The organism is Streptomyces sp. NPDC017529 (genome assembly GCF_044329785.1).
In the GTDB taxonomy this organism is placed as follows: Bacteria; Actinomycetota; Actinomycetes; order Streptomycetales; family Streptomycetaceae; genus Streptomyces.
Window position 1 is genome coordinate 1 of record NZ_JBIRJY010000028.1, and the last position, 56,054, is coordinate 56,054.

54 protein-coding genes and 1 riboswitch (1 of these 55 running past the window's edge) are annotated in these 56,054 nt (G+C 72.4%); of the genes, 26 read left to right on the forward strand and 28 right to left on the reverse strand.

What is annotated here, in order from left to right:
* Positions 1-259: 259 nt before the first annotated feature.
* Positions 260-1,036, forward strand: a complete 777-nt coding sequence (locus ACH4K4_RS35550; protein WP_398173465.1) for an alpha/beta hydrolase — start codon at positions 260-262, stop codon at positions 1,034-1,036.
* A 22-nt stretch (positions 1,037-1,058) separates the two neighbouring features.
* Here ACH4K4_RS35550 and ACH4K4_RS35555 read toward each other — a convergent pair whose 3' ends face one another.
* The 9 genes from ACH4K4_RS35555 to ACH4K4_RS35595 form a co-directional block, all read right to left on the reverse strand.
* The gene (locus ACH4K4_RS35555) at positions 1,059-2,159 is read right to left on the reverse strand and encodes a sensor histidine kinase (protein WP_398173467.1); all 1,101 of its coding nucleotides are present in this window, start codon (positions 2,157-2,159) and stop codon (positions 1,059-1,061) included.
* An 83-nt stretch (positions 2,160-2,242) separates the two neighbouring features.
* Entirely contained in the window at positions 2,243-2,467 is a 225-nt protein-coding gene (locus ACH4K4_RS35560; RefSeq protein ID WP_398173469.1) for a hypothetical protein, read from the reverse strand.
* Between the two features lie 182 nt (positions 2,468-2,649).
* Positions 2,650-2,991 carry a response regulator transcription factor gene (locus ACH4K4_RS35565; RefSeq protein ID WP_398173583.1) on the reverse strand — a complete coding sequence of 114 codons (342 nt, stop codon included), beginning with the start codon at positions 2,989-2,991 and terminating at the stop codon, positions 2,650-2,652.
* Positions 2,916-3,233 carry a hypothetical protein gene (locus ACH4K4_RS35570; RefSeq protein ID WP_398173471.1) on the reverse strand — a complete coding sequence of 106 codons (318 nt, stop codon included), beginning with the start codon at positions 3,231-3,233 and terminating at the stop codon, positions 2,916-2,918. Before ACH4K4_RS35570 ends, ACH4K4_RS35565 begins: the two co-directional genes overlap by 76 nt.
* A gap of 13 nt (positions 3,234-3,246) precedes the next feature.
* Positions 3,247-4,482 (reverse strand): multidrug effflux MFS transporter, encoded by a 1,236-nt coding sequence (locus ACH4K4_RS35575; protein WP_398173473.1) that lies wholly within the window; start codon positions 4,480-4,482, stop codon positions 3,247-3,249.
* A gap of 117 nt (positions 4,483-4,599) precedes the next feature.
* Positions 4,600-5,613: a helix-turn-helix domain-containing protein gene (locus ACH4K4_RS35580; RefSeq protein ID WP_398173475.1), complete on the reverse strand. Its 1,014-nt coding sequence runs from the start codon at positions 5,611-5,613 to the stop codon at positions 4,600-4,602.
* A 32-nt stretch (positions 5,614-5,645) separates the two neighbouring features.
* Complete coding sequence (locus tag ACH4K4_RS35585; RefSeq protein WP_398173477.1) at positions 5,646-6,605, reverse strand: ABC transporter substrate-binding protein; 960 nt, start codon at positions 6,603-6,605, stop codon at positions 5,646-5,648.
* Between the two features lie 67 nt (positions 6,606-6,672).
* On the reverse strand, positions 6,673-7,995 hold the full coding sequence (gene fes, locus ACH4K4_RS35590) for an enterochelin esterase (protein WP_398173479.1): 1,323 nt from the start codon (positions 7,993-7,995) through the stop codon (positions 6,673-6,675).
* Positions 7,992-9,155, reverse strand: a complete 1,164-nt coding sequence (locus ACH4K4_RS35595) for a nucleotide disphospho-sugar-binding domain-containing protein (protein WP_398173481.1) — start codon at positions 9,153-9,155, stop codon at positions 7,992-7,994. Before ACH4K4_RS35595 ends, fes begins: the two co-directional genes overlap by 4 nt.
* Positions 9,156-9,311: 156 nt before the next feature.
* Here ACH4K4_RS35595 and ACH4K4_RS35600 point away from each other — a divergent pair, with 156 nt between their 5' ends.
* From ACH4K4_RS35600 to ACH4K4_RS35630, 7 genes are read left to right on the forward strand one after another with little or no spacing between them, the layout of a single operon-like run.
* A complete protein-coding gene (locus tag ACH4K4_RS35600) occupies positions 9,312-12,959 on the forward strand; it encodes an ABC transporter ATP-binding protein (protein ID WP_398173483.1) in 3,648 nt (1,215 codons plus the stop codon).
* 7 nt (positions 12,960-12,966) lie between these two features.
* The gene (locus ACH4K4_RS35605; protein WP_398173485.1) at positions 12,967-14,034 is read left to right on the forward strand and encodes a glucose-1-phosphate thymidylyltransferase; all 1,068 of its coding nucleotides are present in this window, start codon (positions 12,967-12,969) and stop codon (positions 14,032-14,034) included.
* 49 nt (positions 14,035-14,083) lie between these two features.
* Complete coding sequence (gene rfbB, locus ACH4K4_RS35610; protein WP_398173487.1) at positions 14,084-15,097, forward strand: dTDP-glucose 4,6-dehydratase; 1,014 nt, start codon at positions 14,084-14,086, stop codon at positions 15,095-15,097.
* The gene (gene rfbD, locus ACH4K4_RS35615; RefSeq protein ID WP_398173489.1) at positions 15,094-15,981 is read left to right on the forward strand and encodes a dTDP-4-dehydrorhamnose reductase; all 888 of its coding nucleotides are present in this window, start codon (positions 15,094-15,096) and stop codon (positions 15,979-15,981) included. Before rfbB ends, rfbD begins: the two co-directional genes overlap by 4 nt.
* Complete coding sequence (locus ACH4K4_RS35620) at positions 15,969-16,574, forward strand: dTDP-4-dehydrorhamnose 3,5-epimerase family protein (RefSeq protein ID WP_398173491.1); 606 nt, start codon at positions 15,969-15,971, stop codon at positions 16,572-16,574. Before rfbD ends, ACH4K4_RS35620 begins: the two co-directional genes overlap by 13 nt.
* Complete coding sequence (locus tag ACH4K4_RS35625; protein WP_398173493.1) at positions 16,571-17,632, forward strand: FecCD family ABC transporter permease; 1,062 nt, start codon at positions 16,571-16,573, stop codon at positions 17,630-17,632. The genes ACH4K4_RS35620 and ACH4K4_RS35625 overlap by 4 nt, the downstream gene beginning before the upstream one ends.
* Positions 17,629-18,702 (forward strand): FecCD family ABC transporter permease, encoded by a 1,074-nt coding sequence (locus tag ACH4K4_RS35630; protein ID WP_398173495.1) that lies wholly within the window; start codon positions 17,629-17,631, stop codon positions 18,700-18,702. Before ACH4K4_RS35625 ends, ACH4K4_RS35630 begins: the two co-directional genes overlap by 4 nt.
* 107 nt (positions 18,703-18,809) lie before the next feature.
* Here ACH4K4_RS35630 and ACH4K4_RS35635 read toward each other — a convergent pair whose 3' ends face one another.
* From ACH4K4_RS35635 to ACH4K4_RS35660, 6 genes are all read right to left on the reverse strand, one after another.
* A complete protein-coding gene (locus ACH4K4_RS35635; protein WP_398173497.1) occupies positions 18,810-19,103 on the reverse strand; it encodes a hypothetical protein in 294 nt (97 codons plus the stop codon).
* Positions 19,100-19,288, reverse strand: a complete 189-nt coding sequence (locus ACH4K4_RS35640) for a hypothetical protein (protein ID WP_398173499.1) — start codon at positions 19,286-19,288, stop codon at positions 19,100-19,102. Before ACH4K4_RS35640 ends, ACH4K4_RS35635 begins: the two co-directional genes overlap by 4 nt.
* Positions 19,289-19,470: 182 nt before the next feature.
* Positions 19,471-20,301: a hypothetical protein gene (locus ACH4K4_RS35645; protein WP_398173501.1), complete on the reverse strand. Its 831-nt coding sequence runs from the start codon at positions 20,299-20,301 to the stop codon at positions 19,471-19,473.
* On the reverse strand, positions 20,264-21,634 hold the full coding sequence (locus ACH4K4_RS35650; protein WP_398173503.1) for a hypothetical protein: 1,371 nt from the start codon (positions 21,632-21,634) through the stop codon (positions 20,264-20,266). The genes ACH4K4_RS35645 and ACH4K4_RS35650 overlap by 38 nt, the downstream gene beginning before the upstream one ends.
* Positions 21,635-21,655: 21 nt before the next feature.
* The gene (locus ACH4K4_RS35655; protein ID WP_398173505.1) at positions 21,656-22,555 is read right to left on the reverse strand and encodes a hypothetical protein; all 900 of its coding nucleotides are present in this window, start codon (positions 22,553-22,555) and stop codon (positions 21,656-21,658) included.
* The gene (locus ACH4K4_RS35660) at positions 22,464-23,795 is read right to left on the reverse strand and encodes a hypothetical protein (protein ID WP_398173507.1); all 1,332 of its coding nucleotides are present in this window, start codon (positions 23,793-23,795) and stop codon (positions 22,464-22,466) included. Before ACH4K4_RS35660 ends, ACH4K4_RS35655 begins: the two co-directional genes overlap by 92 nt.
* Before the next feature lie 448 nt (positions 23,796-24,243).
* On the opposite strand from ACH4K4_RS35660, the gene ACH4K4_RS35665 reads away from it, so the two are divergent.
* From ACH4K4_RS35665 to ACH4K4_RS35690, 6 genes are all read left to right on the forward strand, one after another.
* Positions 24,244-24,936: a peptidase inhibitor family I36 protein gene (locus ACH4K4_RS35665; protein ID WP_398173509.1), complete on the forward strand. Its 693-nt coding sequence runs from the start codon at positions 24,244-24,246 to the stop codon at positions 24,934-24,936.
* 89 nt (positions 24,937-25,025) lie between these two features.
* Positions 25,026-25,463, forward strand: a complete 438-nt coding sequence (locus ACH4K4_RS35670) for a hypothetical protein (RefSeq protein ID WP_398173511.1) — start codon at positions 25,026-25,028, stop codon at positions 25,461-25,463.
* A 521-nt stretch (positions 25,464-25,984) separates the two neighbouring features.
* The gene (locus ACH4K4_RS35675; RefSeq protein WP_398173513.1) at positions 25,985-26,674 is read left to right on the forward strand and encodes a transglycosylase SLT domain-containing protein; all 690 of its coding nucleotides are present in this window, start codon (positions 25,985-25,987) and stop codon (positions 26,672-26,674) included.
* A gap of 169 nt (positions 26,675-26,843) precedes the next feature.
* Positions 26,844-27,995 carry a winged helix DNA-binding domain-containing protein gene (locus tag ACH4K4_RS35680; RefSeq protein WP_398173515.1) on the forward strand — a complete coding sequence of 384 codons (1,152 nt, stop codon included), beginning with the start codon at positions 26,844-26,846 and terminating at the stop codon, positions 27,993-27,995.
* 217 nt (positions 27,996-28,212) lie between these two features.
* Positions 28,213-30,363 carry a prolyl oligopeptidase family serine peptidase gene (locus ACH4K4_RS35685; protein WP_398173517.1) on the forward strand — a complete coding sequence of 717 codons (2,151 nt, stop codon included), beginning with the start codon at positions 28,213-28,215 and terminating at the stop codon, positions 30,361-30,363.
* A 129-nt stretch (positions 30,364-30,492) separates the two neighbouring features.
* Positions 30,493-31,029, forward strand: coding sequence for a Rieske (2Fe-2S) protein (locus ACH4K4_RS35690; RefSeq protein ID WP_398173519.1), 537 nt, complete (start codon positions 30,493-30,495; stop codon positions 31,027-31,029).
* A gap of 30 nt (positions 31,030-31,059) precedes the next feature.
* Here the strand turns inward: ACH4K4_RS35690 and ACH4K4_RS35695 are convergent, their stop codons facing one another.
* On the reverse strand, positions 31,060-31,716 hold the full coding sequence (locus ACH4K4_RS35695) for a cysteine hydrolase (RefSeq protein WP_398173521.1): 657 nt from the start codon (positions 31,714-31,716) through the stop codon (positions 31,060-31,062).
* A gap of 177 nt (positions 31,717-31,893) precedes the next feature.
* Between ACH4K4_RS35695 and ACH4K4_RS35700 the strand changes: the two genes are divergently transcribed.
* From ACH4K4_RS35700 to ACH4K4_RS35715, 4 genes are all read left to right on the forward strand, one after another.
* Positions 31,894-32,358 (forward strand): pyridoxamine 5'-phosphate oxidase family protein, encoded by a 465-nt coding sequence (locus tag ACH4K4_RS35700; protein ID WP_398173523.1) that lies wholly within the window; start codon positions 31,894-31,896, stop codon positions 32,356-32,358.
* A 140-nt stretch (positions 32,359-32,498) separates the two neighbouring features.
* The gene (locus ACH4K4_RS35705; RefSeq protein ID WP_398173525.1) at positions 32,499-33,953 is read left to right on the forward strand and encodes an acyl-CoA synthetase; all 1,455 of its coding nucleotides are present in this window, start codon (positions 32,499-32,501) and stop codon (positions 33,951-33,953) included.
* Between the two features lie 79 nt (positions 33,954-34,032).
* Entirely contained in the window at positions 34,033-35,481 is a 1,449-nt protein-coding gene (locus ACH4K4_RS35710) for a carboxyl transferase domain-containing protein (protein WP_398173527.1), read from the forward strand.
* A 269-nt stretch (positions 35,482-35,750) separates the two neighbouring features.
* A complete protein-coding gene (locus ACH4K4_RS35715; RefSeq protein ID WP_398173529.1) occupies positions 35,751-36,062 on the forward strand; it encodes a GNAT family N-acetyltransferase in 312 nt (103 codons plus the stop codon).
* Here the strand turns inward: ACH4K4_RS35715 and ACH4K4_RS35720 are convergent.
* Both ACH4K4_RS35720 and ACH4K4_RS35725 read right to left on the reverse strand, forming a co-directional pair.
* A complete protein-coding gene (locus tag ACH4K4_RS35720; RefSeq protein ID WP_398173531.1) occupies positions 36,033-36,569 on the reverse strand; it encodes a GrpB family protein in 537 nt (178 codons plus the stop codon). The two genes, ACH4K4_RS35715 and ACH4K4_RS35720, sit on opposite strands and share 30 nt — an antisense overlap.
* A gap of 44 nt (positions 36,570-36,613) precedes the next feature.
* Positions 36,614-37,522, reverse strand: a complete 909-nt coding sequence (locus ACH4K4_RS35725; RefSeq protein ID WP_398173533.1) for a LysR family transcriptional regulator — start codon at positions 37,520-37,522, stop codon at positions 36,614-36,616.
* Between the two features lie 75 nt (positions 37,523-37,597).
* Between ACH4K4_RS35725 and ACH4K4_RS35730 the strand changes: the two genes are divergently transcribed.
* Positions 37,598-38,671 carry a DMT family transporter gene (locus ACH4K4_RS35730; RefSeq protein WP_398173535.1) on the forward strand — a complete coding sequence of 358 codons (1,074 nt, stop codon included), beginning with the start codon at positions 37,598-37,600 and terminating at the stop codon, positions 38,669-38,671.
* On the opposite strand, the gene ACH4K4_RS35735 is transcribed toward ACH4K4_RS35730, so the two are convergent.
* Positions 38,565-39,188, reverse strand: a complete 624-nt coding sequence (locus tag ACH4K4_RS35735) for a GNAT family N-acetyltransferase (RefSeq protein WP_398173537.1) — start codon at positions 39,186-39,188, stop codon at positions 38,565-38,567. The genes ACH4K4_RS35730 and ACH4K4_RS35735 overlap by 107 nt on opposite strands.
* A gap of 131 nt (positions 39,189-39,319) precedes the next feature.
* Positions 39,320-40,651: an aminotransferase class I/II-fold pyridoxal phosphate-dependent enzyme gene (locus tag ACH4K4_RS35740; protein WP_398173539.1), complete on the reverse strand. Its 1,332-nt coding sequence runs from the start codon at positions 40,649-40,651 to the stop codon at positions 39,320-39,322.
* Between the two features lie 35 nt (positions 40,652-40,686).
* Between ACH4K4_RS35740 and ACH4K4_RS35745 the strand changes: the two genes are divergently transcribed.
* Positions 40,687-41,361 carry a pyridoxamine 5'-phosphate oxidase family protein gene (locus ACH4K4_RS35745; RefSeq protein ID WP_398173541.1) on the forward strand — a complete coding sequence of 225 codons (675 nt, stop codon included), beginning with the start codon at positions 40,687-40,689 and terminating at the stop codon, positions 41,359-41,361.
* A gap of 11 nt (positions 41,362-41,372) precedes the next feature.
* A complete protein-coding gene (locus ACH4K4_RS35750; protein WP_398173543.1) occupies positions 41,373-42,014 on the forward strand; it encodes an FMN-binding negative transcriptional regulator in 642 nt (213 codons plus the stop codon).
* 48 nt (positions 42,015-42,062) lie between these two features.
* On the opposite strand, the gene ACH4K4_RS35755 is transcribed toward ACH4K4_RS35750, so the two are convergent.
* The 5 genes from ACH4K4_RS35755 to ACH4K4_RS35775 all read right to left on the reverse strand — a co-directional run bounded on the left by ACH4K4_RS35755 (position 42,063) and on the right by ACH4K4_RS35775 (position 46,349).
* On the reverse strand, positions 42,063-43,058 hold the full coding sequence (locus tag ACH4K4_RS35755) for a DMT family transporter (protein WP_398173545.1): 996 nt from the start codon (positions 43,056-43,058) through the stop codon (positions 42,063-42,065).
* 178 nt (positions 43,059-43,236) lie between these two features.
* The gene (locus ACH4K4_RS35760) at positions 43,237-44,346 is read right to left on the reverse strand and encodes an EamA family transporter (protein ID WP_398173547.1); all 1,110 of its coding nucleotides are present in this window, start codon (positions 44,344-44,346) and stop codon (positions 43,237-43,239) included.
* A 49-nt stretch (positions 44,347-44,395) separates the two neighbouring features.
* Positions 44,396-44,926: a Clp protease N-terminal domain-containing protein gene (locus ACH4K4_RS35765; RefSeq protein ID WP_398173549.1), complete on the reverse strand. Its 531-nt coding sequence runs from the start codon at positions 44,924-44,926 to the stop codon at positions 44,396-44,398.
* 280 nt (positions 44,927-45,206) lie between these two features.
* A complete protein-coding gene (locus ACH4K4_RS35770; RefSeq protein WP_398173551.1) occupies positions 45,207-45,806 on the reverse strand; it encodes a PadR family transcriptional regulator in 600 nt (199 codons plus the stop codon).
* A gap of 198 nt (positions 45,807-46,004) precedes the next feature.
* Positions 46,005-46,349, reverse strand: a complete 345-nt coding sequence (locus ACH4K4_RS35775; RefSeq protein WP_398173553.1) for a MerR family transcriptional regulator — start codon at positions 46,347-46,349, stop codon at positions 46,005-46,007.
* Between the two features lie 100 nt (positions 46,350-46,449).
* Between ACH4K4_RS35775 and ACH4K4_RS35780 the strand changes: the two genes are divergently transcribed.
* Both ACH4K4_RS35780 and ACH4K4_RS35785 read left to right on the forward strand, forming a co-directional pair.
* Positions 46,450-47,253, forward strand: coding sequence for an aminotransferase class IV family protein (locus ACH4K4_RS35780; protein ID WP_398173555.1), 804 nt, complete (start codon positions 46,450-46,452; stop codon positions 47,251-47,253).
* 152 nt (positions 47,254-47,405) lie between these two features.
* On the forward strand, positions 47,406-48,230 hold the full coding sequence (locus ACH4K4_RS35785; protein WP_398173557.1) for a PhzF family phenazine biosynthesis protein: 825 nt from the start codon (positions 47,406-47,408) through the stop codon (positions 48,228-48,230).
* Between the two features lie 37 nt (positions 48,231-48,267).
* Here ACH4K4_RS35785 and ACH4K4_RS35790 read toward each other — a convergent pair whose 3' ends face one another.
* Entirely contained in the window at positions 48,268-49,107 is an 840-nt protein-coding gene (locus ACH4K4_RS35790; protein WP_398173559.1) for a CPBP family intramembrane glutamic endopeptidase, read from the reverse strand.
* Between the two features lie 162 nt (positions 49,108-49,269).
* The gene (locus tag ACH4K4_RS35795; protein ID WP_398173561.1) at positions 49,270-50,796 is read right to left on the reverse strand and encodes a glutamate-cysteine ligase family protein; all 1,527 of its coding nucleotides are present in this window, start codon (positions 50,794-50,796) and stop codon (positions 49,270-49,272) included.
* Between the two features lie 631 nt (positions 50,797-51,427).
* On the opposite strand from ACH4K4_RS35795, the gene ACH4K4_RS35800 reads away from it, so the two are divergent.
* Together ACH4K4_RS35800 and ACH4K4_RS35805 are read left to right on the forward strand one after the other, a co-directional pair.
* A complete protein-coding gene (locus ACH4K4_RS35800) occupies positions 51,428-52,015 on the forward strand; it encodes a hypothetical protein (RefSeq protein WP_398173563.1) in 588 nt (195 codons plus the stop codon).
* A gap of 363 nt (positions 52,016-52,378) precedes the next feature.
* Entirely contained in the window at positions 52,379-52,585 is a 207-nt protein-coding gene (locus tag ACH4K4_RS35805) for a DUF5999 family protein (protein ID WP_360139235.1), read from the forward strand.
* Between the two features lie 154 nt (positions 52,586-52,739).
* Here ACH4K4_RS35805 and gcvP read toward each other — a convergent pair whose 3' ends face one another.
* Positions 52,740-55,625: an aminomethyl-transferring glycine dehydrogenase gene (gene gcvP / locus ACH4K4_RS35810; RefSeq protein WP_398173565.1), complete on the reverse strand. Its 2,886-nt coding sequence runs from the start codon at positions 55,623-55,625 to the stop codon at positions 52,740-52,742.
* 188 nt (positions 55,626-55,813) lie between these two features.
* Positions 55,814-55,911: riboswitch (glycine riboswitch) on the reverse strand.
* Between the two features lie 114 nt (positions 55,912-56,025).
* Here gcvP and ACH4K4_RS35815 point away from each other — a divergent pair.
* Positions 56,026-56,054, forward strand: the start of a protein-coding gene (locus tag ACH4K4_RS35815; RefSeq protein ID WP_398173567.1) for a PRC-barrel domain-containing protein. It continues 361 nt past the right edge of the window; only the first 29 of its 390 coding nucleotides appear in the window; it begins with the start codon at positions 56,026-56,028; its stop codon lies beyond the right edge, outside the window.

Sequence of the window (56,054 nt, forward strand, 5' to 3'; positions counted from 1 at the left end):
CATCGGTCAGTTCATGTCGCCGCACCATGCCCGACGCCTGCCCGACCCGAAACCTGATCCACCCCGCCCGACAAGAGCCGTCAGAAATGGCCTAGTGCCCCCTGGGGAAAATCTGGGGACCTTGGAGGCTATTGGGGAGCCGGTAACGGCGCAACTATACCGATGCACTTGCATCAGTTCCAGGGGGCAGGTCCCGGACCGGCGGGCGTCCGGCCGGGCCGGGTAGGTTTCGGGGGCGTCGCTTCGTTCGGGAGGTGTCATGGGTGTCGTCGTATGCAGGACCGTGCACGCCGCTGACGGTGAGCAGCTCAGTCTCTACAGCGTGACACCGCGGAGCGAGTGCGCCGGAGCGTACGGCGTCGTCGTCATGCACGGCGGCGGCGGCAGCGGCAACAAAGAGCGGAACCTGCCGCTCGCCAAGGACTTCGCCATGCGCGGGCACCCCGCCGTCGCGCTGGACTTCTCGGGGCACGGGGAGAGCACCGGGGAACTCCTCGACCTCAGCCTCAAGCGGCGGCGCGACCAGGCCGCGGCCGTCATCGACGCCGCTTTCGACGCCGAACGCCCGCTGCTCCTGGCCGGGTTCAGCATGAGCGGCCAGACCGTCGCCGATCTGGTGGACCTGTACGGCGGGCGCGTGGCGGCCATCGTCCTTTGTGCGCCGGGGATCTACGCGGAGGACGCCTGGGACGTTCCTTTCGGGGCCGGGTTCACCGGGTTGATCCGGCGGCCGGAGAGCTGGCGGGACAGCCGGGCTTTGGACACCTACGCGCGCTTCGCGGGCCGCGCGCTCCTCGTCGTACCGGAGCAGGACGCGGTCATCCCCGACGGTGTGACCGGGCTTCTTCGCACCGCGCTGGCCGTCCGCGCGGACTTCGGCGAACTCCGGCTCACCGGGGCCGACCACCGGCTCGGGACGTGGCTGGCCGGTCACTTTCGGGACCGCGGGCACATCGTCGCCGCGTCACTACGGAACGGCTTCCGAGACGACGACGCCCGCGTCCGGTGCACAACCCGCGATGGGCGGTGCGGGTGAGACGGTGGCGGTCCAGCGGTGTTCAGGCGGCGACCTCGGCCACGAGCCGCCAGGTGCGGTGTTCGTCGTCCGGGCCGCTCTCCAGCGTTCCGCCGGCCAGTGCGAGGCGTTCCCGCATTCCCACCAGCCCGTATTCGGACACCGGCGGGCCGTCGTCGACCGGCTTGGCGGTGCGCGGGACGGCGTTGCGTACCTCCAGCCGGACGCGGTCGGCGCCGTAGTCCAGGGCGACGGACACCGCTTCGCCGGGCGCGTGCTTGGCGGCGTTGGTGAGCGCCTCGCGGGTGGCGCGGACGAGTGCGACGACGGGCCCGGAGAGCAGCGGCCGGGGGGGTCCGGTGGAGGTCAGGTGGATTTCGGTGTGGTGGTCGCGGCCGAAGTGGCCGACCAGGTCGGCCAGCATGTCGGGGAGCGGGAGCACGTCGTCCCGCAGTGCCGTGACGGCGGCCGCCGCCTCGGCCAGTCCCTCGTCGGCCAGCCGGTTGGAGCGTCGGACCCGGGCCCGCGCGGCCTCGATGTCCCCGTTCTCCAGCAGTGAGTCGGCCGCCTTGAGCTGTACGGTCAGTGCGCCGAGGGAGTGCGCGAGCACATCGTGGATCTCCCGTGCGATCCGTGCCCGCTCCCCCAGGACGGCGATCTGTGCCTGTTCCCGCTGCGTCAGTGTGGCCTGGTGCAGCAGTTGCTCGGCCTGGTCGGCCCGCAACCGGTACTGCCGCTGGTTCAGTCCCAGCAGGGTGAGCAGCAGCATCATGACGGTGTAGCCGGCCAGGTCGCCCGGTCCGGCACCGCCGGCCGCCGAGGTGAGCAGCGTCAGTGACAGGCAGCCGCCGAGCACCGGCCAGAGCGCGGCCGCCGTGGGGCGGTGCCAGGCGGCGAGCCGGCCGAGCATCACGCTCACCATGATCACCGCGGTGGAGTCCGCTGCCCAGCCGGCGGTGGCCGCGGGCAGTGCGGCGCCGGCCACCAGCGTGTATCCGGCCCACCGGGGCCGGGTGCCGGCCAGGAAGTGGAAGGCGAACCAGCAGCCGAAGGTCGCGCCGTAGACCACCCACATAGCCAGGGCGCCTTCACGGGCGGTGGCCAGCGTACCGACCAGCAGCGCGAGTCCGACGATCTGCGTCACCAGGCTCGCCGGCACGTGCGACCCGAAGAGCCCCCGCTTGCCGTCCGTGGTGTCCCCCTTTCCCTCCCGCCCGGCCGCGGCGGTCAGCGGCGGCCCCGGCCGCCGCGGCGCCGGTTCTCCATCACCGACCGGGCGAGCGGCACGGCGTGCTCGCGGACCCGGTTGACGGTCTCCTGGCCGACCGTGCCCCGGCGCTTGAGCATCACCAGGACCGCGGAGCCGATGAGGAGGAGTATCAGCACGCCGCCCGCGATGAGAGCGAACCGCAGGAGCACGAGATTTATGATGTCCCCGCTGTCCAGCGCCATTGCCACTATGATTTTCCCCGTCCTGTCGTGTCACTGTTTCCCATTCGGGTTCTCGTTCCGAATTCCCTTGTGACGCTAGCGGGTTGAATGCACGCGCCGAGCGGTTCCGTGGGTGGATTCCTGGTGGAGACGGGTGGATTTCCCGTCCACCCGGCCGGTTGCCCACGGGCTGTCGCGGCGGCTCAGTCGGCGTACCGGTATTTCCTGGCGTATTCGCTCGCCTGGGCGCGGTCCTTGCTTCCGGTCTTGGCGAAGATGCGGTTGACGTGCGTCTTGACGGTCGGTTCGCTGATGAACAGATGCCGGGAGATCTCGCGGTTGCCGAAGCCGGCGGCGATCAGCTTCAGTACGTCGATCTCTGGGTGCCGGTGTGGTCCTGCCGCACCCGCCGGGTGGCCTGGATGCCGGCTTGTGTGGTCACGGCGACAGTGTCCCCCGCCCGGGCCGGTCAGAACGCGCTGGGTATGTAGCGTGCCGCTACGATCCCCGCCATCGTCCGCAGCCTCGTGTAGTAGGACGCGCAGTAATTGTCGCCGATCAGGGGCAGGATCTTTTCGAGGTCGGCGACGCACGCCCAGAGGACGGCGATGCCTTCGTGGTCGAGTCCGCCTTCGAGTTCCCTTTGGACGAGGGCGTCGGCATCCGCGTCGAGCAGGATCAGCTCCACCCCTTCGATGTCCACGCCGCGGAAGCCCGCGGGGTACGGCGCGTCCCGGTGCTCCTTGTGCAGGCGTAACAGCCGGTCGTCGTGGTGTCGTTCGCGCATGTTCGTGATCATTTCATTCTGAACCGGGCGGCTCGCCGTGGCCCTGCCACGGTCGGGCGAGGGTGACCAGGGCGGTCGCCGAGAGGACGACGCAGCCCAGTACCACGACGGCCGTGGACATGGCGGTGGTGTTGCCCAGTACGCCGGGCAGTGGCGCGGCCACGGCGCCGAGTACGAACTGGGCGCCGCCGAGCAGCCCGGACGCGGCTCCCGGGGTGTCGCTGCCGATCGCGAGGATGATGGTGATCGACGCGGGCAGCAGCAGTCCGAACCCGGACGTCAGGCCGAACAGGCAGGCCCATGTGGTGGGAAGGGTGCTGATGCCGACGGCGAGCAGGGTCACCAGCGTGACCAGGGAGACGACGGTGACGGCGACGCCGACGGTGAGCAGGAGGTTGAGCCGTACGCGCCCGGCCAGCCGCCCGAAGACCGTGCCGGCCACCACGGTGCCGACGGCGTTCGTGGCGAAGACGAGGCCGTACGCGGTGGGCGACAGGCCGTAGGTGCCTTCGAAGACGAACGGCGAGCCCGTGATGTAGGCGAACAGGGCGGCCAGTCCGCACCCCATGGCCAAGAGGTAGCCGACCAGTTCGCGGCGCCGGAGCAGTCCGCCCATCGCGGCGAACGCGGCCCGCAGGCCGCCGGTCCTGCGCCGCTCGGCGGGCAGCGACTCGGGAACCCACGCCCGGGCCGCGGCCGACAGCACCACCCCGGTCACGGCCAGCGCCACGAACACCAGGCGCCACGATCCGACGCCGAGGATCAGGCCGCCGGCCACCGGCGCCAGCACCGGCGCAGTCGATCCGATCACGCTGAGCGTGGTGAGCCGGCGGGCCGCGTGGGCGCCGGTGAACCGGTCACTGATGACGGCCCGCCCGATCACGATTCCCGCGCTGCCGGCGATGCCTTGCAGCAGCCGGGCCACGTCGAACACGGCGATGGACGGGGCGAGCGCGCAGACCAGGGAGAACACGCTGAACATGCCGGAACCGGCCAGGAGCAGGCGCCGCCGCCCCAGCGCGTCGCTGACCGGGCCGAGCACCAGCTGGCCGGCGGCCAGCCCGATGAGACACGCCGTCAGGGAGAGCTGGACGGCCGTTTTCGAGGTGGCGAACGAGGTGACGATCCGGGGGAAGCCGGGCGCGTACATGTCGATGGCGAACGGCGATACCGCCGAGAGTCCGCCGAGGACGACGACGAGTGGCCCCGTCCCGGTCCGGGGTGACACGGATTCGGTACTGGCGGTCATCGGTCTCCATCCGGGGGTGCCTGCTGGGGGTCGTCCCATCGTCGGCACCGGGACCGCGCCGTGGTGTGGAGCGGCGGTCCCGTGGATGTGGAGCGCGGTGCCCGGCGCCCGGCGGCGTCAGGAGTGCGCCCGCCGGAACCTGGCGGGGGTGGTGCCCCGGTCGCGCCGGAAGGCGTAGCCGAAGTTGCTCGGCGAGGCGTAGCCGACCTCGTGCCCGATCCGGGCCACCGGCCAGTCGGTCTCGACGAGCAGGGCCGCGGCCCGGTCGAGGCAGCGGCGCCGGTGGTACTCCATCACCGGCACCCCGTAGAGCGCGCGGAACCCGGTGGTGAGGCGCCGGACCGACATCGAGGACGCGCGGGCCAGTTCGGCCAGCGTCGGCGGTGCGTGGCGTTCCCGCCAGAGCAGTTCGGGGACGCGGCGCAGCGCGGCCACCTCGTGGTCGTCCAGTGCGAGGTCCCCGGCGTCCGCCGGCGGCGCGGTGGCCGTGAGCCCGTCGACCAGTGCGGCCAGCGCCGCCACGAGCCGCGATTCCATGTACAGCAGGCGCCCCGGGGAGGAGCGCCGGTGCACGAACAGCTCCGCCAGCGGGCCGGCCACCGGGCGCAGCGCGGCGGACCGGCCCAGGTACTGTTCGCGCGCGACGTCCTGCGGCCCGGGGGCCGGCAGGGCGCCCGCGCCGAGGTTGCCGAGGTAGGTCTCCAGCCCGGTCCAGGTCCCGGTGACCGACACCGCGCGGTACCGCTCGCCGTCGCCGTGCGCGACGACGCCGCCGGTGGCGCACCGGGGGCTCAGCGCGACCGAGCCGGCGTGCAGGCCGCCGGTGCCGGTGCTGGCCTCGCTGACGTGCATGCGCCCGTCGACGCAGTGCTCCAGCTCGAAGTGGTCGCCGGGAAACGCGTACCCGACCTGGTGCCCGCCGGCGAACGCGACGTCGTAGCGGACGATGTGGAACCCGCTGCGCAGCGGCGTCACCTCGATCGTGCCGTCGCCGACCTCCGGGCGCAGCCGGTGCCGGACGGTGCCGTCGCGGCTCCCCTCGGTCTCGGCGATCGACGCGTAGTACGCCGCGAGCGTCGCGTCCGACGTGGGGGAACCGGTCACGCCGGCGAGCTGGTGGACCCGGGTCACAAGATCGAGGTTAACCTCCTGGCGGGTGCTGTTCAGCTCTTCTTCGTGAGGGCCTGCTCGACGTCCGTGAGGACGGCCTGCGCGGCGAGCGGTCCGCCGGAGCTGTTCCAGGCAGAGCCGTCGACCACCACGACGTGGTGCTTCTCGACGGCCTTGAGCTTGGTGAAGTTCGGTACGGCGGTGGCTTCCGCGAGGCCCTTGTCCCCCGCGGCCTTGTCGCCGAGCGCGCCGAGGAAGAGCCAGTCGCCGTCGATGGCGTCCAGGCGCTCCAGGCTCACCGGTTCGCTGTGGCCGGAGCTCTCGCCCTGCTGGCCCTGGGGGCGCTTGAGACCGAGGGCGGCGAGGGTTTCGCCGACGTGTCCCTTGCCCTTGCCGACGACCGATGGGGCGCCGTTCTGCCAGCGGATGACGCTGGTGACGGCCCCGGCGTTGGCACCGAGCCCGTCCTTGACGGTCTTGGTGCGGGCGTCGAAGGAGGCGAGCCACTTCCGGCCGTCGGCCTTCTTGCCGAGGGCGTCGGCGGTCGCGGTGAAGGCGTCCCGCCACGGGGCGTTCAGTTTGGCGGTGAGCACGGTGGGGGCGATCCTTTTGAGCTTGTCCTGCACACGCTTGGCGCCCACCGTCTCGTCGAGCAGGATCAGGTCGGGCCGCATGGCGGCCAGCTTGTCCAGGTCGGGTTCGGCGACGTTGGCGACGATCTGGGCGGACTTGGCCTTCGGGGCGAGGTAGCCGGCCACGCCGGACTGGCCGCGGCCGCTGGTGGCGCCGATCGGCTGAATGCCCAGGGCGAGCGCGGCGTCGAGGGTGGGCTCGCTGAGCGTGACGACCTTCTTGGGGGCGACGGGCACCGCCACCTCCTTGCCGTTGGCGTCGGTGACGGTACGGGTGCCGGAGCCGCCCGCCTTGCCGTCGCCGCCGTCCCCACAGCCGGCGAGGGTCAGGGCTCCTGCCAGGGCGGCGGTGAGCAGGGCGGCGGGTCGGCGGAAACGCATCGGTGTTGCTCCTTGTGAGTACGGAACGGAAGGGGTGCGGGGCCGGTGAGCGGTGGTGGACGGCGGCTCAGTGCGCCGGTGGCGTTCCCGGGCCGAGGAGGGCGATCAGCCCCTGTGCCAGGGCGACGGCCCAACAGGCGTAGTCGTGGCCACCGTTGAAGTCGGAACCGGTGACGGTGTGACCGCCGGCGCGGAGCGTCTGGCGCAGGTCCCGGGTCTGTTCGAGCATTCCCCACTCGTGCAGCCCCACGTCCAGGTGCAGCCGCAGCCCGCGCGGCGCCCCCTCGGCGTAGCGCCGGGTGATCCACGCCGTCTCCCCGGCCGGCTCGCCCGGGGGCTGCCACCACAAGGACGGGGACTGGGCCAGGACGTTGCCGAACCGGTCCGGCGCGGCGTACCCGGCGTACAGGGCGGTGAGTCCGCCCAGGCTCTGGCCCGCGACGACCGTGCGTGCCGGGTCCGGGCGGACCGGCAGGCGGCCGGCGGCCCAGGGCAGCAGTTCCCCGGCGAGGAAGGTGGTGTACGCCGGGTGGCCGCCGAACTCACGGGCGCGGGTGGCGTTGTCCACGGCGTGCGGGGCGAGGACCGTGAGCGGCGGGATCGCGCCGTCGGCGACCAGGCCGTCGAGCACCTCCTCCAGGTGCAGTTGGCCGAACCACATGTCACCGTCGAGCAGGACGAGGGTGTCGGTGTGCTGCCCGGCGTGGCCCGTGGCCGAGGCCGGCGGCTCGTACACCCACACCTCGCGTTCCGCGCCGAGCGCGGCGCTGGCCACCTGGTGGCGCCGTACCGTGCCGCGCGGGGTGCCGGCGCGTGCGGGGTGGGGCCAGGGGCGGGCGGGGGCGTCGGGGAGTTCGAAGACCGAGCCGGGCGGGCCGTGCCAGCGGGTGGCGATGGTGCGGGGGTTGAGGGGGTCGGCGACTCCGGAGGCGGCCAGCCGGCCGAGGTCGCCGTGCGGCCGGCCCTCGGTGTCGGCGGCGACGCGGTACGAACCGCGGTGGTCGCCGCGCAGGCGGTAGGTCAGGTGCCACACGTCCGTGCCGGGCAGGTGGCGCATCAGGCTCGGGGCGAGGTCGGCGCGGTCCATCAGCCGGTTGACCATCAGCAGCACCTGGCGGGTCGCGCTGTCGCCGCGCCACAGGAAGGTGACGGCGCGGTGGCCGGAGTCGCCGTCGAGCGGTTCGACCAGCGGCGTGCCGCGGGCCGCCACCTCGTCCCAGAACCGGTCCAGTACGGCGGCGCGCGCGTCCGCCGACCCGGCCGCGGCGAGCCGGGCGGCCAGGCGCGTCACTTCCGGGCTGTCCGCGGTCTCGGCCGGGCGGGGCCGGGGGGTGCGGGGCGGCCCGGCGGGGGCCGTGAGGGCGGTGGGGGCACCGTCCGCGCGGGTCATCCGTCCGCTCCACGGGCGAGGGCGAGTTCGACCAGCCGGGGCACGGTGTCGGCGGGGCTGGGCAGCGCGGCCATCTCCTCGGCCGTCTCGCGGGCCGCGGTGGCCAGCGTCTCGTCCTCCAGGAGCCGCCGCACCAGTTCGCGCCCGGGGCGGTCGGGGCCGGCGAGGGCCGACGGGTCGGACGGGACCAGGCCGCAGCCGCGCGCCCGGACCGCCGCCGCGTTGGCCGGCCGGTCGGCGCCCTCGCCGAGGACGAGCTGCGGCAGCCCCGAGTCCAGGGCGGTCAGGGTGGTGCCGGCGCCGCCGTGGTGGATGACGGCGTCGCCGGCGGCGAGCAGGGCGCCCAGGGGCGTCCACTCCACGGGGCGTACGTTTTCGGGGAGCGGGCCGAGCGCCGAGAGGTCGGCGCCGCCGAGCGCGAGCACGAATTCGGCGTCGGTCTCGCGGGCCGCGTCGATGACCCACTCCACGGGCGAGAGGCCGTCCACGACCGGGCGGACGGTGCCGAGGGTGACCGCGACGCGGGGGCGCTTGCGCTCCTCGAAGAGCCAGTGCGGGAGCGCGCCGCCGCCGTTGTACGGGACGTAGCGCAGGTAGCGGCGGTGCGGTTCGGTGGTGACGCTCATACGGGGCGGGGTGACGTCCAGCCAGGCGGCTACGGGTCCCGGCCCTGCCAGGTTGTGGCGGGCGTACCCGTCGGCGAGGGCGTCGTTCATCATCGCGACGTGCCGGCCGGTGTGGCCGAACCCGACCGCGTGCACGACGGAGGGGATGCCGAGCACAGCGGCCACGAGCTGGCCGACGACGCCGTTGGGGGTGTGTACGACGAGGTCGGGCCGCCAGTCGCGGGCGACGTCGACCATGGTGTCGGCCATTTCCTCGCTGAAGAAGGAGAACCCCTTGCCCTTGGGCGCGGAGTTCTTCTCGCCCGGGGCCGGCGGCTTGCCGCGCCGGCCCTTCTCCATGGCGGCGTACAGGGCGTCGGGGTCGGTGCCGGGCGCGCAGTCCACGGCGGGCAGCCCGGCCGAGGCGGCGTGGCCGACGGCTCGTCCGCAGGTGGCGACGAGGACGTCGTGGCCGGCGGCGCGGAACGCCTGGGCCAGCGGGACCAGCGGATAGAGCAGCCCGAAGAAGGGCGGCCCGGCGAACAGGACACGCATCGACAACCTGCTTTCTGTCCCGACGGGCCGTCAAGTCGGTTTCGGGACACGGGTGGTGCGAGTGGCGGCGGGAAACGGATGGTGCGTCAGTACATGTGTGACAGGTCACATGCCTTGAGTGACGACCCGGCACTTAGGCAAGCCTAAGCTAACCACGTGCTCAGCAGGTCAACAACGTCTCCCGGCTGGATACGCAGGCTCGGTGCCGCGTGCCGCCACCACCCCCGACTCCTCTTCGCGGTCGCCGTGAGTTCCGTGCTCGGCACGGGACTTGAGGCGATCGGCCCCCTCCTGGCCCGGCTCGGTGTCGACGACGCCGTGGCCGGGCACACCGACCGCATCGGCTGGCTGGCCGCCGCGATGGCGGGCCTCGCGCTGGTCCAGTTCGCCGCCGAGTTCACCCGCCGCTACGCCGCGGGGAAACTGGCCCTCGGCGTCCAGCACCGGCTGCGTACCGAGGTGTTCGACTCCCTCCAGCGCCTGGACGGCGTCAAACAGGACGCGCTGCGCACCGGCCAAGTGGTCTCCCGCGCCAACAGCGACCTGACGCAGGTGCAGATCATGCTGGGGATGCTGCCGATCCCGCTCGGCACCTCGGCCCTCTTCCTCGTCGCCGTCGGCGCGATGCTGTGGCTGTGCGCCCCGCTCGCCCTGGTCGCGCTGACCGTGGTGCCCGCCACCGCGTGGGCCGCCGCCCGCAGCCGCAAGCGGCTCGTCCCCGCCACCCGCGAGGCGCAGGCCGGCGCCGCGCACCTCGCCGAGCAGGTCGAGGAGACCGTCACCGGCGTACGGGTGGTCAAGGGCTTCGGCCAGGAAGACCGCGAAGTCAACCGGCTGGCCCGCGCCGCCCGCGGCCTGTTCGGGCGGCGGATGCGGGTGGCCCGCATCCAGGCCGGCGCCACCGCCACCCTCGCGGCGCTGCCCGCGCTCGGCCAGGTCGCCGTGCTCGCCCTCGGCGGCTGGCTGGCGCTGCGCGGCACCATCGGCCTGGGCACCTTCCTCGCCTTCGCCGCCTACCTGGCGCTGCTGGCCGGGCCCGCCCGCCTGTTCGCGAGCTTCCTGGTCACCGCCCAGCAGGCGCGCGCGGCGGCCGAGCGGGTCTACGAACTCGTCGACGCCCGGCCCGACATCACCGATCCGGCCGACCCGGCCGCCCTGCCCGCAGGACCGACCGGCCTGGAACTGCGCGACGTACGCTTCGGGTACGCGCCCAGCGACCCGGTGCTCGACGGCGTGTCCCTGACCGTACGGCCCGGCGAGACGCTGGCCCTGGTCGGCCCCTCGGGCTCCGGCAAGTCCACCGTCTCGCTGCTGCTCCCCCGCTTCTACGACCCGCAGGAGGGTGCCGTACGCGTCGGCCCGCCCGGTGCGGCCACCGACGTCCGCGAACTGTCGCTCGCCGACCTCCGCTCCACCATCGGCGTGGTCTTCGAAGAGCCCTTCCTGTTCTCCTGCTCCGTCCGCGACAACATCGCCTACGGCCGCCCTGACGCCACCGACGCGCAGGTCAGGGCGGCCGCCGAGGCCGCCGAGGCGCACGGGTTCATCTCCGCGCTGCCCGACGGCTACGCCACCGAGGTCGGCGAGCGCGGGCTGACGCTCTCCGGCGGGCAGCGGCAGCGTGTGGTGCTGGCCCGCGCCCTGCTGGCCGACCCGCGCGTCCTGGTCCTGGACGACGCGACCTCCGCCGTGGACGCCGCCACCGAGGCCGCCATCCACCGCACCCTGCGCGCCGTCACCGGCGACCGTACGACCCTGCTGATCGCGCACCGCCGCTCCACCCTCCAGCTCGCCGACCGCATCGCCGTCCTGGACGAGGGCCGCGTGGTGGACTGCGGCACCCAGGAGGAACTGGCCGAGCGCTGCCCGCTGTTCGGCGAACTGCTGGCCGGGCCGGGCGACTCCCTCGACGTACGCGTCACCCCGGCCCCGCACGCCACCGACCAGGGCGTCACCCCGGAGCTGTGGCCCGAGCCACCTGCCGACGCGGCCCGGAGCGCGGCGGAGGAGACCACCGACGACCCGCGCCTGGACGAGGCCCGGCTGCGCGCCCCCGACCCCGACGCGCGCTTTTGGCGCCTGCTCACCCCCGTACGCGCCGCCCTGCTGCTCGGCCTGGTGCTCGTCGTCGCGGACTCCCTCGCCTCCCTCGCGCTGCCCCTGCTCGTACGGCACGGCCTGGACGCCGGGGTCGGCGCGGGCGACGGCGGCGCGCTCGCCGCCACCGCCCTGACCGCGCTGCTCGTCGTCGCGGCCGGCTGGGGGGTGCTCACCCTCCAGGCACGCGTCACCCGGCGGGCCGGGGAACGGGTGCTGTACGGGCTGCGGGTGAAGACCTTCGCCCACCTCCAGCGCCTCGGGCTGGACTTCTACGAGCGCGAACGCGGCGGCCAGATCATGACCGCCATGGTCAACGACATCGACGCGCTCTCCGCCTTCCTCCAGACCCACCTGCTGGCCTCCGTCGCCGCCCTGGCCACGCTGTGCGGCGCCGTCGTGGCGATGCTCGCCGTCGACCTGCCGCTGGCCCTGACCGCCCTCGCCCTCGTCCCCCTGATCGCCGTGGCCACGGCCGTCTTCTGGCGGCTGTCCTCCGCGGCGTACAGCGACGCGCGCAAACGCGTCGGCGAGGTCAACTCCAGCCTCCAGGAGAACGTCTCGGGCCTGCGGGTCGCCCAGTCCCAGAGCCGCGAGGGCAAGACCGCCGAGGCGTTCGGCAAGCTCTCCGAGGGCTACCGCGCCGCCCGGCTGCGCGCCCAGCGCTACGCCGCCGTGTACTTTCCGTGCGTCAACCTCACCGCCGAACTCGCCAAGGCCACCGTGCTGCTGTACGGCGCGCACCGGGTCGCGGACGGCGGCCTCAGCCCCGGCGTCCTGGTCGCCTTCACGCTCTTCCTCGGCATGTTCTTCGCGCCCCTCCAGCAGCTCTCGCTCGCCTTCGACAGCTACCAGCAGGCGTCCGTCGGCCTGCGCCGCACCCTGCAACTGCTGCGCGTCACGCCCTCCGTGCGGCCCGCCGCCGACCCCGTACCCGTACCGGACCGGCTGCGCGGCGCGGTCGAACTCCGCGAGGTCACCCTCCGCTACCCGGGCGCCGGGCAGCCGTCACTGGACCGGGTCAGCCTGCGCGTCGGGCCCGGCGAGACGGTCGCGCTGGTCGGCGCCACCGGGGCCGGCAAGTCCACCGTGGTCAAGCTGCTCGCCCGCTTCCACGACGCCACCGAAGGGCAGGTGCTGGTGGACGGCGTGGACGTCCGCGCCTACGATCCGCCCGCCTACCGCCGGCTGCTCGGCGTCGTCCCCCAGGAAGCCCACCTGTTCACCGGCGACATCGCCGCCAACGTCCGCTACGGCCGGCCCGACGCCACCGACCGGGAGGTCGAGGCTGCCGTGCGGGCGGTGGGCGCGCTGCCCGCGGTGGCCGCCCAGCCGTACGGCTTCCGCCAGCCCGTCGGCGAGCGCGGGCAGCGCCTGTCCGCCGGCCAGCGCCAGCTCGTCGCGCTGGCCCGCGCCCACCTCGTGGACCCCGGCCTGCTCCTCCTGGACGAGGCCACCGCCGCCCTCGACCCGGCCACCGAACGCGAGGTGCTGGACGCCGGGGACCGCCTGGCCGACGGCCGCACCACCGTCCTGGTCGCGCACCGCCTGGCCACCGCCGCACGGGCCGACCGGATCGTCGTCCTGGACGCCGGGCGGATCGCCGAGGAGGGCACCCACCGGCAACTCCTCGACGCCGACGGCCTCTACGCCCGGCTGTGGCACCACCACTCCGCCGCTGAACCCGCCCCCCTCACCCAAGGATGACCCGCTCATGAAGGCACTTGTCCTCTCCGGAGGCACCGGCAGCAGACTGCGGCCCATCACCCACACCGCCGCCAAGCAACTCGTCCCGGTCGCCAACAAGCCGGTGCTCTTCTACGGCATCGAGTCCCTGGTCGCCGCGGGCGTCACCGACATCGGCATCATCGTCGGGGACACCGCGGCGGAGATCCGCACCGCCGTGGGCGACGGCTCCCGCTTCGGGGCCCGCGTCACCTACCTCCCCCAGGAACAGCCCCTCGGCCTCGCGCACGCCGTGCTCATCGCCCGCGACTGGCTCGGCGACGACGACTTCGTGATGTACCTCGGCGACAACTTCGTGGTCGGCGGCATCACCGAACTCGTCGAGGAGTTCCGGCGGTCCCGCCCCGACGCGCGGATCCTGCTCACCAAGGTCGCCGACCCCAGCGCGTTCGGCGTCGCCGAGCTGTCCCCCGAAGGCCGCGTCCTGCGCCTGGAGGAGAAGCCGCGCGAGCCGCGCAGCGACCTGGCGCTGGTCGGCGTCTACCTCTTCACGTCCGGCGTGCACGACGCCGTACGGGCCATCGAACCCTCGGCCCGCGGCGAGCTGGAGATCACCGACGCCCTCCAGTGGCTGGTCGAAGCGGGCCGCACCGTGCAGTCCACGGTCATCTCCGGCTACTGGAAGGACACCGGCAACGTCACCGACATGCTGGAGGTCAACCGCACCGTGCTGGAGGGCCTGCCGCCCGCCGTCCTGGGCGAGGTGGACGGCGACAGCGAACTGGTCGGCCGGGTCCGCGTCGAGGCCGGGGCCAGCATCGTACGGTCCCGGATCGTGGGCCCCGCGGTCATCGGCGCGGACAGCGTCGTACGCGACTCCTACATCGGCCCCTCCACGTCCGTCGCGGACGGCTGTGTGATCAGCGGCAGCGAGGTGGAGTTCTCCATCATCCTGGACGACTCCCGCATCGAGAACGCCGGCCGGATCGAGGGCTCGCTCATCGGCCGCATGGTCCGCATGAGCGGCGCCGCCCGCGCGCCCCGCGCGCACCGCGTGGTGCTCGGCGACCACAGCCAGGTGCAGATAGCGCCCTGACCCCGCCCGCCACCCGACCGCATCCCCCTTTCCTCCTTGGACTGACGCCTTGAGAATCCTCGTCACCGGCGGGGCCGGCTTCATCGGCTCCCACTTCGTCCGCACCCTGCTCGCCCCGGAGGACTCCGGCACCGGACCGCACGTCGTCACCGTTGTGGACGCTCTGACCTACGCGGGGAACCGCGCCAACCTCCAAGCCGTGCGGAGCGATCCGCGGTTCACCTTCGTGCACGGCGACATCCGGGACCGGCCGCTGGTGGACGACCTGCTGGCCGATCACGACGCGGTGGTGCACTTCGCCGCCGAGTCGCACGTGGACCGGTCCATCGCGGGCGGCACCGACTTCGCCTCCACCAACGTCCTGGGCACCCAGGTCCTCCTGGAGTCCGCAGTGCGCCACCGCATCGCCCGCTTCGTGCACGTCTCCACCGACGAGGTGTACGGCTCGATCGCGGACGGCTCCTGGACCGAGGACGAGCCCTTGGCCCCCAACTCCCCCTACTCCGCCTCCAAGGCGGGCTCCGACCTCCTGGCACTGGCCCACCACCGCACCCACGGCCTGGACGTTTCGGTGACCCGCTGCTCCAACAACTACGGCCCCTACCAGCACCCCGAAAAAGTCATCCCGCTGTTCGTCGGCCGGCTGCTGGCGGGCGGGCGCGTCCCGCTGTACGGCGACGGGCTCAACGTACGCGACTGGCTGCACGTCGACGACCACTGCCGGGCACTGCGCCTGGTCCTGGAAGGCGGCCGGCCCGGCGAGGTCTACAACATCGGCGGCGGCACCGAACTGACCAACAAGGACCTCACCGAACGCCTCCTCGCCGCCTGCGGCGCCGGCTGGGACCGGGTCGACCACGTCACCGACCGCAAGGGCCACGACCGGCGCTACTCCGTCGACTGGACCAAAATCCGTACCGAACTGGGCTACGTCCCCCGGCGCTCCTTCGAGGACGGGCTCGCCGAAACCGTCGCCTGGTACCGCGACCACCCCGACCGGTGGGCGGCGGCCCCGGCCGCCGGCGCCACCGGCGTGCCCGCCGTGGGCGGTGCCGCCCGGTGAGCCGCTGGCTGATCACCGGCGCCGGCGGCATGCTCGGCCGCGAGGTGTGCCGCCTGCTGGCCGCCGAGGGCGAGTGCGCGCTCCCTCTGGACCGCCGGTCCCTGGACCTCACCGACACCCGCGCCGTGGAGTCCGCCCTGCGCCGCGTCCGCCCGGCCGTGGTCGTCAACTGCGCCGCCTACACGGACGTGGACGGCGCCGAGACCCACGAGGAGCAGGCACGGCGCGTCAACGCCGACGCGGTACGCGGGCTGGCCCGCGCCTGCGCCAGCGGCGGCACCCGGCTGCTGCACGTATCCACCGACTACGTCTTCTCCGGCGACGCCGGCACCCCGTATGCGGAGGGCGCGCCCACCGGCCCGCTCACCGCCTACGGCCGCAGCAAGGCCGCCGGCGAACAGGCCGTCCTGACCGAGCTGCCGCGCACCGGCACCGTCGTGCGCACCGCCTGGCTGTACGGCGCCCACGGCCGCAACTTCGTCCGCACCATGGCCGAACGCGCCGCGCGCGGCGCCACCGTGGACGTCGTCGACGACCAGACGGGCCAGCCCACCCCGGCCCGCGACGTGGCGCGACGGCTGCTCGACCTGGGGCGCGGACCCGCACGCCCCGGCGTCTTCCACGCCACCACCGGCGGGCAGACCACCTGGTACGGGCTGGCCCGCGAGGTCTACCGGCTGGCGGGCGCCGACCCGGACCGGGTACGTCCCACCGGCAGCGCCGCCCTGGACCGGCCTGCCCGCCGCCCCGCCTGGAGCGTGCTCGGACACGACCGCTGGGCCGCCGCCGGACTGCCCGCGCCCCGGCACTGGCGCGACGCGCTCGCCGCCGAGTTCACCGCCGTCACCGCGACACTGGAAGGAGCCGTCTCATGCGCCCGCTGAGCATCGAAGGAGCCTGGGTACGCGACCCGCTCGTCCACCGGGACGACCGAGGCTCCTTCCACGAGTGGTTCACCCAGCCGGAGTTCACCGGGGCCACCGGCCGCGCCCCGGTACTGGCCCAGGCCAACTGCTCCGTCTCCCGCCGCGGCGTACTGCGCGGCCTGCACTTCAGCGAGGTGCCGCCCGGCCAGGCCAAGTACGTCACCTGCGTGCGCGGCGCCGTACTGGACGTGGTGGTGGACGTGCGGACCGGCTCCCCCACGTACGGCGCGTGGGAGGCCGTACCGCTGGACGAGGACGGGCTGAGCGCGGTGTACGTCTCCGAAGGGCTCGGCCACGCCTTCATGGCCCTGACCGACGACGCCACCGTGGTCTACCTGTGCTCCACCGGCTACCAGCCGCGGCGCGAACACGGCGTCCACCCGCTGGACCCGGCGCTCGGCATCGGCTGGCCCGCCGGTGTCACCCCGCTGCTGTCCGCCAAGGACGCCTCCGCGCCCACCCTGGCGGAGGCCGAAAGGCTGGGCCTGCTGCCCTCTTACGAGGAGTGCGTGCGCCACCGGGCCGCGGCCAGGGAAGGCAGCGCCGCGTGACGACGACCGCGACCGTCGCCCGCACCGCCTCCCCCGCACCACCCGCCCCGGCCGCACCGCCGGCCGGGCGCCGGACGGTGCGGGCCGGCGGGCTGCTGCTGGGCCTGGCACTGCTGGCCGCCGTGGTGCTGGCCAGTATCGCCGTGGGCACCAAGGCCATCCCCCTCGACCAGGTGTGGCACGGCCTGTTCGCGCCGACCGGCACCGCCGACGACCGGATCGTGCGCGAGCTGCGTCTGCCCCGTACCGCGCTGGGCGTCGCGGCAGGCACCGCCCTGGGGCTGGCCGGCGCCGTGATGCAGACCCTCACCCGCAACCCGCTGGCCGACCCCGGGCTCCTCGGCGTCAACGCGGGCGCCTCGGCCGCCGTCGTCACCGCGATCAGCGTGCTGGGCGTCACCTCCTTCACCGGCTACCTGTGGTTCGCGCTGGCCGGCGCCGGCGCGGCGGCCGTCCTGGTCAACGCGCTCGGCGGCAGCCGGGCGGCCACACCGGTACGCCTGGCCCTGGCCGGCACCGCCGTCAACGCCGCCCTCTTCGGCTGCGTCAACGGATTGCAACTGACGGACCTGGGAGCGCTGGAGACCATGCGGCACTGGTCGGTCGGCACCCTCGCGGGCCGCCGCGGCGACCTGCTCCTGGCCGCCCTGCCCTTCCTCCTCGCGGGCGCCGTCCTCGCGCTGGCCGTGGCCCGCCCGCTGAACGCCATGGCCCTGGGAGAGGACACCGCCCGCTCCCTGGGCGCCCGGCTGGGCCGGACCCGGGTGCTGTCCATCGCCGCCATCACCCTGCTCTGCGGCGCCGCCACCGCGGTCTGCGGGCCGATCGGCTTCGTCGGCCTGATGATCCCGCACGCGGTACGGGCCTTCTGCGGCCCCGACACCCGGTGGCTGTTCCCCTACTGCGCCGTCTTCGCGCCGGTCCTGCTGCTGGGCTCCGACATCGTCGGCCGGGTACTGGCCCCGCCGGCCGAGATCGAGGTCGGGGTGGTCACCGCGTTCTGCGGCGGCCTGGTGTTCATCCACCTCGTCCGCCGGCGCAAGGCGGCCCAGCTGTGAACGCCGTCCGCACCCCCGTCGCGCGCCGCACGGCGCCGCGACCCACCTTCCTGCGCACCCGGGGCGGGCTGTCCCTGCGGCTGGGCCGCCGCGCCCTGCTGGTCTGCGTACTGCTGATACTGACCGGCGCCACGGTGGCCGTCCTGTCCCTCGGCATGGGCACCTACCGCCTCGCCCCCGCCGAAGTCCTCGCCACCCTCTTCGGGGACGGCCCGCCCGGCGCGGACTTCGTCGTCGTGGACCTGCGGCTGCCCCGCGTACTGGACGGGCTGCTGGCCGGGTTCGCGATGGGCATGAGCGGCGCGGTCTTCCAGTCGCTGGCCCGCAACCCCCTCGGCAGCCCCGACGTCATCGGCTTCGGCAGCGGAGCGTCGGCCGGCGCCCTGGTCTCCGTGATCCTCCTGGAAGCCGGTACCGCGCAGATCGCCCTCGGCGCCGTGGCCGGCGGGCTGGCCACCGCCGCCGCCGTCTACCTGCTGGCCTGGCGGCGCGGCGTGCACGGCTACCGCCTGGTGCTCGTCGGCATCGGCGGCTCCGCGGTGCTCGGCTCGCTCACCAGCTACCTGTACGTACGGGCCGACATCGGCAAGGCCGCCGAAGCCGCCACCTGGATGATCGGCAGCCTCAACGGGCGCGGCTGGCCCGACGTGACCGTGGCCGCCCTCGGCGTCGCCGCCCTGGCACCCGCCGTCCTGGTCCTCGCCCGCCGGCTCTCCCTCCTGGAGATGGGCGACGACACGGCGGCGGCACTCGGCGTCGCCCCCGAACGCAGCCGCCTGGCACTCCTCGCCACCGGCACCGGCCTGACGGCACTCGCCGTGGCCGCCGCCGGCCCCATCCCCTTCGTCGCCCTGGCCGCCCCCCAACTGGCCCGCCGCCTCACCCGCTCCCCCGGCCCCAACGTCCTCCCCGCAGCCTGGATGGGCGCCACCCTGGTCACCCTCGCCGACTGGACGGCCCAACGCGTCTCCGGCACGGCCATCCTCCCGGTGGGCGTACTCACGGGAGTGGGCGGGGGCGTGTACCTGGCCTGGCTGCTGTTCCTGGAAAGGAAGTCGGGAAAGCTGTGACGCAGTATTTCCTTATGCGCAAAGGAACCTGATAGACATTGAGGAATCGACCACCGCGCCCGCCAAGCTGCTCGGCTGGGAGATCAAGTTCAAAGCGTTCTTCGTCTCTACTCGCGAGCGTCCGGCTTCGCCCGCCGTCGCCGAAGGCGCTCCCCGGCCCCCGTCAGTTCGCCTACGATCCTGGCTGCCGAGGTGAACACCGACGCCTGGAAGAACGTGCCCACCGCATGGTCGGAGTAGCGGAAGACGACATACCCGGCGAGGAATCCGGCGGCACCGCAGTAGGCGGCGACCCACATGCCGCGCCGGCGGTCGAACGGATACACGACGAGCGGGAGAAAGGGCCAGGCGTATCCGACGGCCACGAACACGGCGGTGATGCCGGTGGCCACGTAGGTCACGACGCGGCTCCCTTGGCGTCGATCACCGCGCCGACGGCCAGCAGGACGACAGGGAAGACGACCAGCAGGAACGCCATGGCCCATCCCGTCTTCGCCGTCGTCTTGTCCGCGACTTTCACACACAGCAGGATCACGGGCGCCAGGTAGAGGAATGCGGCGAAGAAGGCTATATACAGGTAGCCCATGAGGAAATGCTCCCTTGATGTGCGAAGAGGGGAGAAGGACCGGCCTTTGCCGGCCGGTCCCCTCCCCTTCTCCTTGCATTAAATCACTCGGTGCTCACCGGCTAGCGGGTGAGGTTGACGGTGAACTTGTTCGCCGGTTCGTCGCAGTGCACCACGCCGCCCGGCCGGTTCCCCGGCCCGTCTCAGAGGAACGGGACCGGGGCGTCCACAGCCCACGGATTACCGCCGCTGCCACGGTGGTACGCGTCGCAGGAGCCGTAGGCGTTCCCATTGGGAGCGGTGGCGGGGAAGTTGGAGAAGTTCCTCCAGTCACCGCCGCTGATGCGCTTGCCCGACCGGTGTCCGAGGTTGTCGGTCAGGTGGTCGTCGACGTACAGGTACAGGTCGGGCATGTAGGACTGGAAGACGATGCCGTTCGACGGATTCGCGTCCTTGTCCTTCTCCAGGTGCGTGGGCTTCACGGAGCCGTCGGCACAGAAGGCGGCGGCGATGTCCTGCCAGATCGGAGGCGCGTTACCGATCATGGAGCCGCCCATGTTGTTGTTCCACGACCCGGTGTTCTTGAAGAACATCGAGTAGACGTCCCCGGCGAACCGCCGCACCGCGTGGTTCGTCTCCAGGTGCGCGTTGACCTTGTCCACCCACGCCTTGACGTTGTCGTTGACCGACTGGTGGCCGATCATGGCGCGGTATCCGTGCACGCCGCCGCCGACGGCGCGGAAGTCCACGCAATGCTTGGCGTCGTCGAGGTGCGCGGCGCGGAAGTGCGGGAAGTACGCCTGGCCCGGCGTGTCCCCGTCGTCGTAGGGGTGCGACGTGTGGACGTTGCCGTACTCCAGCGCGTCCTGCGTGGTGTAGTCGATGTCCGGGGCGGGGATGCCGTAGTCCGCCTCGATCGTCTTCATGATCTGCGTGACGAAGTACGGGAGGTGGGCGTTGCCGACGCGGGAGCGGTAGTCCGACCCCTCGCTGCCTTCAACGATCTTCCCGTCCTCGCCGACCACGTACGTCACGTTCACATCGGACTTGATCTTGTAGCTGTTCGGGTCCCGGTAGGCCTCGGAGGCGGGCTTGGACGGGTCGGGACGTAGGTTGGACATGGTTCATCCACACCGGGATCGACATCGCCGGGGCGGAGCCGTCGGCGTGCGGCTTCCATCCGCCCGCCTTGATGTCCTTCGCCCATTTGTCGGCCGCGTCCCACGTCTTCTGCCCCGTGCATTCGCCGACCGCCTTCGCCGTCGGGCAGCGCGCCTCGTAGGACAGGCCGTAGGCGTCGGCGCCCGGGTTGTTCCACAGGGGTCCGCGGTAGGCGAGCCCCATGCCCCAGTCGTAGAGCGACTTCATCGACCGCACAGGCGAGTTGATCTCCGTGGAGACCGGCCAGTTCGAGTTCAGCTCCTGGTTCGGGTCGAAGACCGCGGCGGCGGTCAGGGAGCGGTGGACGAACTTGCCCTTGATCGGCTTGAACGCCACGGAGTTCCAGGCGATGTCACGGTCGGCGGAACCCGTCTCCGTGTAGTTCGCCAGCGTCACCTTCGGCGTGGACGTGAATTGGTAGGCGCCCAGCGGCACCCACTTGCCGTTGTTGGCGTCCTGGTCGACGAACCGCTCGTACGGGCCGCCGGAGGCGCCGCTGACGACGTACTTCGCGTGCCTGGTCTGCGCGCCGGTGTCGGGGACGTACGCGTAGACGGCGGCGAGGCCGTACTTCTTCCCCGCCGTCCACGTGCCCTCGATCGTCATCCGGTTGCCGTCGCCGCCGAGGTGGTCCTCGTTACGCGTGTGGGTGTACCAGAAGTGCCCCCCGTGGCCGCCGCCGATCGAATACAGGTCGGCTTTCGCCTCGTAGTGCCGGTCCCAGTCGGGATGGAAGGTGAACTGGAACGAGCCCGTCGACGACGCCTTCCCGCAGTTCGACCACGTTTCCGTGCCGTCGGGTACGGAGGTGACGACGTCGGAGCCCTTCGGGGCGGTGCCGCAGACCGGGTCGCCGTTCTTCAGCCGGTAGCCACGTCCCGGTTCGGAGCGCAGGGTGGCGTACTTGATGCTCTCGTGTCCGCACGTCCGGTCGCAGTCGGGCTTCCACGTCGCGTTCTCGTGCTTCCACCAGAACTGCCGGTAGCAGGCCTCGTCCGGGCAGTCGACCGGGGCGGCCGGGTCACAGCCGTTCTTCTTGTTGCAGAAGGTGTCCAGCGGCGGGCTGACGCGCGAGCGGTCGGCGACGGTGAGCCACCAGGCGGGGCGGAAGCCGGCGGAGGAGAAGCCGGACTCGCCCTTCCAGTCCTGCCGGCCGTCCGTGGAGTAGGAAAAGCCGGTGTCGATGGACCAGGCGGACCAGCCCATCACCTTTTCCTCGTACGGCCACTACTGCGGGTGCGCAGCGTCACGGATGTTGTTCGGGTTGAGGCTGACATCCATGAACGGGTGGTCCCAAGCGCCCTCCTTGTAAAGGGGGTTGGCGGGGTTGTTGTACCAGCCCAGGCCCCAGTGGCCGCCGTTCTTCGCGGCGTCCGACTTGGGGTTGAAGCCGAGGTTGTAGTTCCAGGCGGCGGTGAACCAGTTCTCCACGCGGGAGGGGTCGTCATTGTTGACCGTGATCTTCTGGCCGTCCTTGTGCACCTCGTTCCACTTGTCGGCCAGGATTTTCATGGAGGCGGCGATGTTGGTGGCGTAGTCGACCGCGATCGCCTTCTGCGGCTTCGGGTCGAGGCTCGTCTCGCCCTTCTTCTCGTGCCCCTTCAAGCGCATGCCGTCGGTGACCTGCCCGACGCCGTAACCGCAGTCGGACTTGTCCCAGTTGATGCGCCAGTAGCCGAGGAGGGTGTCCTTCGTGCTGTGGCCGTAGTAACCGTCCACGGCGGCCAGCGGGTTGCCCATCTGGCCGGGGATCGCACCGGACTCGGCCTGCCGCAGGTTGGACTCCTGCGCCAGGACGCCCAGGAGGACGCTGGCCGGGATCCGGCCGCCGCCGTTCAGCTTGGGAAGGGGGAACAGCCCCTGCGGGTCGATCGAGCCGAGCCCGGCCTGGCTGCGGTAGCCGCCCTGGCGGATCCACTTGCCGCGCAGCTCGCCCCGTACGGCCATGTCCACCGCCCACTCGACCTGGTTCGGCGTCGGCTGCAACGCCTGGGCACCCAGGTCGTTGCGGGAGACGGAGCACCAGCGGTCGGTGTCACGGGTGTCGCGGGAGACGGCGGCGGCCGCGCGGGACAGTACGCGCGGCCGGGTGTCGCCGGTCAGCGCGGGGGGACAGGCCGTTGCCAATGCGCGGCGACGCCGAGGCGACCCGCTGCTCGACCTTGCGTCCCGTCGGGGTGGCGGTCGACGTGACGGTGATCGCGGTGTCGCCGTCGGCCGCGCAGGGAGCCTGCCCGGAGCGGGAACGCACGCCCGCCTCGGGCTCGTCCGCCTTGTCGAAGCCCTGGCCGGCCGCCTTGATACGGGTCAGACCGGCGCGGACGCCGGGTGTCAGCACGGGGTCGACGGCCAGGCGGCCGTGGGAGGAGACGTCGGTGTCGGCCGGCGCGTCGATCTTGATGACGCCGCTCCCCCGCACCTGCGCGCTCTGGGGGTGCCCGGTGAGAAAGGCGCGGCCCTGCGCGCCGGGCGCGAGGTCGAGGTCGCCGAGGCGTCCGGTGGCGACCGCGGCCGCCTTGCCGTTGCCGCCGTACACCTTGGCCTGCGCCGTCTTCGTGTCCTTGCGGTCCACGAAGCCGATCCGGTCACCCGCCATGGGACGGATGTCGAAGGGGGTGCTGTCGCCCTTGGCGAGCCGGCGGGTCCCGCCCTTGCCGTCGATGTGGACGAGGTCGCGGCCGAGGCCGGCGACGACGCCGTCCTTCACGGGGGCCGCCGACGACACCTGTCCGCGCAGTTCCCCGGTCTTCACGACCGTCTTGCCTGCGGTGTCCACCGTGATCACGCGCGTGTTCACCTTCGACGCGTCGTTCATGTCGCGGTACTGGGTGAAGGCGGCGGTGTGTGTGGTGCTGTTACAGGCGGGGTCGAAGTAGGCGAGGGTGGCGGTGAACGGCAGCTTCGTCACCTCGCCCGTCGTGGTGTTCACGATCGCCGTGAACGCGCCGCCCTGCATCAGGTCGGGCTTGTTGGTGAACGAGCGCGGGGCGTACACGGCCGCGACGTGGGAGTCGTCCATGACGCACTGGTTGCCGATCCACGAGTCGGCGGGCATCCCCGGCTCGTTGAGGACGGCGGCCGTCTGCCACTCGTACGCCTTGCTCGACTCGGCGGTGAGGATGCGCAGGCCCTCGGAGTCGGCGGCGGCGGTGACGGCCCGGTCCTTCGAGCTGTCCCAGTTCTTGCCGAGCTTCTTGTCGGGGGCGGCGACCCGGCCGGAACCGGTCGGCCCGTCCGCCGGCTGCGGCTTCGCCGGCGGGGTATCCGGCGCGGCGTAGGCCGCGCCGCTCTGTATCAGCCCGGCCAGGACGGCGGCGGCCGCAAGGCCCGCTATCCCGGCACGGGCCGGTCTGGAGGTTTTCGACACGCGTGTTTCCTATGGCTGTTGACATGCGCAAGGAGGCACCGGGGGTGTGTGACGCGCGCTGATGCGCGCCTTCCCGAGAGGTCGGTGCGATGACGGACAGGCCGTACGGCGTCCGTGAAATGAACTTGATCATCGTAAGGCCCGAATAAATGGCGCATGCAAGCAGGTGCTGCCCGCCAGCCCCCGACGCGCTGGTGACGACCCGTCACCACGCGCGCATACGGACGCCCCGTCAGCTCACATCACGACGCCTTTAGTTGATCTTTATGCGGCCGTTATCCGGCATCGTGCAACCGTGCCGAACCGCACATCCCCCACGCCGCACTTGTCGCACTTCATGCGAATTGCCCGCTAGATCGTTGCATGGCTACGCCATACGTTTTTTGACCGGGCCGCGGTTACGAGAACGCGGTCCGCGTGAACATGCCACCGCACAGGGGGAACACCCATGCACATACGCGTCCGTACCACCGTGGCCGCCGCCGCCCTCGCCGTCGCGACGGCCGGCATCGCCGCCGCCCCGGCCTTCGCCGACACCACCGCTCCCGAGACGCCCGGCGCCGTCTCCGGCACCGCGACCCCCGAGGACGAGGCGCAGGTCCACAAGGAGCTGGAGAACGCGCCGAAGGTCGAGATGTACTACCACGGCAAGAAGATCGACTCGACCTCCGACGACCTCGGTGGTGCGCAGCTGTGCGCGGAGGTGTCGGAGGACGGCACCATGGAGTGCTTCGACAACCAGCAGGAAGCCAACGCTTACCTCGGCCGGCACGCCCCGACCGAGGAAGCGCGCCTGGGCGCCAAGTCGGCCGCCGTCCTGCGCAGCTACAACGACTGCCCCAAGAACTGGGTCTGCCTGTGGCAGGACGCCAACTACAAGGGCCGCCGCCTGCAGTGGCCGACCTACGCCTCGTCGAAGACCCGCCACCTGGACCAGTACAGCCCCAGCTTCCGCGACAAGGCGTCCTCCGCCTATGTCAACCGCCCGCAGCGCGGCGTGGAACTGTACGACTTCCGCACCGGCATGCCCGACCCGCACCTCTTCCTGGGCGCCGGTTACTCCGCCTACCCGAACTTCAAGAAGATTTCCTACGCTTACGGCGGCAACTGGAACGACAAGGCCGACGCCATCAAGTTCTGACATTCGCGTACCGACGCCCCCGATACGACATCGCAGCCGCGCCCCGGAGCCGATCCGGGGCACGGCCCGCCCGCCAAGGAGAATGCCGGATGCGTACACGGCCGACCCGACCCGTGCTCCTCACCCTCGGCGCCTGCCTCGCCATCGGCCTCACCAGCGGCTGTGAGTGGACCGACACCACCGCCCACGGCACGCCCGTCGCGCAGGAGACCCTGCCCGCCGACAACGACAAGGCGCAGTCCAAGAAGCACGCCCGCGACTTCCGCGCGTGGATCGGATCCCACGGAACACCGGACCAGAAGGAAGCGGCCTCCCGCGTACAGAGCATCATCGGCGAGTGGGACGACAAGACCGGCAACGCCTACATCTCCACCGACATCAACGGCGGAACCAAGCCGGTCAAGGACGCCATGGCCACCGCCCGGTCCCTCGCCACCGCCTTCGACGACTGGAAGGACGCCAAGGAGGGCTACGTGTCCGTGTACGACGTGTTCGGCAACGCGCTGGTCACCAACAGCAGCTTCTGAACCCTCGGGGCCGGGCGGAAGCAATTATTAGATCCCGCCTATTACGGCTGAAGCTCCCACCGATCAATGCGCACGCGCGACCATTTCCTTTCGAACGGAAACCGCCCCCGCATTCACGGTGACGCGCACCACAAAAACACCAACGGCGCGCCACGAAGACGCCGCCCAAAAGCGCCCGGCAGCGTGATCCGGCGCACGGGACCTTGGTCCTCTACGGCTCCACGCCGTAGAGGCCGCTCGCCGCATGCGGCCCTGTAGAGGTCCCACTCGCGGCGTCTCTCCGTCTTTCTACGGGGTCGCGTAGCAGATCGCCTCGCACCACCGCTATTGCTTTCCGATTTCGCCGCCGCTAATCATGGTGGAGCACCGGGAAAGAGCGCTGCGCCCTTCACCGCAGAAGGTAAGCGCGGACACGCACCCGGATCGCATCCTTCGTATTGCGCAGCCGGCACCACATGCCTGAACCCCGTAACCGGCCGCGTCCCCTTTTTACGCACCAGCGTCCCGGAAGAGGTTTCCGCATGCCGATGCCCACTCTGCTCCGTTCCGTCCGCGCGACCAAGACCCACAAGCTCTCCGCCGCCGTGCTGGTGGCCGCCGGTGCCACCGCGGCGCTGACGGTCCCCGCCGCGGCCGGTGAGGCGCACGCCGCATCCTCGGCCGCGCCGTCCGCCGTACAGCCGGTCTCCGCGAACGGCCAGCCGGTGGGTGCCAAGACCAAGGCCGCCGACCCGAAGGCCGGCAACGGCGCCGAGAAGGACGTTCAGCAGGCCGCGAACCTGGCCGACACGGTGAAGGTCACGGCCGTGGCCGCCCAGGACCACACCGCCAAGGAGGCCGCCAGCCGCGCCGCCGACCGCAAGCCGGTCGAGGCCCCCAAGCCGCACTACGCGAACAACCTGGACGGCTGGATCAAGGAATCGCTGGCCATCATGAAGGAGAAGGGCATCCCCGGCAGCTACGAGGGCCTGCACCGCAACATCATGCGCGAGTCCAGCGGCAACCCGAACTGCGTCAACGACTGGGACATCAACGCCAAGAACGGCATCCCGTCCAAGGGCCTGCTCCAGGTCATCCAGCCCACCTTCGACGCGTACCACGTCGAGGGCACGGCCAACGACCTGACCGACCCGGTCGCCAACATCACGGCAGCGGCCAACTACGCCGCCCACCGCTACGGCTCCATGGACAACGTCAACTCCGCCTACTGAGCCCGGGACGCGGAAGACTCAGCGGAGCCCTCACCCGAGCGGCACGCCTACGCGAAAGCCCTGCCGGCACTGCCCGGCAGGGCTTTCGCGTAGGTGCGTGCGCGCCCGTCACCGGTGAGGGACCCCGACCTCCGGGTCGGGTTCCGACCGGGGACGAGAGAATCCCCGTATGCCGATCACTGCGCGTTCCCTCAACCGTTCCACGCTCGCCCGGCAGTTGCTGCTCGGCCGCGAGTCGATCGACGTCGCCGAGGCACTGCGGCAGGTGGTCGCCTTGCAGGCACAGCAGCCCGCTTCGCCGTACCTCGCACTGTGGAACCGGCTCAGCGGCTTCTCCCCTGACGACCTCGACGACGCCGTGACCGGCCTGCGAGCGGTGAGGGCGACGCTGATGCGCATCACGTTGCACATGGTCCATGCCGCGGACTACCAGGTCTTCCGCGAGGCCATGGAGCCGACGCTGCGCGCCTCCAGGCTCGGCGACTCCCGGTTCACGGCGTCCGGGCTCACCGCCGACGAGGTCGACGCGCTGCTCCCGGACCTGCTGAAGTACGCCGAACAGCCACGTACGGCAGTCGAGTTGCGCGGCCGGTTCGAGGAGTTGTCGGGCGCTCCCGTGGAGCCGACGGCCTGGCGGTTGCTGCGGCAGTACGTGCCGCTGTGGCACGCGCCCGTCGGAGGGCCCTGGTCGTTCGGCACCCGGCAGGCGTTCGTCGCGGCGCGTTCCCGGCCGGCCCTGGCCGCGGTTCCCGATGCCGCCGACGACGGCCTGCGCGTCCTGATCCGTCGCTATCTGGAGGGCTTCGGGCCGGCGTCGGTGGCGGACATGGCGCAGTTCGCGTTGGTCCGGCGGTCCCGCGCCAAGGCGGCGGTGCAGTCGCTCGCCGCGGAGCTTGAGCAGGTGGAAGGCCCCGACGGCACGGTGCTCTACGACATTCCCGGCGCGCCGCGGCCGCCCGGGGACACCCCGGCGCCGCCCAGGCTGATGGCGATGTGGGACAGCGTCCTGCTGGCCTATGCCGACCGTGGCCGCGTCATACCGCCCGCGTACCGCAAGCTGGTGATCCGCGTGAACGGCGACGTACTGCCCACGCTCCTGGTCGACGGCCATGTCGCCGGCGTCTGGCGCCCCGTCGAAGGAGGCATCGAGGCCACGGCCTTCCATCCCCTGCCGGACGCGGAGTGGGAAGGACTGGCGACGGAGGCCGCTTCTCTCGTGCCGTTCCTCGCCGGCCGCGACCCCCTGGTCTACCGCCGCTACGACCACTGGTGGGCCAAGGGGCTGCCGGCCGCCGAGTCACGGCTGCTCCCGGGCGGCTGAGCCGACGCCGCCTCGGCTTCACAGACCCGGCAGGGCATAACACCTGAAGACATGTACACTTATTCCACGAAGCCCCGCGGCTCCCCCGTCCGCGGGGCTTCGTCATGTCCGCGGCGCGGTCGCCGTGCGCGCGGCGGGACCACGGAACCACCCGAAGTGGTGCCCTTGGCGGCACAATTCATGGCAGCAGAGCTGTTTCGCCTGTCAGAGTCCCCACATGGCTCTCTCCGATACCCCTTCCGCCTCTCCTGTTTCCGACGCCTCCCCCGCCTCCGCCGCCGCCTTTCCCCGGCAGTTCGCGCGCACCCGGCGCTTCTCTCTCGGCGTGCCGGGCCACTTCGGCGTCTCCCCGGACGGCAGCCGCGTCCTGTTCGTCCGTACGGGCGGGGGCGACGACCCCGTAGGCCGGTTGTGGCTTTACGAGGGCGGAGCGGAACGGGTCCTCGTCGATCCGGCGCTCCTGGAGGGCGACGGGGGCGCGTTCTCGGAGGGGCCGCTGCCCGAGGAGGAGCGGCTGCGCCGGGAACGGGCGCGTGAGCACTCGACGGGCGTGGTGGCGTACGCGGCGGATGCCGCAGCGCGCGTGGTGGCTTGTGCGCTCTCCGGCGCGCTGTGGGTGGTGCGTACGGACGGGGGCGCCCCCTTTCACGTGCCGGCCGCCGGACCGGTCGCCGATCCCCGGCCCTCTCCGGACGGGCAGTTCGTCGCGTACGTGACCGGCGGATCCCTGCACGTCGTCCGTCTGGAGGACGGTACGGACCGGTGCTTGGCCGCCGCGGAGGGCCCGGATGTCACCTACGGGCTCCCCGAGTACGTGGCGGCCGAGTCGATGCACCGGACGCGCGGCTTCTGGTGGTCGCCGGACAGCCGCCGGATCCTGGTCGCCAGGGCCGACACGTCCGGTGTGGCCCGCCGTTACCTCGGCGACCCGGCACGGCCCGAACAGCCGCCGCGCGCGGTCCCTTACCCGTCGGCGGGAACGGCCAACGCGGAGGTGTCGCTGCACATCGTGCCGGTGGCCCCCGGCGAGGCACGCGTCGAGGTGGACTGGGACAGGGCCGCGTACGAGTACCTGGTCAGCGCCGGATGGGACGCGCACGGGCCGCTCGTCGGCGTACAGAGCCGGGACCAGCGGACGGTGCGCACGCTCGCGGTCGACACCGGAAGCGGCGCGACCGAGGTCCTGCACGAGCGCACCGATCCCGCCTGGGTGGAGATCGTGTCCGGCACCCCGGCCCGTACGGCCTCGGGAGCCCTCGTCCTTCCCGAGGACGCGGCCGGCACCCGCCGTCTGAACGTGGGCGGCAGAAACGTCACGCCGCCCGGGCTGAACCTGCGCGAGGTCGTCGCCGTAGAGGACGAACAGGTGTGGTTCACCGCCCAGGAGGAGCCGACGGAACTCCACGTGTGGAGGTGGGACCCCCAGGACGGGCCGGTCCGCCTGAGCGAGGGGCCGGGGTGGTTCACCGCGGCGGTCGGCGGCGGGACGGTCGTCCTGGCCGGGCTCACCCCGGACGGGCCCGTGACCAGGGTGTCCGGCTCCGCACCCGGCACGCCGCCGGGGACCGTCGCATCGCTCGCCGAAGAGCCGGCCGTCGCTCCGCGCCCGCGGCACCTGGTCCTCGGCGAGCGCGAGTTGCACAGCGCGCTGTACCTGCCCTCCTGGTACGGGCCCGGTACAGGCAAGCTGCCCGTGCTGCTCTCCCCGTACGGAGGACCGAGCGTCCAGTTGGCGGTGCGGGCGCGTACCTGGTTCGGCTGTGTGGCGCAGTGGTTCGCCGAGGAGGGCTTCGCCGTACTGGTCACGGACGGCCGCGGCACCCCCGGCCGGGGCCCGGCGTGGGAGAAGGCCGTCCACGGCGACCAGCTCACGCCCGTCCTGGAGGACCAGGTAGACGCGCTGCACGCGGCCGCCGAGCGCTTCGCGGACCTCGACCTGGAGCGGGTGGCGATCCGCGGCTGGTCGTTCGGCGGCTTCCTGGCGGCGGCCGCCGTCCTGCACCGCCCCGACGTCTTCCACGCGGCGGTCGCCGGCGCCGCCCCCACGGACCAGCGGCTGTACGACACCCACTGGAAGGAGCGCTTTCTCGGCCATCCCCAAGAGGCGCCGGACGCCTACGCGCGCAGTTCCCTCGCGGGCCACGGCCACCTGCTGCGCCGCCCGCTGCTGCTCGTGCAGGGGATGGCGGACGACAACGTGGCGCCCGCTCACACCCTCCGCTTCTCGGCCGAACTGCTCGCGGCCGGCAAACAGCACAGCGTGCTGCCGCTCCCCGGAGCGGGGCATTCACCGGCCGACGCGGCGGTGACCGAGAACCTGCTCCGCTTCGAACGCGATTTCCTGCGCGACGCGCTCGCCAAGCGCTGAACGCCCTTCCCCGCCCCTCCGTATGGAACTTCCACAACGCCCGCGGACCGCACGGACCACGTGACACACACGGCGCACGGGACACGGCGCCCACGGGCAGGGAATGGCACCGACAGCCGGAGGCACAGCATGACTCAGCAGGCTTCAGCGGGACGGGCTTCAGCGGGACCGGCGGGCACGGGAACACCACGCCGCACGGTCGTGGCGGCGGCCGGCGCCGCGGGACTGGCCGCCGTCCTCGCGGCATGCGGGAACGACGCGGACGGGTACGGCGACAGCGCGTCCTCCGCCGCTCCCGAGACGTCGCCCGGCTCTTCGGCGGCATCCGGGAGCGGCGGCGCGAAGGACGGCGGAGGAACCGGCGCGGGCGGCGCGGCCGGAGGCGTACTGGCGAAGGTCACGGACATCCCCGAAGGCGGGGGCAAGGTCTTCAAGGACCGCAAGATCGTGGTGACGCAGCCGGCGGCGGGCGAGTTCAAGGCGTTCTCGGCGGTCTGCCGGCACCAGGGCTGCCTGGTGAACGAGGTGGCGGACGGCACGATCAACTGCCCCTGCCACGGCAGCAAGTACGCGGTCCACGACGGCAGCGTACGCAACGGCCCGGCCACACAGGGGCTCACGGCGGCCAAGGTCAGCGTCGAGGGCGGCTCGATCAAGCTCGGCTGACCCGGCCGGAGGTACGGGGCGCGCCGCCGGTCATCCGGGGGTGGTCCCGGGCCTGCGCGGCTTCGTCCAGCGGGAGATCAGCTTGTCGGTGGTGGTGACGGTGGCCACGAGGGCGAGGGTGTGGCGGACCAGCGCCGCCGTGTAGTCGGCCGGCACGCCGGCGATGGCGTCGGCGGGCACGACCGCGGTGTAGCCGAGGTTGACCGCGTCGAAGACGGCGTTGGGGATCGCCACATTGGCCGACACCCCGACGATGACGAGGGTGCGGCAGCCGAGGTTGCGCAGCAGCGGGTCCACGTCCGTACCGGCGATCGGCGACAGGCCGTGCAGCCTGCGCACGATCAGGTCGTCCTCGCAGACGGGTATCGGCTCGGCGATCCGGACCGCGGCCGTACCGGCGAGCTGTTGCACGGGCAGGCGTTCGGCGGCGCTGAACAAGCGCGCGTTGCGGCTGGCGCCCCGGCCGTCGGGGCGGCGCTCGGCGACGGCGTGCAGAACCTGTACGCCCGCGTCGTGCGCGGCCGCGACCAGCCGGGCCACCCGGCCGAGCGCGCCGGTCCTGCGTGCCGCCTCGGCGAGTTCCGGCAGCGCGCTGTCCGGTCCGACGACGCCCCGCTGGCACTCGACGGTGAGCAGCGCCGTCGTGGCCGGGTCGGTCTGCTGCGGGAGGTGCGCGCCCGTTGCCATCGATGCGTCTCCTCGGGGTCGCGGGCCGGCCGGTACGTGCCGCCGGTGCCGTGCCGTCACAAGCCGCGTGAGAGTAGCCGCCATTGCGCCGGCAGGGAAGAGACCGCATGATGCCTGGCACTCGGCAGGCCGGACCGGTCCGCGCCCCGCGGGCCGTACAGCGGAGGTGGACGAGGTATGACCGCCACACAGCGGCGCGGGCGCCGCATCATGATGACGCCGCAGGAACTGGACGCCTTCCTGGCGGAGCAGCGTACGTGCCGGGTCGCCACGGTGGGCGAGGACGGCACGCCGCACGTCGGCGCCCTGTGGTTCGTCTGGGACGGCGCGGCGCTCTGGCTGTATTCGATCGTCCGCAGCAAGCGGTGGGCGCAGCTGCGCAAGAACCCCCGGACCGCGGTGGTCGTCGACGACGGGCACGACTACGGGGAGCTGCGCGGGGCGGAGCTGAGCGGCAGCGCGGCCGTCGTGGGCCGGGTACCGCGGACGAGTGACGCCTGCCCGGAACTCGACGTACCGGAACGGATGTTCGCCGCCAAGTACTTCGGCATGGACGAGATGCCGCACGACGGGCGGCACGCCTGGCTGCGGCTGGTGCCGGACTCCGTCGTCTCCTGGGACTTCCGCAAGATGCCGGGGTGAGCGGAGCGCGCCGGTACCCTCGCGCGGCGCCGCGTGATCGCGTTGTCGGTGGTCTCTGCCAAAGTGGTGGGGGACGGCCCGCTTCCGGCGGATCCGGGCCGACGGCAACGACGTGGGACGACGAGGACGAGGGAGACCTGGTGAACGTGCTCTTTCCGACGCTGGGCGACGCATCGCCGCAGCCCGCGCTGCGCTTCGGCGAGCGTGCGCTCAGCTACCGTCAACTGGCCGCGGTGGCGTGCCGGCTCGCCGAGCGCCTCGGCGGCCAGACCCGGGTGGCCGTCTGGGCCACGCCCACGCTGGAGACCGCCGTCGCCGTCGTGGCCGCGCTGCTCGCCGGGGTGCCCGCCGTGCCGGTGAACCCGAAGATCGGCGAGAGCGAGCTGGCGCACATCGTGTCGGACAGCGGCCCGGCGCTCGTCCTGGCCGAGCCGGGCACCGAGCTGCCCGGCGCGCTGGCCGCCCTCCCCCGCCTCGACGTCGATGCCGTCACGGGTGACGAGGAGGTGCCCCCGCTCCCGTACGAACCGGTTGCCGAGTCCCCTGCGCTGATCGTCTACACCTCCGGCACCACCGGCCCGCCCAAGGGGGTCGTCATCCCCCGCCGGGCCATCGCCCACACCCTGGACGCGCTGGCGGAGGCCTGGCAGTGGACGGCCGACGACGTGCTCGTGCACGGCCTGCCGCTCTTCCACGTGCACGGCCTCGTCCTCGGGATCCTCGGGCCGCTGCGGCGCGGCGGCAGCGTCCGCCACCTGGGGCGTTTCAGCACCGAGGGCGTCGTCAGAGAACTGGGGGCGGACGGCACCATGCTGTTCGGCGTGCCGACGATGTACCACCGGCTGGCCGTGGAGGCGGGCGAGAACCCCGCTCTGGCCAAGGCGCTGTCCCGCGCCCGTCTCCTGGTCTCCGGGTCGGCGGCGCTGCCGCGCAGCGACCACGAACGGCTCGCCGCTGCCGCCGGCTGCCGCGTCATCGAGCGGTACGGCATGACCGAGACGCTGATGAACACGAGCGTACGGGCCGACGGCGACCCCGCGCCCGGCAGCGTCGGCGTCCCGCTGCCCGGCGTGTACGTCCGGCTCGTCGACGAATCCGGGCAGGCCGTCGAGGCGAGCGACGGCGAAACGGTGGGCGAGATCCAGGTCCGCGGCCCGAACCTGTTCGTCGAATACCTCAACCGCCCGGACGCCACCGCCGCCGCCTTCGACGGCGGCTGGTTCCGTACGGGCGACATGGCGACCCGCGACGCCGCCGGCAACTACCGCATCGTGGGGCGCAAGGCCACGGACCTGATCAAGAGCGGCGGGTACAAGATCGGAGCGGGCGAGATCGAGAACGCGTTGCTGGAGCACCCCGGCGTCAGCGAGGCCGCCGTCACGGGCGAGCCGGACGAGGACCTGGGCGAGCGGATCGTCGCCTGGATCGTCCCGGCGCCCGCGGCCGAAGGGGTGCCCGGCCCGACCGGTACGGACCTCGCCGACCATGTGGCCCGGCAGCTCGCACCGCACAAGCGCCCCCGCGTGGTCCACTTCCTGGAAGCCCTGCCGCGCAACGACATGGGCAAGATCCTCAAGCGGGAACTCCGTGCGTAGCGAACCGCCGCGGGGTGCGGGCGGGGCCGATGGCGGGGCTGACGAGGCTGGCGCGCCCTTGGACGCGGACGGGCGGTCCGTGCCGACCGGTCCGTCCCCGCGCTGGACCGCGCGCGAGGCGGTCGCCGTGGTGACGGACGACTTCACCGAGCTGCCCGCGCCCGCCGGAGAGCCGACGGCAGCGGCCGGCGCGGTGCCCGGCGAACCGCTCGGCGGTGCCGCACCCGACGACGAGCCGTTCGACGACGGACCGCTCGGCTGGCACGGGTACGGGGCCGCCCGGCAGCGGGCCCGGGAGCGGACCGGCGAACGCGAGTCCGTGGTCGTCGGAACCGCCCGGGTCGCGGGCGTGGAGACCGTCCTGGTCTCCTTCGAGTTCGGCTTCCTCGGCGGCTCCCTCGGCCGGCGCACCGGCGACCGGCTGGTGGCCGCCTACACCCACGCCCGCGAGCGGCACCTGCCGGTCGTGTCGTTGATCGCCACGGGCGGCAGCCGGATGCAGGAGGGAATGCGGGCGCTGTCCCAGCTCCAGCGGGTGGCCGCCCAGTCGGCGCTGAACCGCGCCGCGGGGCTGCCGCAGCTCGCCGTGGTCCGCGATCCGACGACCGGCGGCGGCTGGGCGACGCTCGGCGCGGGCGCCGACGTGGTGCTCGCGCTTCCGGGCGCGCAGGTCGGCTTCGCCGGCTCGCGGGTACGCCCGGCAGGCGCCGACCCGTACGCGTACAGCGCCGAGGGCCAGTTGGCGGCCGGGCAGCTCGACGCCGTCGTCCCGCCGGACCGGTTGCGCGCGACGCTCGGCGGCTGGCTTCGGCTGCTGGCTCCCGGGTCGGCACGGGCGGCCGGTGCCGATGCGGCCTCTCCCGTGGCAGCCGCCCCGCTTCCGTACGCTCTCGGCGCGCCCCGTCTGCCGGGGTCCGGCTGGGAAGCGGTGTGCGCGGCTCGCGACGAGCGGCGCCCGCGCGCCGCGGCGTATCTGGACGCGTACTTCGAGTGGCGCGAGGAGATCAGCGGCGACCGCTGCGGCGGCACCGACACGGGTGTGCGCTGCGGGTTCGGCCGGCGGGACGGGCGCACGGTCGCGTTCGCCGCACAGTGCGGCACCGCCGTACGCCCTGCGGGCTTCCGCACGGCCGCCCGGCTGATCCGGCTGGCCGACCGGCTCGGCATACCGGTGCTCACGCTCGTGGACACCCCGGGCGCGGCCAACGACCCGGCCGCCGAAGGGGCGGGCGCGGGCGCGGCCATCGCGGACGCCTTCGCCGTACTGGCCTCGGTCCGTACGCCCGTCACCTCGCTGCTCGTCGGGGAAGGCGGGTCCGGCGGCGCGCTGGCGCTGGCCGCACCGGGGCGGCTGTGGGCGACGCCGGACAGCTACTTCTCCGTGATCGCGCCGGAATCGGCCGCCGCCATCCTCAAGCGCGATGCGGGTGCGGTGCGGGACACGGCGGACCAACTCCGCATCCGCCCGCAGGACTTGCTGGACCTGGGCATCATCCAGGGCATCGTGTCCCCGCCCGTTTCCGGTTGACCGGCCGGGGACGGCGACAGACCCGCCCCTCCCCCACCCCGTGCACCACACTGGCCACATGGACGACATCCTCATCCGCCCTGCCCGCCCTGACGGACTCACCACCGTCGCCGAACTCCGATGGCAATGGGTGCAGGAGAACGACGGGACGCCCGTCACCACACGCGACGCGTTCGTCCGACGCTTCGCGGACTGGGCGCGGGAGAACGCTGCCTCCCATCACTGCATGGTGATGCTCCGCGGCCACGTGATCATCGGCATGGCATGGCATGGCAGTCACCCGGCGCGTGCCCAGTCCGCGCGCGCTGGACCGGGCGTCGGGCGACGTGCAGTGTGTGTACGTGGTTCCGGGCGAGCGGGACAACGGGCTGGGCGGGCGGATGATCGACGCCGTGCTGGAACTGGCCCACGAGATGCGGCTCGAACGCGTGACGGTCCATTCCAGCGACCGGGCGGTCCACGCCTACTCCCGGCACGGCTTCGGCATGTCTCCCCGGCTGTTGCAGGCCGATATACCCCTGCCCGGCCGGCGGCCCGGGCCGCCGGCTCCGTCAGTCCTCCCAGACCGGGACCGGCGGTAGGCCCCGCTCGGCGCGGGCGCGGTCGGTCAGTTCCTGGATCAGGTCGGTCTTGGCCCGTACGTAGTCGTCGGGCGAGGGACCGGCAGCGGCCAGGGACTGCTTGAGCCGTGCGTAACGCGCCGCGTCCTGCGGGTATGCGCGCAAGTGGTCCCGGAAGATCCGCTGGTTGCGCGACGGCCAGCTCTCCAGGGTGACCACGTGCAGATGGTGCGTCCGGTGGGCGTCGTCGCCGCGGACGTAAAGGCGATGATCGGGCATGCCGTCGCCCAGCCAGTAGCCGAGACGGGCCAGCTCCTCTTCTCGGGACGCGACGGCACCGAGGTCCTCGGCCGCGGCCATCAGGTCGATGACGGGCTTGGCGGCCAGCCCGGGGACGGCCGTCGAGCCGACGTGCTCGATCTCCGTGATCACCCCGGCCAGCGCCTCGCGCACCTCCGCGATCGCGGCGGCGGCCGCCGCCGGCCACGCCGGGTCGTACGGGACTACTTCGATGATCCGCTTGGCCATGCGCGTCATTGTGCCAGCCGTCCGGTGCCCGGCTCACGGGATTTTCAGCGCCCTTCCCTCTCTTCTCCCGTCCTGCGCAACGCGGTGACGGCCGCGCGGATCGACGGCCTCCGATCGGCGTCGGCGCGCCAGACCGCGTAGACGTGCCGGCGCATGGTGTGCCGTACGGGCACCACGCTCACGCCCTGCGGCACCGGCCCGCGCCCCAGCCGGGGGGCCACCGCCACCCCCAGCCCCGCGCTGATCAGGGCGAGTTGGGTGGGGTGCTCCTCCACCATGTGCGCGACGCGCGGCTCGATTCCCTTGCTGCGCAGGGTGAACATCAGCCAGTCGTGGCAGAACTCGCCCTCCGGCGAGGCGATCCACTCGTCGTCGGCGAATTCCTCCAGCTCGACCGACTCGCGGTGTGCCAGCGGGTGGCCGGCCGGCATGGCCACGTCGGCCGGGTCGTCGAGGATCGGCGCCTTGGCCAGGCCCTCGGGCAGCGGGAGCGGCCGGTTGTGCCAGTCCAGGACGACGGCCAAGTCGATGTCGCCGCGCACCACGCCCCGCACCGATGCCTCCGGTTCCATCTCGCGCAGTTGCGCGCGAAGCTGGGGGTGCTCGGCGCGGAGCTGGACCAGCGCGCCGGGCAGCAGGTCACGCGCCGCGGTGGGGAAGGCGCCGAGCCGCAGCTCGCCGACGGCCTGCCCGCGGTGGGCCTCAAGATCGGCTTGGGCCAGCTCGACCTGCGAGAGGATGCGGATGGCGTGCTCGGCCAGCAGCCTGCCGGCGTCGGTCAGGCGCACGCCCCGGCCGTTCTTGGCCAGCAGCTGCTGGCCCGCCTCCCGCTCCAGCTTGGCGAGTTGCTGCGATACGGCGGAGGTGGTCACATGCAGTCCGTCCGCCGCCGCGCTCACCGAGCCGTGCCGGGCCACCGCGCTCAGGGTCCGCAGGCGATCAAGGTTCAACATGTAAGCAATGCTAAGCGGTGACTGCCACGAAAACTCGCTTGTGCTAAGAATTAGCCGCACAGCATCGTGTTCCCCATGCGCACCGCCGTCCCTCAAGGAGCCAACGCGGCTCCCGCCTCACCGAGCCCTGCCCGCACCGGTTCCTCCGCTGCTTCCGCCGCCGATGCCCCTGCCCCCGCGGCCACGTCTCCGGCATCGCCGGGTCCGCGGCGTCCCGCCCTCGACTGGCGCGTCCGGTTCGGCATCCTGAGTGGCGTCTGGGGATTCAGCTTTCTCTTCATCAAGGTCGGCACGCAGGGGTACGCGCCGCTGCAAGTCACCTTCGGCAGGCTGGCCTTCGGCTCTGCGGTGCTCGTCGCCGTACTGCTGGCCAAGCGCGAACGGCTGCCCCGCTCCGCACGGACCTGGGGCCATCTGGCCGTCGCCGCGCTCTTCCTCAACGCCCTGCCGTTCTCCCTCTTCGCCTACGCCGAACTGACCATCCCCTCGACTCTCGCCGGCATCTGCAACGCCAGTTCCCCGCTGTGGGGCATGGCGCTTTCGCTGGTAGCCCTCTCCGAGGACCGGCCCACCCGCCGCCGTGTCGCGGGCCTGGGGCTCGGCTTCCTGGGCGTGCTCACCGTGCTGGGCGCCTGGCAGGGCTTCTCCGGCACGGACCCGGCCGGCACGGCGATGGCCCTGGGCGGGTCCCTGAGCTACCCGATCGGCTGGATCTACGTCCGGCGCACCCTCGGCGGCGCCAAGGAGTCCAACGTCGCCCTGTCCGGCGCCCAGATGCTTCTCGCCACCGTCCAGGTCGGCGTGGTGACCGCCCTCTTCACCTCCGCTCCCGCCTCGTTCCCCGTCGTCCCCCTTCTCGCGGTCTTCGGCCTCGGCGCGCTGGGCACCGGCTTGGCCTTTCTGTTGCAGTACGGGCTGGTGGCGGAGGTCGGCCCGACCACCGCGCAGATGGTCACCTACTTCGTCCCCGTGATCGCCACGGCGGCGGGCGTCGCGTTGCTCGGCGAACGGCTCAGCTGGAACACGCCGGTCGGCGCCTTGATCATCCTGGCAGGCGCCGCCCTGACCCAGAGCCGTCCCCGCCGGACGGGCCCGCACCGCTCGCGCCGGCGGACGGCTGAGCGGAGTGACCGGTCATCTCGGCCGTGATCGCCCACCGCTCGTGGCCCCGCCAGGCACCGTCCAGGTACTGGAAGTGCGGCGCATAGCCCTCGCGCCGGAAACCGAGCCGTTCGACCAGTCGGAGGGACGGGACGTTGCCGGGCTGGATGTTGGCCTCCAGCCGGTGCAGCCCCAGCCCGGTGAAGGCGTACTCCACGACGAGGCGCACGCCTTCGGTCATATAGCCGTGCCCGGTGGTGGACGCGTAGGCGACGTAGCCCAGGGACCCGCTCTGGAGGAAGCCCCGCAGCACGTTGTTGATGTTGACGCCGCCGACGATCGCGCCGCCGGCGCGGAGGCAGACCACGAAGCCCTCATGGGTGGGCCGGTCGAACTTCGCCACGTACGCGCGGAAGGCTTCCGGCGAGGTGTCCCGGGCGGGGACCCACGGACCGTGCAGTGCGGCACTCTCGCGTTCGAGAGCCGCGATCTCCTCCCGGTCGCGCACGGAGACCCGCCGAACGACAACCCGCGGACCACGGACAAGAAAGCTCTGATCAGCCATCGCGCGATAGTAGTCAACATCGTCCCCTCCTCCTGCGATCCCGGCACTCGTTCCGGTTCGCCGTCGGCCGGGCGCACGCCCCCGTACGCCTGCTGGTGTGCTCAGTCGCGGTGTCCTCGGTCGTGGTCTCCTCAGTCGTAGCGGCGCGCCTCCCTTGGTCCGATGGCGGACGCGATGGCGTCCGCCAGGGCCGGGATCTCGCTCTCGGTGAGGCCCGCGACCGTGACCCGTATGCCGGGCGGCGAGTGCATACGGAAGCGCGCTCCAGGCGCCACGGCCCACCCCGCGTGCAACAGGCGGGCCACCGCGCCGGTTTCGTCCGGGACCGGAATCCATACGTTCATCCCGCTGCGCCCCCGGGCGGAGATTCCGCGGGCCGCCAAGGCGTCGAGCAGGGCGCCCCGCCGCCTGCCGTACGCGTCCGCGACCGCCTTCGGGTCCACCGCTCCCGTACGCCACAGGTGCACCATCACGTCCTGGAGCAGATGGCTCACCCACCCCGGCCCGAGCCGCTGGCGCCCCCGCACCCGGTCCACGGTCACGTCGTCCCCCGCCAGCACGGCGAGGCGCAGGTCGGGGCCGTACGCCTTGGCCGCGGAGCGGACGAACGCCCAATGGTCCGTGGCCCCGGCGAGCGGGTGCAGCGGGAGATCGACGATGTCGTGGCCGTGGTCGTCCTCGATGAGCAGCACGTCCCGGTGGCCGGCCAGCACCTCGCGGAGCTCCCGTGACCTGCCCGAACCCAGCACGGCGCCCGTGGGATTCTGCGCCCGGTCCGTGACGACCAGGGCCCGCGCGCCCTCCTTCAGCGCCCGGCCCACCTGCTCGGGCAGCGGCCCGTCGTCGTCCACCGCGACCGGCACGGCCCGCAGCCCGAGACCGGGAATCAGATCCAGCAGGCTCCCCCAGCCCGGGTCCTCGACGGCCACCGCGTCACCGGAGCGCAGATGCGCGCCGAGCACCCGCTCCATGGCGTCCAGCGCGCCCGAGGTGACGGCGATCGAGCCGCTCGGCACGCCGTCCGCCTCGAAGGCGGCACGGGCCAGCCGCTCCAGCTCCGTACCGACAGCGGGGGCGCCGTACAACGCCGGCCGCTCGGCGCTGCGCGCCGCGGCCTCGGCGAGCGCCGGCCCGAGAGCGGGCAGCAGCGCGGGGTCGGGGTTGCCGGAGGCCGCGTCGCGCACGCCGGGCGGTACGGGCCCCAGCGCCGCTTCGCGCGCCGTACTGGCCGGCCGCGGGCGTACGCGACTGCCCCGGCGGCCCGCCGTTTCGATCACGCCCCGCTCCCGCAGCGTCCGGTACGCGGACGCGACCGTATTGGGATTGACCTCCAGATAGACGGCCAACTCTCTTAGCGGGGGCAGCACTTCGCCCGGTTGGAGCTCGCCCGCACCGACGGCTCGCTCGACGCTGGCGGCAATCTCCGATGCGCGCCGCCCTTCGATCCGATACTCTCCTAGCACAAAATAAATTATGCACTAGTGCAATGGAGAAGGCAATGCCCCAGGCGACCCCGGATCAGTCTTTCGCGCCGACGGAGCGCACCGTACCGACCCGCGCCCGCGAGCGCGCCGCCTACGACCACGAGACCGTGCACGCCATCCTCGACGCCGGCTACCTCTGCCACCTGGGCTTCGTCCGCGACGGCGCCCCGGTCGTCCTCCCCACGCTCTACGGCCGCGTCGGCAACCGCCTCTACGTCCACGGCTCGACCGGCTCGCGCCCGCTGCGCATGTCCGGCGAGGCGGCCGGCCCCGGGCTGCCCGTGTGCGTCACGGTCACACACGTGGACGGCCTGGTCCTGGCCAGGTCCGCCTTCCACCACTCCGTCAACTACCGCAGCGTCGTCGTCCACGGCACCGCCCACCAGGTCACCGACCGGGCCGAGAAGACGGCCGCGCTCGACGCCCTCGTCGACCACGTCCTGCCGGGCCGCGCCGCCGACTCCCGGCCGGCGAACGCCAAGGAGCTGGCCGCCACCGCCGTGCTCCGCCTCGACCTGGAAGAGGTCTCCGCCAAGATCCGCGCCGGCGGCCCCAACGACGAGCCCGAGGACCTCCCGCTCCCCTACTGGAGCGGCGTCCTGCCGGTCTCCCCCGTGTACGGAACCCCGGTCCCCGCCGACGACCTCGCCCCCGGCATCGCCGAGCCCGCCTACCTCACCGCGCGCTGAAAGGAGCCCGCATGCTGATCCACCCGTGGGACGCGCCCACCGACGACACCGAGTGGCAGAACTGGCTGGCAGGCCACGACTTCGGCCAGCTCGCCGTCAGCGGCCCGCCCGGTGAGCCGCCCCTCGTCCAGCCCCTGCACTTCGCCTACGACCCGGCCCGCCGCGAGGCCGTCACCCACCTCGCCCGCCCCAATCCGGTGTGGCGGGCCCTGGAAGCCGCCCCGGCCGTCCTGCTGAGCGTCGTGGACGACTACGTGTTCATACCCGGCCCGTGGCAGGCCGACGAGTCGGACCCGCCCGAGCACGGCGTCCCCACCAGCTTCTACGCCGCCGTACAGCTCACATGCACCGCGCATGTCGTGGACGACCCGCACGAGAAGGCCGCCCTCCTTGAGCGCCAGATGGGGCACTTCCAGCCCGAGGGCGGCTCGGCGCCGGTCACCGCGGACGGACCGCCCTACGGGCGGCAGTTGGCCGGCATCCGCGGCATCAGGCTCGAAGTGACGGACGTACGGGCCAAGTTCAAGTACGCGGGCAAGCGGAGCGAGGCCGTCCAGCGGAGAATCTCGGCCCGCCTGGCCGAACGGGACGGGCCCCGCGACGCCCAGGCCCGCGCCCACCAGCAGCGCCGCCTGGCGGCCTGCCCCCGCTGACGGCACAGGGGCGCGCCGACGGCGGGCGGGCCGGTCGTCACACCCGGGTCAGCACACCGCTTCCGCTTGCGGCGCGCCCGTACGTGCCGCCACCGCGCCCCGCGCCTCCGCGACGGCCAGTCCGGCCACGGCCGCGAGCAGCACCCCCGTGCCCACGGCCGTGCCCGTCGTCAGCCGCTCCCCCAGGAAGAGCACCGCGATCGCCGCCGCCGACACCGGCTCGACCAGCGAGATCACCGACGCCGTCGCCGCGCGCACGGCCGCCAGCCCCGCGAAGTACAGGCCGTAGCCCAACGCCGTCGGCACGGCCGCGATGTAGCCCATCAGCCAGAGGCTGCGGCCCAGTTCATGAGCCTGCGGCCAGAGCCCTTCCACCGCGGCCAACGGCAGCAGGCACCCGGCCCCGACGGCGAACGCGCTGATCGTCGAACGGTACGGGTCGGCGGCGCCCCCGGCCCGTCCCAGCCGGCGGGTGGTCAGCGTCATCACGGCACACCCCGCGGCGGACAGCAGCGCCAGGGCGACCCCGGCCGGCCGCACCGCACCGGAACCACCTCCTCCGAGAACCAGCACCGCCAGCCCGCCCAGCGCGCCCGCGACCGCCAGGACGCCACCGGCGCCGAGGCGTTCGCCCATGGTCAGCCGCGCGCCGAGCGCGATGAGCACCGGCCCGGCTCCCATGGTCACGACCGTGCCGACGGCCAGTCCGGTGACCTCGACGGCCGCGAAGTAAGCGGTTTGGAAGACGGCCAGCGCCACCCCCGTGACGAGGACGCGTACGGCACGGCGCCGCAGCGGATGCTCCGGGCGGACGGCAGACGCCGGCGCGCTCGCCACCCGGCGGCGGCGCAGGACCGCTCGTGCGGCCAGCAGCAGCACGAGGCCGCCGACGGTGCGCCAGAAGGTGAGTGCCAGCGGGCCGAGGCCGCTGCTCCGGTAGAGGAGCGCGGCGGCCGCGCCTGCCGTACCCCAGGCGGTCGCGGCGACGGTCACGTACAACAGGCCCCGGCCCACGGGCAGGACAGGGGAAGAGACTCCATGCATGAGTGTGCTTCTCCGGGAGATCCGGCGCGGCGCGGAACGCCGCGAAACGGTCGCGTGGTCCCGTATGCGGGCAGCGACGACCTGCCCAGGTCCAGCCCGGGCCGGTTCTTCCTTCGGAGGCCGCCGCCCGCGCTAGGCGGCGGGAGGGGGCAGCACGGTCGAATGCACGCCCGTCACTTTAGGTGTCGTGCGAACCGGGCGACAAGCCGGTTTCCGCGCCGGGCTGCCCCCGCGGCGCGTCCCCGTGCCCCTCGTACGGCCGGGCCCGCCTCGGTGTCGACGACTGCGCGACGAGCGCTCCGGCCAGTACGACCGCCCCGCCCACGATCTGCGGCGCGGACAGGTGCTCGCCGAGCAGCACCCACGCCAGCACGGTCGCGATCACCGCCTCCAGGCACGCCACCACCCCCGCCACCTGAGGGGAGAGCCGCCGCACGGACAGTACGCCCGTGAGGTACGCCAGTACGGTCGCGACCAGCACGATCCAGACGAGCAGCCCTCCGGCGGGCACCCGGATACCGTCCATGTCCGCGCTGCCGCCGAGCACCGACCAGTCCATCTCCCAGGGCCGCGTGACCGCCGTCAGCAGGACCGCGCCGATCAGCAGCCCGTACGCGATCACGCCCAGCGGGTCCGTCGCGTCCGCGCCGTCGCCGCCGTGGTCGGAGAGCACGAAGTAGCCGACCTGACAGCAGGCCGCGCCCAGCGCCGGCGCGAGCCCGACCGGGTCGAAGCGCAGGCCGGACCACACCTCGACGACGCAGGTCAACCCGACGACGGCCAGCAGGACGCCGACGGCCGCTGCCCGCGTGACCGGCTTGCGCTGCACGAATCGGACCCACCCCAGCACCAGCGCGGGTGCGAGGTATTCGATGAGCAGCGCGACACCGACGGGGATACGGGAGATCGCGGCGAAGTAGCACGCCTGTACACCGGCGACGGCGAGCAGGCCGAAGCCCGCGAGGAGCGCGGGACGGCGCAGCGGCAGGCGTCGGTGCCGCCAGGCGACGGGCAGCATGAGGAGCGCGGCGCCGGCGGCCCGCAGCCAGGTGACGTGCAGGGGATCGAGGCCCGCGGTGATCAGGGGCTTGGCGGCCACGCCGGAACTGCCGAAGGCGAAGGCGGATATCAGCGCCAGGACGAGCCCCCGGCTGCGGGCGCGCGCCGGTCCGCCGTCGCTGCCCGGATTCTCCTGAACACCGGCAGCCCCCTTGCCCCCTACGGCTCCTGCTGTCCCTGACTTCCCATTGCTCCCGTGGGTGGCCTGACTCCCCGTAGACGTACGCATCGGCACATCATGACAAGACCTGTCAGGAGCGTCACCCCCGTTCGGCCTGTCATTCCTGGCCGGAGCGGTCCCCGTCGAGCCGGGCGGCCAGCCGCCGGATGTCGACCGAGGCCCGGCGCAGCACCTCGACGGCCCGCGATTCCGGGTCGTCGACGAGGGCCGCGAGCAGGTCCAGGCAGTGGGCACTTGCCGCGTACCGGGCGTGCGCGCGGTCGAGCGCGCCGTCCAGAGCGGCCGCCGCGGCGGGCGACCAGCCTGGTACCGCGTTCTCGTTCACCACCGGCACCGCGCCGGAGTCCTCGACGGTGCCGTGCCACTGGAGGCCGTAGCCGATGCTGCGCTGGACGAGGTAGCCGAGCAGCCGGGCGACCTGCGGCCCGCCGTCGAACGCCGCCCGTACGCACGGGTCCGACTCCAGGAGCCCGTGCAGCAGGTGCGCGGTGTCCACCTGGTGGTCGCCGTCACGCGTGGCCCGTCTGCGGGCAGCGGAAACCACCGATGCGAGCTCCGCGGTGAGCTGCGCTTCGAGGTCCTCGTGGCGAGGGCCTCCTCCGCTGTTGTACGCAGTACGGTTTTGCACAGTCCCCACCCCACCAGCCGCCGCTGCCCGGAACATCCCCGGCGGGGAGCATTCGCGCATCCCCCGGTAGTTGGGCGCCGCTTCCCGCAATCTCATCCTTGGGGAGGAGAGGCGGCGCGCCGACCGGGACTGACGACCCGTCGGCGAACGACGGCTGCCGCGCGGCCCGCCGGGCTGGTTGAGGCGAAGCCGTATGCCCTATGCCGCCTGCCGCGCCGGACCAGGGCCCGACGCGGCACAAAAGCGGCGAGTCGCCCGCGGCCGTACGCGAGGCAGCGGCTCACTCGTCCTCGGCGAGGATCAGGTACAGCTCCTTGCGGGCCTTGTTGACCACGGTGATGGCCTTCTCCCGCTGCTCGGGCGTACCGGTGGCCCACACCTGCCGGAACGCCTCGACCAGGCCGCCGCCCGCCTTGCGGATCTCGTTCATGGCCTCCCAGTCGACGCCGCGGCCGGCTTCCTCCCAGGGCGCGTCGGCGACGCTCTCCGCCTCCGTACGCCCGGCCTCGGTCAGCGAGAAGAGCTTCTTGCCGCCCTCGCTCTCGCTACTGATCAGCCCCTCGTCCTCCAGGAGCTGGAGGGTGGGGTACACCGAGCCGGGGCTCGGCTTCCAGGCGCCGCCACTGCGCTCGGCGATCTCCTGGATCATCTCGTAGCCGTGCATCGGCCGGTCCTTCAGCAGGGCCAGGATCGAGGCGCGTACGTCACCGCGCCGCGCCCGGCCGCGCGGCCCGCCGCGGCCCCGGCCACCGAAGGGCGGACCGCCGAAAGGCGGCCCGAACGCCCCGAACGCGGCACGCCGCCCCTCGAACCGTCCTTCGTAGTCCCCCCGGCCGCCGTGCCGGCCGTATCCGTGGTGCTCATGTCCGTGGGAACGCATGGTGACGCTCCTTCCGTATCGTCGATGGCCTTTCGCGACATCGCGTTGATCGGTCGCGATGCTTCAACGATATATCGGAACTGTTCGGATGACAATGCCGGGGCGCGAGTCGGCCACGTCCGGACGATCCGGGCCGCGCCGGCGCCCCTCACGGGCTCAGGTGACGGTTCGGCTCGCTCAGGTGACGGTTCGGCTCGCTCAGGCCTGTGCCAGGAGACCCGCGAGAGCGCCGCGGCTTCGCCGGAGGTCGTCGATGCGTTCGTCCGTGGCCGCCAACTCCCGGCTGAGGATGGACCGCACTTCCCCGCACATCTCGAACTGCGGCTGCTCGCCCCGGGCGCACGGCAGTACCGCGCGGATCACCTCGGTGGACAGGCCCGCTTGCAGCAGCGCCCGGACCTGCCGCACGGCGACCACCGCGCCCTCGTCGTAGTCGCGGTAGCCGTTGAGGCCACGCCGGGCTTCGAGCAGTCCCTGCGCCTCGTAGTACCGCAACAGCCGCGCGTTCACGCCGGTACGCCGGGACAACTCCCCGATCAGCATGTGCCGTGCTCCATCCCCGTTTGACCTTGTCATCGATGTGAAGCTTTAACCTCTCCCCCCGAGTGAACATTCCGTACGACCTACCCGCCGGGATGACGACATGACCTCTTTCGTGGCACAACTCAACGGCCGGACGGCGACCGCCGGGGACCTGGCCCCGCTCGCCTTCGCGGGCTACGCGCACTTCACCGCCGTACAGGTGCGCGGGGGCCGGATCCGGGGCCTCGACCTCCACCTCGAACGGCTCAGGTCCGCCTCGGTGAAGCTGTTCGGCCGGACCGTACCGGACGACCGGGTGCGGTCCTACCTGCGGACGGCGCTGGAGTCCGGCCCGGCGGACCTCTCGCTCACGGCCACGCTGTACTCCTCCCGGGGCGAATTCACCGCGGCCGGTACCGAGGTGGAGCCCGAGGTGCTGGTATGGACCGGGCCGGCCGCGAACGGCCCGGAGGGTCCGCTGGCGCTGGCGACGGTCGAGTACGAGCGGGTCCTGCCGGCCGTGAAGCACGTCGGCGAGGTGGCCAAGACGTACCTCCTCCGGCAGGCCGTCGGCCAGGGCTTCGACGACGCCGCCTTCGTGGACCGCCGCGGCCGCCTCAGCGAGGGCACGATCTGGAACCTCGCCTTCTGGGACGGCAGCGCGGTCGTGTGGCCCGAGGCCGAGATGCTGGGCGGGACCATGATGGGCGTCGTCCGGCGGCAACTGGACCGTCTCGGTGTCCCCCAGCGCGTCCGGGAGGTCACTCCCGCCGACCTGCCGGCGCTGGCCGGAGCCGTGGTCATGAACTCCTGGACGCCGGGGGTGGCGGTACACCGGATCGGCTCCGTGCCCATCCCCGAAGCCCCGTCCTTCCTGGAACTGCTGCACCGGGCCCACCAGGCCGAACCGCTCACCGCGCTCTGAACTGCCGGGCCGCTCAGGCGACCGGTTCGACAAACTGGACCCAGGGATACGCAGTCAGCAAGCCGCCACCCGTCCCGAGTTCACACTCAAGTAAGTCCACTTACCGCGGATTGGCCTTGGGTGGAATCAATGTGGCCCCATAGTCTCAGGCCATGAAGATTCGCATCGTTGACGCCTTCACCGACCGCCCCTTCGGCGGCAACCCCGCCGGAGTCGTGCTGCTCGACGCCGACGGCTTCCCCGACGACGGCTGGCTCCAGCACGTCGCCGCCGAGGTCAACCTCGCCGAGACCGCCTTCGCCCATCCGCTGCCCGCGGGCGGTGACGCCGACTGGGCGCTGCGCTGGTTCACCCCGGCCACCGAGGTGAACATGTGCGGGCACGCCACTTTGGCCACCGCGCACGTCCTGGACACCACCGCGACCGCCACCGGAACGGTCCGCTTCGCCACCCGCAGCGGCGTGCTGACCACGGTGGCCGGCTCCGGCGGCTCGGTCACCATGGACTTCCCGACGGCCCCGTTGACTCCGGTCGACGTGTCGCCGGTCGTCGCCGAGGCGCTGGGGGCCGAGATCCGTTGCGCGTTCGACACCGGTGAGAACGTCGGCGATCTCCTCGTCGAGCTGGCCGACGAGAAGTCGGTACGGGCGCTGGAGCCGGACCTCAAGGCCCTCGCCGGGGTCGGCGGCCGCGGTGTGATCGCCACCGCCGGGGCCGAAGCGCCCGACGGCGGCTACGACTTCGCCACCCGCTGCTTTTTCCCGGCCGTGGGCATCGACGAGGACCCGGTGACGGGCAGCGCGCACACCGCCCTCGCCCCGTTCTGGGCGGCCCGGCTGGGCCGGAACGAACTCACCGGCCTCCAGGGCCCGGCCCGCCGCACCGGCCTGGTACGTGTCGCGCTGCGCGACGACCGTACGCTGCTCACCGGCTCGGCCGTCACCGTCATCGACGGCGAACTCCTCGTCGCCCCCTGAGGCCGTTACGGGCCCGGCACCGGGCCGGGCCCGCCCCTCACACCGTGGGCAGCCACCCCACCTTCCCCGCCAGCAGCGCGTACCCCAGGAACGCCACGACGTCGATCAGCGCGTGCGCGGCGACCAGCGGGCCGACCCGCCCCCACCGCCGGTACAGCACCACGAAGATCACGCCCATGACCATGTTCCCGAAGAACCCGCCGATCCCCTGGTAGAGGTGGTACGAGCCGCGCAGCACCGAACTCGCCAGCAGTGCCGCCACCGGGGCCCACCGCAGCTGCCCGAGCCTGCGGAGCAGGTACCCGACGACGATGACCTCCTCCACCACGGCGTTCTGTACGGCGGAGGCGATCAGCACCGGGAACTTCCACCACACGCCGGGCAGCGACTCCGGCACCACCGTCAGGTTGAAGCCGGCCGCCCGCGCCCCCAGGTAGAGCAGCAGCCCGCTGCCCCCGATGACCGCCGCGACGCCGGCGCCCCGGCCCAGGTCGAAACCGGGCTTCAGCCGGTCGAAACCGATCGCGTGCAGGCCGCCGGCGCGCTCCCGCAGCAGGAAGTGCGCCACCAGCGCCACGGGCACCAGCGCGGTGGCGATGCCGAACACCTGCCAGGCCAGGTCGAGCCAGGGGCGGCCCGGCGCGTGCGAGGAGTTGAGCATGGCGGCCTGGTCCTTGAGCCCGCCGGGCTTGGTCAGCGACCCGACGAAGCTGATGAGCGCGGACACGCCGCTGGCGCCGAGCGAAAGCGCCAGGACGAGCACCGTCTCGCTGCGCAGCAGCCGCCGCGAAAGCCCGCCGTCCAGGCTCCCGCCCGGCTCCGGCCTCCCTGGGCCCGGGGTTTCCGCACCGGTCACGGGACTCGCGTCCGACTGCACAGCTGCCTCCAGTTCCGCACTACCGCCATGGAACGTCATAGCTTGCCCGACATCTCCACAACGAGTAGCACGGGCGCCGGTCCGGCGGCGCCGGGCCCCTGCGCTCACCTACGGGCGCCGCGCCCCGCCACCGCCGTCACCCACCGGCGGCACCGGTCCGCCTCAGCCCCACCCGGCCCCCACCGGCGCAGCCGACCACTCGACGGGCCAGGCGTGTACCGGCTCGCCCGTGTGCATCAGTTCGCTGTAGCGCTGGGTCATCGCGGCCAGTGCCGCGCCGCGGTCCAGACCGCGCGCGAGGGCGTGGTGGTAGGCGGCCGCCTGCCAGGACGCGCCGTTGACGCGGCGGCGGCAGCGTGCGTCGATGACGCCCAGGTAGTGGTCCCGGTCGGCCGGTTCGACGCCCCAGGAGTCCAGGCCGGCGGCGGCCATGGGCAGCAGGTCCTGGCGTACCAGGCGTACGGCGGAGACGTCGGCGAGGCCGCCGGAGCGGCCGGGGCGCGGCCACTTCAGTACGGCGTCGATGCCGCGGCGGCAGGCGGTGTCGAAGTTCTCCGCCGCTGCGGCGAACGGCATCCGGGTCCACACCGGGCGCGGTTCCTCGGCCAGGGTGCGGACCAACCCGTAATAGAAGGCCGTGTTGGCGATGACGTCGGTGACGGTGGGGCCCGCTGGCAGCACCCGGTTCTCGACCCTGAGGTGCGGTACGCCGTCGGCCACGCCGTACACCGGCCGGTTCCAGCGGTAGACGGTGCCGTTGTGCAGCACCAGTTCCGCCAGGCTCGGCACCCCGCCCCCGTCGAGTACGGCGAGCGGCTCCTCGTCCGAGTGGATCGGCAGCAGCGGCGGGAAGAACCGCAGGTTCTCCTCGAAGAGGTCGAGGGGCGCGTCGATCCAGCGCTCCCCGAACCAGGTGCGCGGACGGACGCCCTGGGCCCGCAGTTCCGGCGGCCGGACGTCGGTGGCCTGCTGGAACACCGGCGGGCGGGACTCGCGCCACAGCTCGCGGCCGAAGACGAAGGGCGAGTTGGCGCCGACCGCGATCTGTACGGCGGCGATGGCCTGGGCCGCGTTCCAGACCGCGGCGAAACGGTTCGGCGTGACCTGGAGGTGCAGCTGCACCGAGGTGCACGCGGCCTCGGGCGCGATGGAGGCCGACGAGGAGACCAAGCGCTCCACGCCCTCCAGGTCGATCTGGAAGTCCTCGCCGCGAGCGGCCCTCATCTGGTCGTTGAGCAGTACGTAACGATCGATCTCCGAAAGGTTGGAGGCGACCAGGTCCTCGGCGGCGAGGGTCGGCAGAATACCGATCATCACGATGCGGGCGGCCACTTCGGCCGCCTTGCGGTCGGCATAGGCCAGACCCGTGCGGAGTTCTTCGGCGAGCTGGTCGAGAACGCGCCCGGACAGCCGGTGCGGGAGGATATTCACTTCAAGATTGCACTGTGCCAGTTCCGTCTGGAAATCCCGGCTCGCGATGCGCTCCAGGACCTGCGAGTTCATCATCCGCGGCATGCCGTCGGGCCCGGCCAGGTTCAATTCGATCTCCAGCCCCATGAGGTTCTTGGGGCGGTCGAACCGCTTGTCGTCCAGGAGTCTCCGCAATCCCGTCAGACACTCGTACAGCTTTCTGCGATACCGTTGCCGGTCGGTGAGATCGATGCCGCCCGCCGCAACCTTCTCCCCCATCGGAGCGTCCCTCCTCGTATCGACGGGTCCGGCGCCGCGGGCCGCGCAGGACCTGCCGTGACGCCGGGGGCTCTCGGTGCCGCCGGGGCTCCCCGGCGGCGCCAGGCGATCGCGCTACGGTCGATGATGCCCGGCAATCCGATCGATAACGCCTCGGACATGCGCCGGAAACGATAAGCTCCAAGGGACGGGCGCCCTGGCACATTCCGAGGGCATACCGTCGCGACCAGAGTCCGGCGCATTGCCCTCGGAGGGAAAGGCGTCGTGATCCGGAAAAAGACCGTCCAGTTCCGGCCTACCATGTTCACGGCGAAATGCGAGGCCGCCGGGTTGCGCACCGCGCAAAGGCACCGAAAACACCTCGCCGGCCGGTCCGGATTCCGCCTTGCCGGTAATCCGCGAAGCCGCTAGACGAAACACTTGGTGAACACTCGTCGTATAAACTTCGCTGACGAGGCAGAGAGTTGGCGCCCAGCGTCGCGGTGTTGCACCGGGGCTGTGGCAATGCGGCTGACCCCGCCGGGCCGACATCCCCGGTCGGCCACGCTCTGGCGCTCTGACCCCGCACGCTGACGACGCCGTCCGCACTTGCCCAGCACCACCGTGTCTCCCAAGTGAGAGGCGACCCACCATGCCGCTGCATGTTCCCCCTGCCCCCGCGCCTGCCCTCCGCAGCGTCCTCGCCGCCCTCGGCTCCCCCACCGCCGTACGCGAGGCCCGTACCCCCGCCCTCCGTGCCCACCAGGGCCCGCTCAGTGCCGAACTCCCCCTACCTGTGCACGTGTTGGACGACATCAGCCACCCCGCCGGGCCGCCCCGCACCCGGCTGGCCGGCTGGCGGTTCCTGATCCGTAGCGGCGAACGGGCCGTGGCGACCGCGGAAGCCATGCTCACCGCCGACGGCTGGACCTTCTCGCATTTCTGCGAGGGTCCCTACGTCACATCGACCGAACGGGCACTGCGTCAGGCGGAGTCCGTCACCGCCGCATACCAGCCACGTCTGCTGTCGGTGCCGGAGCTGTACATGCTCACCCTGTGGCTGCACCACGACACCGGTGCGGACGGGTCCGAGGGTGCGCTCGCACCGGGTGATTTTCTCGTACCGCTGGCACCGGCCCCGCCGGGCATCGCCGCCCACCGGCCCCACCGGGTGGCGGATCTGCTGCCCCGGCTGACCCTGCGCCTGGCGCCCGTACCCCTGCTGAGCTCGCCCGCCTGAGGTCTCGCAGGGGTTCTGTGCGGCGAACGGCCGAGGTCGCACCACCGCAACCGCGCACAGGAGCACACTGCCTCACAGGATCGCGCCCCGCGCCCGTCACGGACGCGGGGCGCTCCGCTGCGCTCACCCGCGCGGAGTACGCGTCCGCCCCATCCCAACCCCCCACCGATTCCGCACACTTGAACTGAACCGACCGCACGGGTGATGCGTCATTATCTAGTGAGTGCCGCTGCAGCCAAATCCCTGCGGAATCCGGCCCGTGGGGCAACACTGGTATCGACCTACTGAAACGGGGGAGCGGCCATGAGCATCTCGTCGAGCCGCAGGACGAATCAGCCCACATCGCAGCGAAAGACTTCATCCATGTGCCAGCACCAACCGCCGTGCCCGACCGCAGACTCCGCCGACCGGGAGGCCGCCCATCTCGTGGCGCACCACCCGGAGCAGGGCTGGAGCCTGCTGTGCAACGGTGTCCTCCTCTTCGAGGACACCGGTGAACTGCTGCCGGACGGCCAGGTCATCGCGCCGCACCGGACGCTGGGCACGCCGCAGGTGGCGACCGCCGCCTGACCACACGAGGCACTGCACCAAAAACCGCACAGCGGGACAGAAAGCACCGGACAACACCAAAACACTGCACGACAGAGAACAGGGCCCCCGGCGGCTTCGCCGAGGGCCCTTCGCGTGCGCGCCACCGCGGGTGGCGCGCACCGACGGCGGATGATCAGCCGTCGTACTCCTCCAGCGGCGGGCAGGAGCAGACGAGGTTGCGGTCACCGAACGCGCCGTCGATCCGGCGCACCGGCGGCCAGTACTTCTCCGCCGCCCCGGCACCGGCCGGGAAGACCGCCTCCTCGCGGGTGTACGGGTGCGACCACTCGCCGCCCAGCGCCGCCGCCGTGTGCGGGGCGTTGCGCAGCGGGTTGTCGTCCTTGGCCCACTCCCCCGAGCCGACCTTGTCGATCTCCGCGCGAATCGCGATCATCGCGTCGCAGAAACGGTCGAGTTCGTCCAGGTTCTCACTCTCGGTCGGCTCGATCATCAACGTGCCGGCCACCGGGAACGACATCGTCGGTGCGTGGAAGCCGTAGTCGATCAGCCGCTTGGCGACGTCGTCGATGCTGACGCCGGTCGCCTTCGTCAGCGGCCGTACGTCGATGATGCACTCGTGCGCGACCAGCCCGCCGGGGCCTGTGTAGAGCACGGGGTAGTGCGGCTCCAGGCGCTTGGCGATGTAGTTGGCGCCGAGCACCGCGACCTGGGTGGCGCGCTTGAGGCCCTCGCCACCCATCAGCCGGACGTACGCCCAGGAAATGGGAAGTATGCCCGCGGAACCCCACGGCGCCGCGGAGATGGGGCCCACCCCCGTCTCCGGGCCCGCGGTGGGCTGCAGCGGGTGGTTGGGCAGGTACGGCGCCAGGTGGGCGCGTACGCCGACCGGGCCGACGCCGGGACCGCCGCCGCCGTGCGGAATGCAGAAGGTCTTGTGCAGGTTCAGGTGCGAGACGTCGCCGCCGAACTTGCCGGGCTCGGCGAGCCCGACCAGCGCGTTGAGGTTGGCGCCGTCCACGTACACCTGGCCGCCCGCGTCGTGCACCGCCGCGCAGATCTGCGTGATGTGCTCCTCGAACACGCCGTGCGTGGACGGGTAGGTGACCATCAGCACCGCGAGCTGGTCACGGTGCTGCTCGATCTTGGCGTGCAGGTCGTCGGTGTCCACCTCGCCGTCCTCGCCGGTCTTGACGACGACGACCTTCATGCCGGCCATCACGGCGCTGGCGGCGTTGGTGCCGTGCGCCGAGGACGGGATCAGGCAGACGGTGCGCTGCTCGTCGCCGTTGGCCCGGTGGTACGCCCGTACCGCCAGCAGGCCGGCCAGTTCGCCCTGCGAGCCGGCGTTCGGCTGGATGGAGACCTTGTCGTAGCCGGTGATCTCGGCCAGCCGCTCCTCCAGCTCCGCGATGAGCGTGAGGTAGCCCTGGGCCTGCTCGACCGGCGCGAAGGGGTGCAGCTGCCCGAACTCGGGCCAGGTGACCGGCTCCATCTCGGTCGTCGCGTTCAGCTTCATCGTGCACGAGCCGAGCGGGATCATGCCGCGGTCCAGCGCGTAGTCCTTGTCCGACAGACGGCGCAGGTAGCGCAGCATCGCGGTCTCGGAACGGTGCTGGTGGAAGACGGGGTGCGTCAGGTACGCGTCGCCGCGCAGCAGCCCGTCCGGCAGCGCCTCGGCCGCCGTCGCGTCGAGCGACTCGATGTCGCCCTGGACGCCGAACGCCCGCCACACCGCGTGCACCTGCGCGCGCCCGGTGGTCTCGTCGCAGGCGATGCCCACCAGGTCGGCGTCGACCAGCCGCAGGTTGACCCCGGCCTCGCGGGCCGCGGCGACGGTTTCGGCGGCCCGGCCCGGCACCCGCACGGTCAGCGTGTCGAAGTACGCGCCGTGCACGACCTCGGCCCCGCCGGCGCGCAGCCCCTCGGCCAGTACGGCGGCGTAGCGGTGCGTACGCCGCGCGATGGCCGCGAGTCCGTCGGGACCGTGGTACACGGCGTACATGCCCGCCATCACCGCGAGCAGCACCTGCGCGGTGCAGATGTTGCTGGTGGCCTTCTCCCGGCGGATGTGCTGCTCGCGCGTCTGGAGGGCGAGCCGGTACGCCTTGTTGCCGTCGGCGTCCACCGAGACACCCACCAGGCGGCCGGGCAGGCTGCGGGCGAACTTCTCCCGTACGGCCATGAACCCGGCGTGCGGGCCGCCGAAGCCCAGCGGGACGCCGAAGCGCTGCGTGGTGCCGACCGCGATGTCCGCGCCCAGCTCGCCCGGCGAGGTCAGCAGCGTCAGCGCCAGCAGGTCGGCGGCGACGGTGACGATCGCGCCGAGTCCGTGCGCCTGCTCGATGACGGCGCGGGGGTCCCGTACGGCACCGGAGGCGCCGGGGTACTGGAGGAGCACGCCGAAGACGCCGCGCTCGGCCACCTCCGCCGGGATGCCCTCGGACAGGTCGGCCACCACGACCTCGACGCCGGTCGGCTCGGCGCGGGTCTCGATCACGGCGATGGTCTGCGGCAGGCAGTCGGCGTCGACCAGGAAGACGCCCTGCTTGACCTTGCCCACCCGCCGCGCGAGGGCCATCGCCTCGGCGGCGGCCGTGCCCTCGTCCAGTAGGGAGGCGCCGGAGGTCGGCAGTCCGGTCAGGTCGGCGACCATGGTCTGGAAGTTGAGCAGCGCTTCGAGCCGCCCCTGGGAGATCTCCGGCTGGTACGGGGTGTACGCGGTGTACCAGGCCGGGTTCTCCATCACGTTCCGCAGGATCACCGGCGGGGTGAACGTACCGTGGTACCCGAGCCCGATCATCGGGGCGAGCACCTGGTTGCGGTCCGCGAGTGCCCGCAGCTCGTCCAGGACCTCGGCTTCCGTACGGCCCTGGGGCAGGTTCAGCGCCTCCGCGCTCTTGATCACATCAGGTACCGCGGCCGCGGTGAGCTCGTCCAGCGATCCGAATCCGACCTGCGCGAGCATCTTGGCCTGGGCCTCCGGCCCCGGGCCGATGTGCCGCTGCTCGAACGGGGTACCTCGTTCGAGTTCGGTCAAGGAGATGCGATTGGTGGTCATCTGCGGGGGCCTCCTGGTCGTTTCGACCTACGCGGGGCACCACGGCGCTGGTGCCCGGACGGCCTCCCCCTCTGTCATCTCAACCTGAGAGCTTCACCGGTCCCGCACGCGGCACCGGCTTTCACCGTCGGTGAGGAGGGGTCCCGGCGCTGTGCCCGACCGTGGCCCGCCCTGCTTTCCAGAGTGACCTCGTCCATGCGGTACGTGAGCCTGAGAGATTCCGGGGAGGAGTTGCTCCTTCGGCGCCCCCGCCATGATCGGCAAGGGACTCTCCCGCATGGGGTCAGCAGCCGTTCGCCAGCCTACCAGCGCGGCTTACGGACGTTCCTTCGAGTGGCCAGGGCATGAATTGTGCCCTTTGGTAGTTGTCACAAGGCAGTTGCGACCACTTGGAGGGACCGTGCAGACCGATATCGATCCCCGCAGCTT

Coding starts and splice junctions, on each gene's coding strand:
- ACH4K4_RS35550 (WP_398173465.1), top strand. CDS start 260: ATGGGTGTCGTCGTATGCAGGACCGTGCACGCCGCTGACGGTGAGCAG.
- ACH4K4_RS35560 (WP_398173469.1), bottom strand. CDS start 2,467: ATGGCGCTGGACAGCGGGGACATCATAAATCTCGTGCTCCTGCGGTTC.
- ACH4K4_RS35570 (WP_398173471.1), bottom strand. CDS start 3,233: ATGCGCGAACGACACCACGACGACCGGCTGTTACGCCTGCACAAGGAG.
- ACH4K4_RS35575 (WP_398173473.1), bottom strand. CDS start 4,482: ATGACCGCCAGTACCGAATCCGTGTCACCCCGGACCGGGACGGGGCCA.
- ACH4K4_RS35585 (WP_398173477.1), bottom strand. CDS start 6,605: ATGCGTTTCCGCCGACCCGCCGCCCTGCTCACCGCCGCCCTGGCAGGA.
- fes (WP_398173479.1), bottom strand. CDS start 7,995: ATGACCCGCGCGGACGGTGCCCCCACCGCCCTCACGGCCCCCGCCGGG.
- ACH4K4_RS35595 (WP_398173481.1), bottom strand. CDS start 9,155: ATGCGTGTCCTGTTCGCCGGGCCGCCCTTCTTCGGGCTGCTCTATCCG.
- ACH4K4_RS35605 (WP_398173485.1), top strand. CDS start 12,967: ATGAAGGCACTTGTCCTCTCCGGAGGCACCGGCAGCAGACTGCGGCCC.
- ACH4K4_RS35620 (WP_398173491.1), top strand. CDS start 15,969: ATGCGCCCGCTGAGCATCGAAGGAGCCTGGGTACGCGACCCGCTCGTC.
- ACH4K4_RS35640 (WP_398173499.1), bottom strand. CDS start 19,288: ATGGGCTACCTGTATATAGCCTTCTTCGCCGCATTCCTCTACCTGGCG.
- ACH4K4_RS35650 (WP_398173503.1), bottom strand. CDS start 21,634: ATGGGCTGGTCCGCCTGGTCCATCGACACCGGCTTTTCCTACTCCACG.
- ACH4K4_RS35665 (WP_398173509.1), top strand. CDS start 24,244: ATGCACATACGCGTCCGTACCACCGTGGCCGCCGCCGCCCTCGCCGTC.
- ACH4K4_RS35670 (WP_398173511.1), top strand. CDS start 25,026: ATGCGTACACGGCCGACCCGACCCGTGCTCCTCACCCTCGGCGCCTGC.
- ACH4K4_RS35675 (WP_398173513.1), top strand. CDS start 25,985: ATGCCGATGCCCACTCTGCTCCGTTCCGTCCGCGCGACCAAGACCCAC.
- ACH4K4_RS35680 (WP_398173515.1), top strand. CDS start 26,844: ATGCCGATCACTGCGCGTTCCCTCAACCGTTCCACGCTCGCCCGGCAG.
- ACH4K4_RS35685 (WP_398173517.1), top strand. CDS start 28,213: ATGGCTCTCTCCGATACCCCTTCCGCCTCTCCTGTTTCCGACGCCTCC.
- ACH4K4_RS35690 (WP_398173519.1), top strand. CDS start 30,493: ATGACTCAGCAGGCTTCAGCGGGACGGGCTTCAGCGGGACCGGCGGGC.
- ACH4K4_RS35695 (WP_398173521.1), bottom strand. CDS start 31,716: ATGGCAACGGGCGCGCACCTCCCGCAGCAGACCGACCCGGCCACGACG.
- ACH4K4_RS35700 (WP_398173523.1), top strand. CDS start 31,894: ATGACCGCCACACAGCGGCGCGGGCGCCGCATCATGATGACGCCGCAG.
- ACH4K4_RS35715 (WP_398173529.1), top strand. CDS start 35,751: ATGGCAGTCACCCGGCGCGTGCCCAGTCCGCGCGCGCTGGACCGGGCG.
- ACH4K4_RS35720 (WP_398173531.1), bottom strand. CDS start 36,569: ATGGCCAAGCGGATCATCGAAGTAGTCCCGTACGACCCGGCGTGGCCG.
- ACH4K4_RS35725 (WP_398173533.1), bottom strand. CDS start 37,522: ATGTTGAACCTTGATCGCCTGCGGACCCTGAGCGCGGTGGCCCGGCAC.
- ACH4K4_RS35730 (WP_398173535.1), top strand. CDS start 37,598: ATGCGCACCGCCGTCCCTCAAGGAGCCAACGCGGCTCCCGCCTCACCG.
- ACH4K4_RS35735 (WP_398173537.1), bottom strand. CDS start 39,188: ATGGCTGATCAGAGCTTTCTTGTCCGTGGTCCGCGGGTTGTCGTTCGG.
- ACH4K4_RS35745 (WP_398173541.1), top strand. CDS start 40,687: ATGCCCCAGGCGACCCCGGATCAGTCTTTCGCGCCGACGGAGCGCACC.
- ACH4K4_RS35750 (WP_398173543.1), top strand. CDS start 41,373: ATGCTGATCCACCCGTGGGACGCGCCCACCGACGACACCGAGTGGCAG.
- ACH4K4_RS35755 (WP_398173545.1), bottom strand. CDS start 43,058: ATGCATGGAGTCTCTTCCCCTGTCCTGCCCGTGGGCCGGGGCCTGTTG.
- ACH4K4_RS35760 (WP_398173547.1), bottom strand. CDS start 44,346: ATGCGTACGTCTACGGGGAGTCAGGCCACCCACGGGAGCAATGGGAAG.
- ACH4K4_RS35770 (WP_398173551.1), bottom strand. CDS start 45,806: ATGCGTTCCCACGGACATGAGCACCACGGATACGGCCGGCACGGCGGC.
- ACH4K4_RS35775 (WP_398173553.1), bottom strand. CDS start 46,349: ATGCTGATCGGGGAGTTGTCCCGGCGTACCGGCGTGAACGCGCGGCTG.
- ACH4K4_RS35780 (WP_398173555.1), top strand. CDS start 46,450: ATGACCTCTTTCGTGGCACAACTCAACGGCCGGACGGCGACCGCCGGG.
- ACH4K4_RS35785 (WP_398173557.1), top strand. CDS start 47,406: ATGAAGATTCGCATCGTTGACGCCTTCACCGACCGCCCCTTCGGCGGC.
- ACH4K4_RS35795 (WP_398173561.1), bottom strand. CDS start 50,796: ATGGGGGAGAAGGTTGCGGCGGGCGGCATCGATCTCACCGACCGGCAA.
- ACH4K4_RS35800 (WP_398173563.1), top strand. CDS start 51,428: ATGCCGCTGCATGTTCCCCCTGCCCCCGCGCCTGCCCTCCGCAGCGTC.
- ACH4K4_RS35805 (WP_360139235.1), top strand. CDS start 52,379: ATGTGCCAGCACCAACCGCCGTGCCCGACCGCAGACTCCGCCGACCGG.
- gcvP (WP_398173565.1), bottom strand. CDS start 55,625: ATGACCACCAATCGCATCTCCTTGACCGAACTCGAACGAGGTACCCCG.